The 57012-nt window shown below is 70.4% G+C and carries 54 protein-coding genes and 1 tRNA gene (1 of these 55 only partly in view); 47 read left to right on the top strand and 8 right to left on the bottom strand.

Features of this window, described 5'->3' with window-relative positions; all coding sequences use genetic code 11:
- From ACPYOG_RS02605 to ACPYOG_RS02430, 36 genes are all read left to right on the top strand, one after another.
- On the top strand, nt 1-368 hold the 3' portion of the coding sequence (locus ACPYOG_RS02605) for a type II 3-dehydroquinate dehydratase (RefSeq protein WP_481292696.1). 70 nt of this gene lie to the left of the window's left edge; the window shows 368 of its 438 coding nt (coding positions 71-438); its start codon lies off the left edge, out of view; its stop codon occupies nt 366-368.
- A gap of 117 nt (nt 369-485) precedes the next feature.
- A complete protein-coding gene (efp, locus tag ACPYOG_RS02600) occupies nt 486-1049 on the top strand; it encodes an elongation factor P (protein ID WP_090037949.1) in 564 nt (187 codons plus the stop codon).
- A complete protein-coding gene (gene nusB, locus ACPYOG_RS02595) occupies nt 1050-1466 on the top strand; it encodes a transcription antitermination factor NusB (RefSeq protein WP_090037952.1) in 417 nt (138 codons plus the stop codon). It begins immediately after the preceding gene.
- On the top strand, nt 1463-2194 hold the full coding sequence (locus tag ACPYOG_RS02590; protein ID WP_481292695.1) for a DsbA family protein: 732 nt from the start codon (nt 1463-1465) through the stop codon (nt 2192-2194). The genes nusB and ACPYOG_RS02590 overlap by 4 nt, the downstream gene beginning before the upstream one ends.
- Nucleotides 2195-2342: 148 nt before the next feature.
- A complete protein-coding gene (gene pyrR / locus ACPYOG_RS02585; protein WP_481292694.1) occupies nt 2343-2927 on the top strand; it encodes a bifunctional pyr operon transcriptional regulator/uracil phosphoribosyltransferase PyrR in 585 nt (194 codons plus the stop codon).
- On the top strand, nt 2924-3898 hold the full coding sequence (locus ACPYOG_RS02580) for an aspartate carbamoyltransferase catalytic subunit (RefSeq protein ID WP_481292693.1): 975 nt from the start codon (nt 2924-2926) through the stop codon (nt 3896-3898). Before pyrR ends, ACPYOG_RS02580 begins: the two co-directional genes overlap by 4 nt.
- 2 nt (nt 3899-3900) lie before the next feature.
- The gene (locus ACPYOG_RS02575; protein ID WP_481292692.1) at nt 3901-5214 is read left to right on the top strand and encodes a dihydroorotase; all 1314 of its coding nucleotides are present in this window, start codon (nt 3901-3903) and stop codon (nt 5212-5214) included.
- On the top strand, nt 5207-5779 hold the full coding sequence (locus tag ACPYOG_RS02570; protein WP_481292691.1) for a PH-like domain-containing protein: 573 nt from the start codon (nt 5207-5209) through the stop codon (nt 5777-5779). Before ACPYOG_RS02575 ends, ACPYOG_RS02570 begins: the two co-directional genes overlap by 8 nt.
- Nucleotides 5780-5801: 22 nt before the next feature.
- Entirely contained in the window at nt 5802-6938 is a 1137-nt protein-coding gene (gene carA, locus ACPYOG_RS02565; RefSeq protein ID WP_481292713.1) for a glutamine-hydrolyzing carbamoyl-phosphate synthase small subunit, read from the top strand.
- Nucleotides 6938-10225, top strand: coding sequence for a carbamoyl-phosphate synthase large subunit (carB, locus tag ACPYOG_RS02560; RefSeq protein WP_481292690.1), 3288 nt, complete (start codon nt 6938-6940; stop codon nt 10223-10225). The genes carA and carB overlap by 1 nt, the downstream gene beginning before the upstream one ends.
- Nucleotides 10222-11085 (top strand): orotidine-5'-phosphate decarboxylase, encoded by an 864-nt coding sequence (gene pyrF / locus ACPYOG_RS02555; RefSeq protein ID WP_481292689.1) that lies wholly within the window; start codon nt 10222-10224, stop codon nt 11083-11085. Before carB ends, pyrF begins: the two co-directional genes overlap by 4 nt.
- On the top strand, nt 11078-12040 hold the full coding sequence (gmk, locus tag ACPYOG_RS02550; RefSeq protein ID WP_481292688.1) for a guanylate kinase: 963 nt from the start codon (nt 11078-11080) through the stop codon (nt 12038-12040). The genes pyrF and gmk overlap by 8 nt, the downstream gene beginning before the upstream one ends.
- 106 nt (nt 12041-12146) lie before the next feature.
- Nucleotides 12147-12410 carry a DNA-directed RNA polymerase subunit omega gene (gene rpoZ, locus ACPYOG_RS02545; protein WP_481292687.1) on the top strand — a complete coding sequence of 88 codons (264 nt, stop codon included), beginning with the start codon at nt 12147-12149 and terminating at the stop codon, nt 12408-12410.
- Between the two features lie 88 nt (nt 12411-12498).
- On the top strand, nt 12499-13839 hold the full coding sequence (locus tag ACPYOG_RS02540) for a bifunctional phosphopantothenoylcysteine decarboxylase/phosphopantothenate synthase (protein WP_481292712.1): 1341 nt from the start codon (nt 12499-12501) through the stop codon (nt 13837-13839).
- 93 nt (nt 13840-13932) lie between these two features.
- A complete protein-coding gene (gene metK / locus ACPYOG_RS02535; protein WP_481292686.1) occupies nt 13933-15126 on the top strand; it encodes a methionine adenosyltransferase in 1194 nt (397 codons plus the stop codon).
- A 2-nt stretch (nt 15127-15128) separates the two neighbouring features.
- Nucleotides 15129-17168 (top strand): primosomal protein N' family DNA-binding protein, encoded by a 2040-nt coding sequence (locus tag ACPYOG_RS02530; protein ID WP_481292685.1) that lies wholly within the window; start codon nt 15129-15131, stop codon nt 17166-17168.
- Between the two features lie 62 nt (nt 17169-17230).
- Entirely contained in the window at nt 17231-18154 is a 924-nt protein-coding gene (gene fmt, locus ACPYOG_RS02525; protein ID WP_481292711.1) for a methionyl-tRNA formyltransferase, read from the top strand.
- Entirely contained in the window at nt 18151-19536 is a 1386-nt protein-coding gene (locus ACPYOG_RS02520) for an RsmB/NOP family class I SAM-dependent RNA methyltransferase (RefSeq protein WP_481292684.1), read from the top strand. The genes fmt and ACPYOG_RS02520 overlap by 4 nt, the downstream gene beginning before the upstream one ends.
- Before the next feature lie 9 nt (nt 19537-19545).
- Nucleotides 19546-20235, top strand: coding sequence for a ribulose-phosphate 3-epimerase (rpe, locus tag ACPYOG_RS02515; protein ID WP_481292683.1), 690 nt, complete (start codon nt 19546-19548; stop codon nt 20233-20235).
- A 42-nt stretch (nt 20236-20277) separates the two neighbouring features.
- Complete coding sequence (locus ACPYOG_RS02510; RefSeq protein WP_090038016.1) at nt 20278-20541, top strand: phosphoribosyl-ATP diphosphatase; 264 nt, start codon at nt 20278-20280, stop codon at nt 20539-20541.
- Nucleotides 20542-20621: 80 nt separating this feature from the next.
- Nucleotides 20622-21461: an ATP phosphoribosyltransferase gene (gene hisG, locus ACPYOG_RS02505; RefSeq protein ID WP_090038020.1), complete on the top strand. Its 840-nt coding sequence runs from the start codon at nt 20622-20624 to the stop codon at nt 21459-21461.
- The gene (hisF, locus tag ACPYOG_RS02500; RefSeq protein WP_090038024.1) at nt 21461-22225 is read left to right on the top strand and encodes an imidazole glycerol phosphate synthase subunit HisF; all 765 of its coding nucleotides are present in this window, start codon (nt 21461-21463) and stop codon (nt 22223-22225) included. The genes hisG and hisF overlap by 1 nt, the downstream gene beginning before the upstream one ends.
- Nucleotides 22222-22599 carry a phosphoribosyl-AMP cyclohydrolase gene (hisI, locus tag ACPYOG_RS02495; protein WP_481292682.1) on the top strand — a complete coding sequence of 126 codons (378 nt, stop codon included), beginning with the start codon at nt 22222-22224 and terminating at the stop codon, nt 22597-22599. The genes hisF and hisI overlap by 4 nt, the downstream gene beginning before the upstream one ends.
- A complete protein-coding gene (locus ACPYOG_RS02490) occupies nt 22596-24146 on the top strand; it encodes an anthranilate synthase component I (RefSeq protein ID WP_481292681.1) in 1551 nt (516 codons plus the stop codon). The genes hisI and ACPYOG_RS02490 overlap by 4 nt, the downstream gene beginning before the upstream one ends.
- Nucleotides 24143-24877: a Trp biosynthesis-associated membrane protein gene (locus tag ACPYOG_RS02485; protein WP_481292680.1), complete on the top strand. Its 735-nt coding sequence runs from the start codon at nt 24143-24145 to the stop codon at nt 24875-24877. Before ACPYOG_RS02490 ends, ACPYOG_RS02485 begins: the two co-directional genes overlap by 4 nt.
- A gap of 86 nt (nt 24878-24963) precedes the next feature.
- Complete coding sequence (locus tag ACPYOG_RS02480) at nt 24964-25194, top strand: DUF6704 family protein (protein ID WP_481292679.1); 231 nt, start codon at nt 24964-24966, stop codon at nt 25192-25194.
- Nucleotides 25195-25197: 3 nt separating this feature from the next.
- Nucleotides 25198-25968 (top strand): indole-3-glycerol phosphate synthase TrpC, encoded by a 771-nt coding sequence (trpC, locus tag ACPYOG_RS02475; RefSeq protein ID WP_481292678.1) that lies wholly within the window; start codon nt 25198-25200, stop codon nt 25966-25968.
- Entirely contained in the window at nt 25968-27179 is a 1212-nt protein-coding gene (gene trpB / locus ACPYOG_RS02470; RefSeq protein WP_481292677.1) for a tryptophan synthase subunit beta, read from the top strand. Before trpC ends, trpB begins: the two co-directional genes overlap by 1 nt.
- On the top strand, nt 27176-27976 hold the full coding sequence (gene trpA, locus ACPYOG_RS02465) for a tryptophan synthase subunit alpha (RefSeq protein WP_481292676.1): 801 nt from the start codon (nt 27176-27178) through the stop codon (nt 27974-27976). The genes trpB and trpA overlap by 4 nt, the downstream gene beginning before the upstream one ends.
- Nucleotides 27977-28070: 94 nt before the next feature.
- The gene (gene lgt / locus ACPYOG_RS02460) at nt 28071-29078 is read left to right on the top strand and encodes a prolipoprotein diacylglyceryl transferase (RefSeq protein ID WP_192629314.1); all 1008 of its coding nucleotides are present in this window, start codon (nt 28071-28073) and stop codon (nt 29076-29078) included.
- Between the two features lie 190 nt (nt 29079-29268).
- Nucleotides 29269-33876 (top strand): glutamate synthase large subunit, encoded by a 4608-nt coding sequence (gene gltB, locus ACPYOG_RS02455; protein ID WP_481292675.1) that lies wholly within the window; start codon nt 29269-29271, stop codon nt 33874-33876.
- 42 nt (nt 33877-33918) lie between these two features.
- On the top strand, nt 33919-35376 hold the full coding sequence (locus ACPYOG_RS02450) for a glutamate synthase subunit beta (RefSeq protein WP_481292674.1): 1458 nt from the start codon (nt 33919-33921) through the stop codon (nt 35374-35376).
- A 79-nt stretch (nt 35377-35455) separates the two neighbouring features.
- Nucleotides 35456-36871, top strand: coding sequence for a pyruvate kinase (gene pyk / locus ACPYOG_RS02445; protein WP_481292673.1), 1416 nt, complete (start codon nt 35456-35458; stop codon nt 36869-36871).
- Nucleotides 36872-37016: 145 nt separating this feature from the next.
- Entirely contained in the window at nt 37017-38075 is a 1059-nt protein-coding gene (locus tag ACPYOG_RS02440; protein WP_481292672.1) for a LolA family protein, read from the top strand.
- Nucleotides 38072-39007 (top strand): ABC transporter ATP-binding protein, encoded by a 936-nt coding sequence (locus ACPYOG_RS02435; protein ID WP_481292671.1) that lies wholly within the window; start codon nt 38072-38074, stop codon nt 39005-39007. Before ACPYOG_RS02440 ends, ACPYOG_RS02435 begins: the two co-directional genes overlap by 4 nt.
- A complete protein-coding gene (locus ACPYOG_RS02430) occupies nt 38994-39893 on the top strand; it encodes an ABC transporter permease (protein ID WP_481292670.1) in 900 nt (299 codons plus the stop codon). Before ACPYOG_RS02435 ends, ACPYOG_RS02430 begins: the two co-directional genes overlap by 14 nt.
- 30 nt (nt 39894-39923) lie before the next feature.
- Here ACPYOG_RS02430 and ACPYOG_RS02425 read toward each other — a convergent pair whose 3' ends face one another.
- The 3 genes from ACPYOG_RS02425 to ACPYOG_RS02415 are packed head-to-tail and all read right to left on the bottom strand — an operon-like array spanning nt 39924 to nt 42247.
- Nucleotides 39924-40811 carry an EamA family transporter gene (locus tag ACPYOG_RS02425; RefSeq protein WP_481292669.1) on the bottom strand — a complete coding sequence of 296 codons (888 nt, stop codon included), beginning with the start codon at nt 40809-40811 and terminating at the stop codon, nt 39924-39926.
- Nucleotides 40812-40833: 22 nt separating this feature from the next.
- Nucleotides 40834-41403, bottom strand: coding sequence for a GNAT family N-acetyltransferase (locus ACPYOG_RS02420; protein WP_481292668.1), 570 nt, complete (start codon nt 41401-41403; stop codon nt 40834-40836).
- A 55-nt stretch (nt 41404-41458) separates the two neighbouring features.
- Nucleotides 41459-42247 (bottom strand): SGNH/GDSL hydrolase family protein, encoded by a 789-nt coding sequence (locus ACPYOG_RS02415; protein ID WP_481292667.1) that lies wholly within the window; start codon nt 42245-42247, stop codon nt 41459-41461.
- A gap of 77 nt (nt 42248-42324) precedes the next feature.
- Between ACPYOG_RS02415 and ACPYOG_RS02410 the strand changes: the two genes are divergently transcribed.
- Nucleotides 42325-42792 (top strand): VOC family protein, encoded by a 468-nt coding sequence (locus ACPYOG_RS02410; protein ID WP_481292666.1) that lies wholly within the window; start codon nt 42325-42327, stop codon nt 42790-42792.
- A 111-nt stretch (nt 42793-42903) separates the two neighbouring features.
- Here ACPYOG_RS02410 and ACPYOG_RS02405 read toward each other — a convergent pair whose 3' ends face one another.
- Both ACPYOG_RS02405 and ACPYOG_RS02400 read right to left on the bottom strand, forming a co-directional pair.
- On the bottom strand, nt 42904-43857 hold the full coding sequence (locus ACPYOG_RS02405; protein WP_481292665.1) for a hypothetical protein: 954 nt from the start codon (nt 43855-43857) through the stop codon (nt 42904-42906).
- A gap of 120 nt (nt 43858-43977) precedes the next feature.
- Complete coding sequence (locus tag ACPYOG_RS02400) at nt 43978-45009, bottom strand: LLM class flavin-dependent oxidoreductase (protein ID WP_481292664.1); 1032 nt, start codon at nt 45007-45009, stop codon at nt 43978-43980.
- 49 nt (nt 45010-45058) lie between these two features.
- Here ACPYOG_RS02400 and ACPYOG_RS02395 point away from each other — a divergent pair, with 49 nt between their 5' ends.
- Nucleotides 45059-45883 (top strand): MBL fold metallo-hydrolase, encoded by an 825-nt coding sequence (locus tag ACPYOG_RS02395; protein WP_481292663.1) that lies wholly within the window; start codon nt 45059-45061, stop codon nt 45881-45883.
- Between the two features lie 38 nt (nt 45884-45921).
- Here ACPYOG_RS02395 and ACPYOG_RS02390 read toward each other — a convergent pair whose 3' ends face one another.
- Nucleotides 45922-46245, bottom strand: coding sequence for a thioredoxin family protein (locus tag ACPYOG_RS02390; RefSeq protein WP_481292662.1), 324 nt, complete (start codon nt 46243-46245; stop codon nt 45922-45924).
- Between the two features lie 83 nt (nt 46246-46328).
- Here ACPYOG_RS02390 and ACPYOG_RS02385 point away from each other — a divergent pair, with 83 nt between their 5' ends.
- Nucleotides 46329-46829 (top strand): FBP domain-containing protein, encoded by a 501-nt coding sequence (locus tag ACPYOG_RS02385; protein ID WP_481292661.1) that lies wholly within the window; start codon nt 46329-46331, stop codon nt 46827-46829.
- A gap of 5 nt (nt 46830-46834) precedes the next feature.
- Here the strand turns inward: ACPYOG_RS02385 and ACPYOG_RS02380 are convergent.
- Nucleotides 46835-46917: transfer RNA gene (locus ACPYOG_RS02380), tRNA-Leu, on the bottom strand.
- 38 nt (nt 46918-46955) lie between these two features.
- On the opposite strand from ACPYOG_RS02380, the gene ACPYOG_RS02375 reads away from it, so the two are divergent.
- On the top strand, nt 46956-47561 hold the full coding sequence (locus ACPYOG_RS02375; RefSeq protein WP_090038105.1) for an ANTAR domain-containing response regulator: 606 nt from the start codon (nt 46956-46958) through the stop codon (nt 47559-47561).
- A gap of 81 nt (nt 47562-47642) precedes the next feature.
- Here ACPYOG_RS02375 and ACPYOG_RS02370 read toward each other — a convergent pair whose 3' ends face one another.
- Nucleotides 47643-48047 (bottom strand): hotdog fold thioesterase, encoded by a 405-nt coding sequence (locus ACPYOG_RS02370; protein ID WP_481292660.1) that lies wholly within the window; start codon nt 48045-48047, stop codon nt 47643-47645.
- 56 nt (nt 48048-48103) lie between these two features.
- On the opposite strand from ACPYOG_RS02370, the gene polA reads away from it, so the two are divergent.
- The 7 genes from polA to ACPYOG_RS02335 all read left to right on the top strand — a co-directional run.
- Nucleotides 48104-50791 (top strand): DNA polymerase I, encoded by a 2688-nt coding sequence (gene polA / locus ACPYOG_RS02365; protein WP_481292659.1) that lies wholly within the window; start codon nt 48104-48106, stop codon nt 50789-50791.
- Nucleotides 50792-50874: 83 nt separating this feature from the next.
- Nucleotides 50875-52548, top strand: coding sequence for a DUF885 domain-containing protein (locus tag ACPYOG_RS02360; protein WP_481292658.1), 1674 nt, complete (start codon nt 50875-50877; stop codon nt 52546-52548).
- A gap of 17 nt (nt 52549-52565) precedes the next feature.
- A complete protein-coding gene (locus tag ACPYOG_RS02355; protein WP_481292657.1) occupies nt 52566-53210 on the top strand; it encodes a DUF4166 domain-containing protein in 645 nt (214 codons plus the stop codon).
- On the top strand, nt 53207-54190 hold the full coding sequence (locus tag ACPYOG_RS02350) for an epimerase (RefSeq protein ID WP_481292656.1): 984 nt from the start codon (nt 53207-53209) through the stop codon (nt 54188-54190). Before ACPYOG_RS02355 ends, ACPYOG_RS02350 begins: the two co-directional genes overlap by 4 nt.
- A gap of 107 nt (nt 54191-54297) precedes the next feature.
- The gene (gene rpsA, locus ACPYOG_RS02345; protein WP_481292655.1) at nt 54298-55740 is read left to right on the top strand and encodes a 30S ribosomal protein S1; all 1443 of its coding nucleotides are present in this window, start codon (nt 54298-54300) and stop codon (nt 55738-55740) included.
- Nucleotides 55741-55898: 158 nt separating this feature from the next.
- Complete coding sequence (gene coaE, locus ACPYOG_RS02340; protein ID WP_481292654.1) at nt 55899-56501, top strand: dephospho-CoA kinase; 603 nt, start codon at nt 55899-55901, stop codon at nt 56499-56501.
- A 92-nt stretch (nt 56502-56593) separates the two neighbouring features.
- Nucleotides 56594-57012: DEAD/DEAH box helicase family protein (locus ACPYOG_RS02335; RefSeq protein WP_481292653.1), on the top strand; the 419-nt coding region annotated here is incomplete at its 3' end.

Raw genomic sequence — 57012 nt, 5'->3', positions numbered from 1 at the left:
GCTCCGCGACCCTCGAGGACCTGCGCGCCTTGCTCGAGGAGGACGCAGCAGGCGACACCATCGACCTGCGCCAGACCGACGACGAGGGTCAGCTGCTGCGCTGGCTGCATGAGGCGGCGGACTCGGGGGATCCCGTCATCCTGAACGCGGGGGCCTGGACGCACTACTCCTACGCGCTGCGGGATGCGGTGTCCCTGGTGACCTCGGCGGGAGGCACGGTGATCGAGGTGCACCTGTCCAATCCGCACGCCCGGGAGGAGTTCCGGCACACGAGCGTGATCACGGCCGTCTCGTCCGGTGTGATCGCCGGGTTCGGGTTCGAGTCGTACCGGCTGGCGCTCGCGTTCATTCGCCGAAACCGGCCCTGACGTCTAGAATCTTGTGGGGCCGCCGTGCGCGGCCCGCTGTGGGCCGCCCCGAGCGAGCGCTGCATCGCGAGCGCGGCATCCACCCGAATCTTTTCCACGAACGAACGGAACATCCTCTTGGCCTCAACCGCTGACATCAAGAACGGCGTCGTCCTCAGCATCGACGGGCAGCTCTGGAGCGTGATCGAGTTCCAGCATGTCAAGCCGGGCAAGGGCGGCGCGTTCGTCCGCACGAAGCTGAAGAACGTGACCACCGGCAAGACGGTCGACCGCACGTACAACGCCGGCGCCAAGATCGACATCACCAACGTCGACCGCCGCGAGTACCAGTACCTGTACCAGGACGGCGCCGACTTCGTCTTCATGGACACGTCGGACTACGACCAGCTCACCATCCCGGGCCCCGTCGTCGCCGATGCCGCCAACTTCATGCTCGAGAACCAGAACGTGACAGTCGCGCTGCACGAGGGCCTGCCGCTCTACGTGGAGCTCCCGGCGTCCGTCGTGCTCGAGATCACCTACACCGAGCCCGGCCTGCAGGGCGACCGCTCCACCGGCGGCACGAAGCCCGCGACCGTGGAGACCGGGTACCAGATCCAGGTTCCCCTGTTCCTGGAGACCGGCACGAAGGTGAAGGTCGACACCCGCACGGGCGACTACCTCGGCCGCGTCAACGACTAGATGAGCGCTCGGACCAAGGCGCGCAAGCGCGCGCTCGACGTGCTGTACAGCGCGGATCTGCGCCAGACCCCCTTCCGTCAGGCTCTGGCGACGGAAGCCGAGCGCGCGGCGAACGAGCCCGCGCGTGAGGCCTCCTGGCTGTACGCCCGCGAGATCCTCGACGGCGTGATCGAGCACCAGGACGAGATCGACGAGCTGATCGAGACGTACGCCCAGGGGTGGACGCTCGCGCGCATGCCCGCTGTCGACCGCGCCATCCTGCGCATCGGCGTCTGGGAGGTGCTGTTCAACGACGAGATACCCGAGGGCGTGGCCATCTCGGAGGCCGTCGAGGCCGCGACCGTGCTGTCGACGGACGATTCGGCCGGGTTCGTGAACGGGCTCCTGGCGAAGATCGCGCAGAGCAGGACGGTATGAGCCTGCGGGACCGCGTCGACGGGCGCATGCGCCGGACGGCGGCGGCTCTGGTCCTCGCCCTCGGCGTCGTCTTCGCCGTCGCGGGCTGCTCGCTGCTGGGCGGCGCATCCAACGTGCCGGTCGCGACGGACAAGCCGCCGACGGGTACCGATGGTGCCGTCGACTTCGACGGCGGGTTCATCGCGGCCGGGAACGGCGCCAAGAAGGTCGATCTCTGGTTCGATGCGATGTGCCCGGTGTGCGGGGCGTTCGAGAAGGCGAACGGGGCGACGCTGGCGAACGCCGTGGACGACGGCTCGATCACGCTGCGCCTGCACCCCTTGACCTTCCTGGATGCCGCCTCGAACGGCACCGGGTACTCTACGCGCGCGGCCGCCGCATTGACGTGCGTCGCGGTGAGCGACCGGAACAGCGTCCTGCCCTTCTATCAGGCCCTTTTCGTCGACCAGCCCGAGGAGAACTCCAGCGGGCTCACCGACAAGCAACTCGTCGCGCGGGCCACCCAGGCGGGCGCCCCCGACATCGCGGGATGCCTCGGCGACAGCGGCCGTTACCAGGCATGGGCGCAGGGCAACACCGCGAATTCGCAGAAGGGCCCGATCGTGGTCGACGGCCGGAAGGCGCTCGACACGATCACCGGAACCCCGACCGTCCTCGTCGACGGCAAGCAGTATCCCGGAAGCGTGACCGACGCGAAGGCGTTCCGGTCGTTCCTCGCCGCCCACTGACCGCTGCTGGCACCAGGCGACATTCGTCACGAATGTGCACCTGGCGGCGGCGGGAGGCGACATTCGTGACGAAACTCGGCCGCCTGGTAGGGTGGGCGACGTAGACATCCTTTAAGAGCCGTCCTGTGAGGCGGGGAAGGAGGTCGGCATGACAGCACGTACCGTGCTGCAACAGGCTGACATCGCCCGGGCGCTGACTCGGATCTCCCACGAGATCCTGGAGTCCAACCGGGGAACGGATGGGCTGGTCATCCTCGGGATCCCGACGCGCGGCGTCGTGCTCGCGCGACGGATCGCCGAGAACATCCAGCGGATCGAGCCCGCGGCGATCGCCTCGCCGGCCGACATCGTCGGCGCGCTCGATGTGACCATGTACCGCGACGATCTCTCGCGGCATCCCACCCGCACACCGCAGCCGACCTCGGTTCCCGGTCCCATCGACGGGAAGACGGTGGTGCTGGTGGATGACGTGCTCTTCTCGGGCCGCACGATCCGCGCCGCTCTGGATGCGGTCGGCGACCTCGGGCGGCCCCGGGCGGTGCGCCTCGCGGTACTGGTCGACCGGGGCCACCGGGAGTTGCCGATCCGGGCGGACTTCGTGGGCAAGAACCTGCCGTCGGCGGCTTCGGAGCGCATCTTCGTCCGGCTGAGCGAGGTGGATGGCGAGGAGTCGGTGACCATCGAGGAGTCGCCTGAGGAGTCGCGCGCCGGGAGCCAGGGGACTGAAGCATGAGGCACCTGCTGTCGACCCGCGATCTGGCGCGCGACGACGCGATGCAGCTGCTCGATGTCGCCGAGGACATGGCGGACGTCCAGGAGCGCGAGGTCAAGAAGCTCCCCACCCTGCGCGGCAAGACGGTCGTGAACCTGTTCTTCGAGGATTCGACCCGCACTCGCATCTCGTTCGAGGCGGCCGCGAAGCGGCTCTCCGCGGATGTCATCAACTTCTCCGCGAAGGGCTCCAGCGTGTCCAAGGGCGAGAGCCTGAAGGACACGGCCCAGACACTGCAGGCGATGGGCGCGGACGCCGTGGTGATCCGGCACGGATCCTCCGGCGCACCCCAGACGCTGGCCGCGAGCGGCTGGATCGAGGCGGGCATCCTGAACGCCGGGGACGGCACGCACGAGCACCCGACGCAGGCGCTGCTCGACGCGTTCACGATGCGCCGGAGGCTGCACGGAACGGCATCGCGCGGGAGGGACCTCGACGGGGTGAGCGTCGCGATCGTCGGCGACATCCTCCATTCGCGGGTCGCCCGCTCCAACGTGTGGCTGCTGCGCACCCTCGGGGCTCACGTGACGCTCGTCGCGCCTCCCACACTGCTGCCCGTGGACCTCTCCGGCTGGCCGGCCGAGGTCGGCTACGACCTCGACGCCGCGATCGCCGACGGGCCGGATGTCGTGATGATGCTCCGCATCCAGGCCGAGCGGATGAACGCGGCGTTCTTCCCGAACACCCGCGAATACACGCGGCGGTGGGGGCTCGACGAGGAACGGCTCGGCCGGTTGAAGGCCGATAGCATTGTGATGCACCCGGGACCGATGAACCGCGGGCTGGAGATCTCGGCCGCGGCCGCGGATTCCCCGCGCTCGACGGTCCGGGAGCAGGTCGCGAACGGTGTCTCCGTCCGGATGGCAGCGCTGTACCTGCTGCTGTCGGGTGGCGGTCCGCAGCAGGTGGTTCAGTCAGCAGGTGTGAGGTGAGCATGGGACAGAGATTCCTGATCGGCGGCGCGACCCTGGCCGACGGCACGCGAGCCGATCTGCTGATCGACGGCGGCCGCATCGTCGAGACCGGGTCCGGGCTGAGCGCGGACGGTGCGACGAGGATCGACGCGGACGGGCTGCTCGCCCTTCCCGGTCTGGTCGACCTCCACACGCATCTGCGCGAGCCCGGCTACGAGCAGAGCGAGACGGTCCTGACCGGAACGCGCGCCGCGGCGGCCGGCGGCTTCACCGCCGTCTTCGCCATGGCGAACACCTCGCCGGTGGCGGACACGGCCGGCGTCGTCGAGCAGGTGCTGAGTCTGGGGGAGGCCGCCGGGTACGCGACCGTCCGCCCGATCGGCGCGGTGACCGTGGGGCTGGAGGGCGAGCGGCTCGCCGAGCTCGGCGCGATGGCCGAGTCGCGTGCGCGGGTCCGGGTCTTCTCGGACGACGGCAAGTGCGTCTCGGATCCTCTGCTGATGCGGCGGGCGCTGGAGTACGTCAAGGCGTTCGACGGCGTGATCGCGCAGCACGCGCAGGAGCCGCGGTTGACGCAGGGCGCGCAGATGAACGAAGGCGCGCTCTCCGGCGAACTCGGACTGGCCGGCTGGCCGGCCGTCGCCGAGGAGTCGATCATCGCCCGGGACGTCCTCCTGGCCGAGCACGTCGGCTCCCGCCTGCACGTGTGCCACGTCTCGACGGCCGGAAGCGTGGATGTGATCCGCTGGGCGAAGGCGCGCGGCATCGACGTGACCGCCGAGGTGACGCCGCACCACCTGGCGCTCACGGAGGAGCTGGCCTCGGGCTACGACGCCCGCTACAAGGTCAACCCGCCGCTGCGGCGCCGGGAGGACGTGGACGCGCTCCGTGCAGGACTCGCGGACGGCACCATCGACATCGTCGCGACCGACCACGCACCGCATCCGGTCGAGTCGAAGGACTGCGAATGGGATGCCGCCGCGTTCGGCATGGTCGGTCTCGAGACCGCGCTCTCCGTCGTGCAGGCGTCGGTGGTCGACAACGGGATGCTGGACTGGTCGGATATCGCCCGCGTCCTCTCCGCGACGCCCGCCCGGATCGGACGACTGGAGGGCCACGGCGGTCCGCTGACGGCGGGCGCTACCGCCAACCTCTTCCTCTACGACCCGACGATCTCCCGCTCGTTCGCGGCGTCCGAACTCGCCGGCAAGGGCGTCAACTCGCCCTACCTCGGGCTGACGCTGCCCGGACGCGTGACGGCCACCTTCCACCAGGGGCGGCCCACGGTTCTCGACGGCGCCGTGGTCGACGCGGAGGCGGTGGCACGTGGATAGGGTGCTCCCGACTCTGGCCATCGTCGCGGTGGTCGTCGTCGTCATCGCCCTCGCGGTCGTCGGCTGGCGCCGGCGGGTCCGGCGCGACAGCGCCGCGGGCGGCGGATACTCGACGCCCGGGACGCTGAGCGCACCGACAGCGGAGGCCGACGTCCTGTACGTGGCGACGACGAAGGCGGGCCAGCACCTGGAGCGCCTCGCGCTGCCCGGGCTCGCCTTCCGCGGCGCCGCGACCGTCACCGTGCGGCCCGAGGGCCTCGCGATCGCGGTCACGGGCGAGAGCCCGGTCTTCGTGCCGGCCGCGGTCATCTCTGGAACCGGCGCAGCGAGCGTCGCCATCGACCGTGCGGTCGAGCGCGACGGACTGCTCCGCGTCGGCTGGACCACCACCGGCGGCACGGCCGCCGACAGTTACTTCCGGGTCGTCGACCCGGCCGGCCGCGCGCAGCTCGCCGCGGCCATCCAGAACATCGTCCCCGGCGCGGATGCCGCTGATCCAGCGGAGCCCGAGCGCACGACGGACGCTGACACGAACGGGCATCGCCCGAACGACAAGGAGGTGTGACGTGCTCGCTGCAGAACCTGCGGTGCTCGTCCTCGAAGACGGAAAACGGTACGTCGGCCGGGCCTACGGAGCCCGCGGGCGCACGCTCGGCGAGGCGGTGTTCGCGACGGGGATGACCGGATACCAGGAGACCCTGACCGACCCGTCCTACGCCGGTCAGATCGTCCTCATGACCGCGCCGCACATCGGCAACACGGGCACGAACGACGAGGACATGGAGTCCCGGCAGATCTGGGTCGCCGGCTACGTCGTCCGGGAGCCCAGCCGCGTCGTGTCCAACTTCCGCGCCCAGCGGAGCCTCGACGACGACCTCGTCGCGCAGGGCGTCGTCGGGATCAGCGGCATCGACACGCGCGCTGTGACCCGTCACATCCGCTCGGCAGGCGCCATGCGCTCCGGGATCTTCTCGGGCGCCGACTTCGACCTCAGCGACAGCGAGCAGCTGGACCTGGTGCTCGCCGGCGCGCCCATGAAGGGACGCAACCTGTCGGCCGAGGTCTCGACCGTCGAGCCGTACACGGTGCCGGCCGTCGGCGAGAAGGTCGGCTCCGTCGCCGTTCTCGACCTCGGGGTGAAGAAGTCGACGCTGGACAATCTGGCGTCGCGCGGCCTCGACGTGCACGTGCTGCCGCAGCAGGTCACCGCTCAGGATGTGCTCGACCTGGGCGTCTCGGCGCTGTTCTTCTCGAACGGCCCCGGTGACCCGCAGGCCTCCGGCAAGCATGTCGCCCTGCTCCAGGAGACGCTGCGCGCCGGACTCCCGTACTTCGGCATCTGCTTCGGCAACCAGCTGCTCGGCCGCGCGCTGGGCCTCGACACCTACAAGCTGCCGTTCGGTCACCGCGGGATCAATCAGCCCGTGCTCGACAAGCGCACCGGCAAGGTCGAGATCACCGCGCAGAACCACGGCTTCGCCGTCCGCGCGCCGATCGACGCGACGTTCGACTCGCCCGCCGGCTTCGGTCGGGTCGAGGTGAGCCACTTCTCCCTCAACGACGACGTCGTGGAGGGGCTGAACTGCCTCGACCTCAACGCGTTCAGCGTCCAGTACCACCCGGAGGCGGCCGCCGGGCCGCACGACGCCAACTACCTCTTCGACCGGTTCCTGGACATGATCCACGCTGTTTCGACCACCCAGAACGACCAGGAGAACGACTGATGCCCAAACGCGACGACATCAACTCCGTCCTCGTCATCGGCTCCGGGCCGATCGTCATCGGCCAGGCGGTCGAGTTCGACTACTCGGGCACCCAGGCGTGCCGGGTGCTGAAGGCGGAGGGCGTCCGCGTCATCCTCGTCAACTCCAACCCGGCGACGATCATGACCGACCCCGACTTCGCCGACGCCACCTACGTCGAGCCGATCACCTGGCAGGTCATCGAGACGATCATCGCCAAGGAGCGGCCGGACGCCATCCTGCCGACCCTCGGCGGGCAGACCGCGCTCAACGCCGCCATGCAGCTGCACGAGCACGGCATCCTCGAGAAGTACGGCGTGGAGCTGATCGGCGCGAAGTTCGAGGCGATCCAGAAGGGCGAGGACCGCCAGATCTTCAAGGAGCTCGTCGTCGAGGCGGGCGCCGAGGTGGCGCGCTCCCACATCGCGCACACGGTGGAGGAGGCGCTCGAGTTCGCCGAAGACCTCGGCTATCCGCTCGTCGTCCGTCCGTCGTTCACGATGGGCGGCCTCGGTTCCGGTTTCGCGTACACGCCGGAGCAGCTGCGGCGGATCGCCGGGGACGGCATCCACCAGAGCCCGACCAGCGAGGTGCTCCTGGAGGAGTCCATCCTCGGCTGGAAGGAGTACGAGCTGGAGCTCATGCGCGACACGGCCGACAACACGGTCGTCGTCTGCTCCATCGAGAACGTCGACCCGGTCGGTGTGCACACCGGCGACTCGATCACGGTCGCGCCGGCACTGACCCTGACCGACCGCGAGTACCAGAAGCTGCGCGACATCGGCATCGACATCATCCGCGCCGTCGGCGTCGACACCGGCGGCTGCAACATCCAGTTCGCGGTGAACCCGGAGAACGGCCGGATCATCGTCATCGAGATGAACCCGCGCGTCTCCCGCTCGTCGGCGCTCGCGTCGAAGGCGACCGGCTTCCCGATCGCCAAGATCGCCGCGAAGCTGGCCATCGGCTACCGGCTGGACGAGATCCCGAACGACATCACCAAGGTGACGCCGGCGAGCTTCGAGCCCACGCTCGACTACATCGTCGTGAAGGTGCCGCGGTTCGCGTTCGAGAAGTTCCCGGCCGCCGACCCCACGCTGACGACCACCATGAAGTCGGTGGGCGAGGCGATGGCGATCGGCCGCTCGTTCGCCAGCGCGCTCCAGAAGGCCCTGCGGTCGCTCGAGAAGCGCGGCTCCTCGTTCCACTGGGGGCCGCAGTCGCGGACCGTGGAGGAGCTGCTCGCGTCGATCGCCACGCCGACCGATGGCCGCATCGTCGATGTTCAGCAGGCGCTGCGCCTCGGCGCGACGGCCGAGCAGGTGTTCGAGGCGACCAAGATCGACCCCTGGTTCATCGACCAGATCGTTCTGATCAACGAGGTCGCCGAGCAGATCCGTACCGCTCCGACGCTCGACACCGACACTGTACGGTTCGCCAAGGACAACGGCTTCTCCGACGCCCAGATCGGCGAGCTGCGCGGCTTCGGCGAGGCCGACGTGCGCGAGGTGCGTCACATCCTCGGGGTCCGGCCGGTGTTCAAGACGGTGGACACCTGCGCGGGCGAGTTCCCGGCGCTCACGCCGTACCACTACTCCAGCTACGACCTGGAGACCGAGGTGGAGCCGAGCGACAAGCGCAAGGTCGTCATCCTCGGCTCCGGCCCGAACCGCATCGGGCAGGGCGTCGAGTTCGACTACTCGTGCGTGCACGCGTCCTTCGCGCTGCACGACGCCGGCTACGAGACCATCATGATCAACTGCAACCCGGAGACGGTGTCGACCGACTACGACACCAGCGACCGGCTGTACTTCGAGCCGCTGACGCTGGAGGACGTGCTGGAGGTCATCCACGCGGAGTCGCAGTCCGGCGAGCTCGTCGGCGTGGTCGTGCAGCTCGGCGGGCAGACCGCCCTCGGGCTCGCGAAGGGCCTCGAAGCGGCGGGCGTGCCGATCCTCGGCACCACGCCTGAAGCGATCGACCTGGCGGAGGAACGCGGGCTGTTCTCCGGCATCCTCGACGCCGCCGGGCTCGTGGCGCCCCGCAACGGCATGGCGGTCGACTACCCGTCCGCCGCCCACGTCGCCGAGCAGATCGGCTACCCGGTGCTGGTGCGCCCGAGCTTCGTGCTCGGCGGCCGCGGGATGGAGATCGTCTACGACAACGCCTCGCTCGCGGACTACTTCGAGCGGGTCGCGGGCCAGGGGATCGTCGGGCCGTCGCATCCCCTCCTCGTCGACCGCTTCCTGGATGACGCGATCGAGATCGACGTCGACGCGCTGTTCGACGGCGAGCGGCTCTACATCGGCGGCGTGATGGAGCACATCGAGGAGGCCGGTGTCCACTCCGGCGACTCGTCGTGCACCCTCCCGCCGATCACCCTGGGCCGCCGCGAGATCGACCGGGTGCGCGACGCGACCCGGAAGATCGCCGAGGGGATCGGCGTGCGCGGCCTGCTGAACGTGCAGTTCGCGATCGGCGCCGGTGTGCTCTACGTCCTGGAGGCGAACCCGCGTGCGTCGCGGACGGTTCCGTTCGTCTCGAAGGCGCTGGGCATCCCGCTGGCGAAGGCGGCCTCGCGGATCATGGTCGGCGAGACGATCGCGGACCTGGTCGCCGAGGGCCTGCTGCCCGAGGACGACGGCTCGCTCATCCCGATGGACTCCCCGGTCGCCGTGAAGGAGGCCGTGCTGCCGTTCAAGCGCTTCCGCACCGCCGAGGGCACCGTGGTGGATTCGGTCCTCGGTCCCGAGATGCGCTCCACCGGCGAGGTGATGGGCATCGACAAGGACTTCCCGACCGCGTTCGCGAAGAGCCAGTCGGCCGCATACGGCGGGATGCCGCTGACCGGAACGGTCTTCGTCTCCGTCTCGGACCGCGACAAGCGCGCCATGGTGCTGCCGGTGCTGCGGCTGCACCAGCTGGGCTTCGAGATCGTGGCGACGGAGGGCACCGCCGAGGTGCTCAACCGCAACGGCATCGGAGCACGGGTGGTGCGCAAGCACAGCGAGGCGCAGGAGACCGGCGGCGACTCGATCGTCGACATCATCAACCGGTCCGAGGTGGATGTGGTGATCAACACTCCGAGCGGGCGCTCGGCGCGTGCCGACGGCTACGAGATCCGCGCCGCGGCCGTGGCGGCGGACAAGCCGCTGTTCACGACCATCGCCGAGCTGAGCGCCGCCGTCGCGTCGCTGGACGCCATCCGCGAAGGCTTCGATGTGAAGTCGCTGCAGGAGTACGCGCTGGACCGGGCCGCCCGCGCATGACGGCGTTCGGCGAGCGGCTCGCCCGGGTGTTCGACGAGCAGGGCCGGCTGTGTGTGGGCATCGACCCGCACGCGCACCTGCTCGAGGCCTGGGGCCTGCCCGCGACCGCCGACGGCGTCCGTTCGTTCGGCCTGACCGTGGTGGATGCCGTGGCCGGCCGCGCCGGGATCGTCAAGCCGCAGGTGGCCTTCTTCGAGCGCTTCGGCGCGGCCGGCTATGCGGCTCTGGAGGAGGTCCTGGCCGCCGCGCGCGCTGCGGGCCTGCTGGTGATCGCGGATGCGAAGCGCGGCGACATCGGCACGAGCGTGACGGCGTACGCCGAGGCGTGGCTGTCGCCGGGATCGCCGCTCGAGGCCGACGCGATGACCGTCTCGCCGTTCCTGGGCGTCGGATCATTGGCGGACGCGATGACGGTCGCACAGAGCGCGGGCAAGGGCCTGTTCGTGCTGGCCGCCACCTCCAACCCGGAGGCCGCGGCCGTGCAGCAGGCGGTCGTGCAGTCGGGTCCGCGGGCCGGACAGTCCGTGGCTCGTGCGATCATCGAAGACGTGGATGCGATCAATCAGCAGGAGGCAGGCGCGCCCTACGGTTCGGTCGGGCTGGTGCTCGGGGCGACGGTCCGGCTCGCCGACTACGGGATCGACGTCGCGACGGCGGGGGAGCGGACCCCGGCCCTTCCGGTGCTCGCGCCCGGCTTCGGCCACCAGGGCGCCCGCGTCGAGGACACGCGCCGCGTGTTCGGCACGCTTGCGACCGGAGTGATCGTCAGCGAGTCGCGCGGGCTGCTCGGCGCAGGGCCGAAGGCGCTCGCGGGAGCCGTGGAACGGCGCACCGAGGAGGTGCGGGCAGCGCATGGCTGAAGCTGTCGCGCCTCCCGAAGGACCGGGCTCGCAGACCCCGCGCGCCGAACGTCCGGCGCCGCCCGAGGTCGATCGCCGGGCCGCATCCGAGGCGGCTGTGGCCGCCCGGCGCGCGCGCGCAGCCGTGAAGGCGTCCATCGCCTCCCGGGAGGTGTCGCCCCTCACGGTGCTCGATCATGCGACCGCCGATGCGGACGGGGTCGAGGGCCGCCTGCGCGTGACCGAGTTCCTGCTCAGTGTCCCGGCGATCGGGCAGACCAAGATGCAGGAAGCGCTGGACCGTCTGGCCATCTCGCCGGCGAAACGCCTGGGCGGGCTCGGCCGGCACCAGCGGCTCCGCCTCCGCCAGTTCCTGATCGAGCGCGAGAACCGCACCGAGCGGGCCCGCAACCGCCTGATCGTGCTGGCCGGGCCCACCGCCGTCGGCAAGGGCACCGTGTCCTCGTACATCCGCGAGAACTACCCCGACGTGCTGCTCTCGGTGTCGGCGACCACGCGCGCGCCGCGGCCGGGCGAGGTCGACGGGGTCAACTACTACTTCGTCGATGACGCCGAGTTCGACCGGATGATCGCGGTCGGAGAGCTGCTGGAGCACGCGACGGTCCACAACGCGTACCGCTACGGCACTCCGCGTGCGCCGATCGAGAAGGCGCTGGCCGCCGGCCGCAGTGTCCTGCTGGAGATCGACCTGCAGGGGGCGCGCCAGGTGCGGGAGTCGATGCCGGAGGCGCGGCTGATCTTCCTCCTGCCGCCGACGTGGGAGGAGCTGGTCCGCCGCCTGATCGGACGGGGCACCGAGGAAGCGGCCGAGCAGCAGCGCCGCCTCGAGACGGCGAAGGTCGAACTGGCCGCCCAGCACGAGTTCGACTACCGGGTCGTGAACCACGACGTCGCCGAGGCGGCTCGCGAGGTCGTAGACTTGATGAAGGTCCGCCCGGCGCCAGAGCGTCGGTGACGGCCGTCTCCGCGCCGTCGTCGGCGCGCCCACCGTCCCCGGTCGCCTGACGCGGCCGCGCGATCGGCCTCCAGGTCCGAATCGCCCAGAGCAAGGAGCACCCCGCATGGCCACCAGCAACAACGGCATCATCGACCCGCCCATCGACGAGCTGCTGTCCCGTGTCGAGTCCAAGTACGCGCTCGTGATCTTCGCCTCCAAGCGGGCCCGTCAGATCAACGACTACTACGCCGACCTGCACGAGGGCAGCCTGTTCGACAACGTCGGACCGCTCGTCGACTCGTCCGTCGACGACAAGCCGCTCTCGGTGGCGCTGCACGAGATCAACGAGGACAAGCTCGTCGTGAAGCCGATCGCGGCCGCCGAGTAGGACCCTTAAGACCCAGCAGCTACCGCCGCAGGACGACCGCAGCCGGGAGGCCCCCGGCCGAGGAGAGGTGCCGCCGTTGAGCCCACGATTGACCATCGTCGTCGGAGTGACCGGCGGCATCGCCGCGTATAAGGCGGTCGGCGTCGTCCGGGCGCTGGTCCTCGAGGGGCACTCGGTGCACGTCGTGGCGACGGAGGCCGCCCTCCGTTTCGTCGGCCGGCCGACGCTCGAGGCGATCAGCCGCAATCCCGTCGCGACGGACCTGTACGAGGGCGTCGCCGAGGTGCGGCACGTGGCGATCGGGCAGTCCGCCGACCTGATCGTGATCGCGCCGGCGACGGCGAACACCATCGCGAAGCTCGCCGCGGGCCTGGCCGACGACCTGCTCGGCAACACGGTTCTCGCATCCACTGCTCCGCTCGTCATCGCGCCGGCGATGCACACCGAGATGTGGCGCAATCCCGCGACCGTCGCCAACATCGCGACGCTCCGCAGCCGCGGCGTGACGATCGTCGGACCGGCCAGCGGACAGCTGACCGGCGCCGACTCGGGGCCGGGGCGGATGGAGGAGCCGGCCGTCATCGTGCGCGCCGCACTGCGTGCAGCAGGCGCGACGCCGCACGCGGTCGAGCTGCCGGCCGCTTCACCGGCCGACCTCGCTGTCGAAGGCGCCGGCGCCGCGGATGCCGCCGTGTCGGCGTCGGGGGTCAACGACGTGGTCGTCCTCTCCGAGCGTCGCCGCGCGAACGAGGCGGCACGCCGGCCGCGCGGGGGCGTCGACCTCGCGGGCAAGCGTGTCGTGGTGACCGCGGGAGGGACGCGCGAGCCGCTCGATCCCGTCCGGTTCCTCGGCAACCGCTCCAGCGGCCGTCAGGGTGTCGCCATCGCGAGCGCCGCACAGGCCCGCGGCGCCGACGTCGTCCTGATCGCCGCGCACCTCGAGGTCGAGCCTCCGGAGGGAGTCGAGCTGATCGAGGTCCAGACGGCGCTCGAACTGCAGGAGGCGGTCGAGGAGGCCGCCCGCGCGGCCGACATCGTCGTCATGACGGCGGCCGTCGCCGACTACCGTCCCGCCGAGACGCGGGACGCCAAGATCAAGAAGGCCGACCACGGCGACACCCTGACCCTCGAGCTGGTCGCGAACCCGGACATCCTCGCAGGCCTCACATCGCACAAGCGCGACGGGCAGGTCGTCGTGGGCTTCGCGGCGGAGACCGAACCGGACCCGCAGGCCCTCATCGACCTGGGCCGCACCAAGCTCGCGGCCAAGGGGAGCGACTTCCTGGTGCTCAACCAGGTGGGATGGTCGCAGGGCTTCGCAACGGAGAGCAACGAGGTCGTGGTCCTGCGCAAGGGCGGCGATATAGTGATGGAGGCCTCGGGCAGCAAGCTGTCGGTGGCCGACCGTATCCTCGACGTCATCGCTTAGCGCGGTGGAGCTCGGGGAAGCGCGAAGCGGTTCTGCGACCCCAGCGCCGAGGGAGCCTGCGACCGAGGTCACATTCACCACACAGGGAGAACCATGGCAGATCTGCGTCTCTTCACGTCCGAGTCCGTCACCGAGGGACACCCGGACAAGATCTGCGACCAGATCTCCGACAGCATCCTGGATGCGCTGCTCGCGGTCGACCCGCACAGCCGCGCCGCGGTGGAGACGCTCGTCACCACCGGTCTCGTCCACGTCGCCGGTGAGGTGACCTCCAGCGGCTACGTGGAGATCCCCGCGCTCGTCCGCGACAAGATCGTCGAGATCGGCTACGACTCGTCGGACGTCAGCTTCGACGGCACCCAGTGCGGCGTCTCCGTCTCGATCGGGGCGCAGTCGCCCGACATCGCGCAGGGCGTCGACAACGCGCTCGAGACGCGTGCCGAGCAGAGCCACGATGACCTTGACCGCCAGGGAGCCGGCGACCAGGGCATCATGTTCGGCTACGCCACCACCGAGACGCCGCAGTACATGCCGCTGCCCATCTGGCTCGCGCACCGCCTCGCCGAGCGCCTCGCCGGTGTCCGCAAAGACGGCACGCTCGACTATCTGCGGCCGGACGGCAAGACGCAGGTCACCATCGGCTACGAGGGCGCGGTCCCGAAGTCGGTGCAGACGGTCGTGCTCTCGACGCAGCACGCGCCGCACGTCTCCAACGAGCGGCTGCAGGCCGAGATCATCGAGGAGGTCATCAATCCCGTGCTGCACGATGCCGGCCTCGAGACCTCGCACATCCGTACGCTCATCAACCCGACCGGACGCTTCGAGATCGGCGGTCCGAAGGGCGACGCGGGGCTGACCGGCCGAAAGATCATCGTCGACACGTACGGCGGCGCCTCCCGGCACGGCGGAGGCGCGTTCTCGGGCAAGGACCCGTCCAAGGTCGACCGCTCGGCCGCGTACGCGATGCGCTGGGTCGCGAAGAACGCCGTCGCGGCCGGCCTCGCTGATCGCCTCGAAGTCCAGATCGCCTACGCGATCGGCAAGGCGGCGCCGGTCGGCCTGTACGTCGAGACGTTCGGCACCGCACACGTTCCGGAGGAGCGCATCATCCACGCCATCCGCGAGGTCTTCGACCTGCGGCCGGCCGCGATCATCCGCGATCTCGACCTGCTGCGCCCGATCTACGCCACGACCGCGACCTACGGCCACTTCGGCCGCGAGCTCCCCGAGTTCACCTGGGAGCACCTCGACCGCGTCGACGACCTCCGCTCGGCCTCAGGGATCTGACGGTGGCGGCGACCGGACGGGTCGCCCGGGTGGTCCTCGATTCGCCGCTCCCGCAGCTCGACCATCTCTTCGACTACAGCGTCCCCGAGGAGCTCGCCGCCGAGGCGCTGCCCGGCGTCCGCGTGCGCGTTCCACTCCGGTCGGCCGGTCGCGTGGCCGACGGCTACCTCGTCGAGCTCGGCGATCCGGATGCGGGATACGACGGTTCGCTGAGCCCCCTGGAAGCGGTCGTCTCGCCCGCCCAGGTGCTCACTCCCGGCGTGTGGCGGATGGCGCGGCGTCTGGCGGACCGCAGCGCCGGCACCGCGAGCGACATCCTGCGTCTCGCCGTCCCCGGCCGCATGGTCCGCGTGGAGAAGGCCTGGCTGGCCTCTCGGGCAGAGGCTCCCGCCGCCGCAGTCCCAGCCGCGGGTACGCGTGTGCCGGTGCCCGTGCGGGGCTACGGGGAGCGCGTGCTCGAGGATGCGGTGGCGCGCAACGAGCGGATCGCGCTGCGCGCCATCCCGCAGCTGGTCCCGCTGCCCGACGGCACCTGGGTCGGGGAGTGGGCGGTCACCCTCGCGACGCTGGCGGCCGACTGTCGGCGCGGAGGCCGCACGGCCATCGTCGCGGTACCGGACCACCGCGACCTGGAGCAACTGGCCGCCGCTCTGGCGGCCGTGGCACCGGCCGAGGCCGTGGTCCGCGCGGATGCCGGCCAGACGAATCCCGACCGCTACCGCGGGTTCCTGGAGGCGCTGTCCGGTCCCCGGATCGTGATCGGCAACCGCTCGGTCGTCTACGCTCCCGCCGAACGTCTCGGCCTGCTGGCCGTCTGGGAGGACAGCGACCCGCTGCACGCCGAGCCGCTGAGCCCCTACGTCCACACCCGGGATGCGGCGCTCGTCCGGCAGGAGCTGGAAGGCTGCGCGCTCGTCCTCAGCGGCAACATCCGGAGCGTGGAGGCGCAGCGCCTGGTCGAGCTGGGCTGGCTGCGCGACGTCGGGCCGGAGCGTGCCGTCACCTCGAAGGTCGTGCTCACCGCCAACCCGCAGGCGCCCGAGCCGATGGCCCGTGCCGCGCGCATCCCCTCGACCGCCTGGCGGATCGCACGGGAGGCGCTCCACGGCGAGAGCGGGCGGGCACGCGGTCCCGTGCTCGTGCAGGTCGGCCGCCCGGGCTACGCGCCGGTCATCGCGTGCGCGAACTGCGGGCAGGCGGCGCGCTGCACCAACTGCAAGGGACCACTGCACCAGGCGCGTGCCGGGGCTCCGCCGTCGTGCCGGGTGTGCGGCCGGATCGCCACCGAGTGGCAGTGCGACCACTGCGAGCACCGGGCGTTCCGTCTCGTCACCGTCGGGTCCGGGCGGACGGCGGAGGAACTGGGACGCGCGTTCCCGGGCATCCGGGTCATCCTCGCCGACGGCGACCACCCGGTGCAGCGGGTCGGGGCGGCGCCTGCGCTCGTCGTCGCGACCCGTGGCGCGGAGCCCATCGCGGAGGGCGGCTACCAGGCCGTGCTCCTGCTCGACGGCGAACGGATGCTGGCGCGCGAGAGCCTGCACGTCGCCGAGGACTGCCTGCGCTGGTGGCAGAGCGCCGCGGGGCTTGCCGCGCCCGGTGCACCGACCGTGCTGGTCGGGGTGGGCGGACCGCTCGCTCGCGACTTCGCGACGGGACGCCTCGTGGAGTTCGCGCAGGCCGAGCTCGCCGACCGTCGCGAGCTGCGCTTTCCGCCCGCTGTGCGCCTTGCGTCCGTGACCGGCACCGACGCGACCGTGACCGAAGTGCTGGACGCGGTGGACCGGTCCCTCCTCATCGACGTTCTGGGGCCCGCGCCTGTGGATGCGGACGCGGGACCAGGCCGCGCCTCCCGAGCCGGGGCGGACCTGGTGCGTGCAGTGCTGCGCTTCGAGTACGCGCACGGCGCCGACGTCGCGGCGGCCGTCCGCGCCGCGGTGGTCAAGAACGCCACCCGGCGCAGACGAGCCCCGGCGGGCAAGGCGGGCTACCGTCCGGCGCCGACGCTGCGCGTCCGCTTCGACGACCCCGAGATCCTCTGACCTCGAGGCTGCGGCGTCCAAGGGTAGGCTGGGTGGCCGTCCCCACCGAAAGAACCTTCTCCATGCGCATCGTCTTCGCCGGCACTCCCGCGGTGGCCGTCCCATCGCTCGAAGCCGTCGCCGCGCGGCACCAGGTGGTGGCCGTCGTCACCCGGGAGGATGCGCCGCTCGGCCGCAAACGCATCCTCACCCCGTCGCCGGTCGCCGAAGCCGCTCGACGGCTCGGGCTGCCCGTCCTGACGGCGAATCGGCTCGGAGAGGACATCACCGCGCGAATCGCCGCGCTGGAGCCCGAGCTCGGAGTGGTGGTCGCCTACGGCGGTCTGGTGCGCGACCCGCTGCTGTCCCTTCCCCGGCTGGGCTGGGTGAACCTCCACTTCTCGCTCCTGCCGCGCTGGCGCGGGGCAGCACCGGTGCAGCACGCGCTCATCGCGGGGGATGCGGAGACCGGGGCCGCCGTCTTCCGGCTCGTGCCGGAGCTCGACGCCGGCGACGTGTATGCCGAGCTGCGGCATCCCATCGCCCCCGACGACACGGCGGGAGAGCTGCTCGCCGCCCTCGCGTTCGAGGGAGCAGAGCTGCTCGCGGACACGGTGGATGCGCTGGCCGACGGGAGCGCGGTCGCGCAGGCGCAGGAGGGGGAGGTCACCCTCGCCCCGAAGCTGTCGATCGAGGACGCCCGCCTGGACTTCGGGGAGCCGGCCGATCGTGTGTACGCGCGCCTGCGCGGCGTCACGCCGGAGCCGGGCGCGTTCGCGCTCCTCGGCGGGGAACGGTTCAAGGTCTTCGCGGCGCTGCGTACGTCGGGCGAAGCACCGCTGCATCCCGGGGCGGTGGAGGCGCGCGATGGACGCGTCCTCGTCGGAACCGGGACAGAACCCCTGGAGCTGGTGACCGTTCAGCCGGCCGGCAAGCGGGCGATGCCCGCGGCGGACTGGCTCCGCGGGACGGCCTCTCGTGCGAGCGACGGGCTGGTGCTCGCGTGAACGGCCGCCCCTCCCAGACGCGCGTCCAGCCCGCACGTCAGGTCGCGCTCGACGTCCTCCAGGCGGTGCGCGAGTCCGACGCCTACGCCAACCTGCTGCTCCCGACCCGGATCGCCCGCGCGGACCTGTCGCCGGCGGATGCGGGCCTCGCGACCGAGCTCACGTACGGCACCCTCCGCATGCAGGGCTTCTACGACCGGGTGATCGAGATCGCCGCCGGCCGCGGGGCCGACCGGATCGACCCTCCGCTGCTCGATGTCCTGCGCCTCGGCGCCCACCAGCTGCTCTCGATGCGCGTGCCCGCTCACGCGGCCGTGAACGAGTCCGTCGCCCTCGCCCGCATGGTGGGCAGCCGGTCGGGCACCGGCTTCGTGAACGGCGTGCTGCGCGAGATCGGCCGTCACACGACCGACGAGTGGCGGGATGAGGTGGCCGGGCGCGCCGGGAACGACGACGACCGTCTGTCCGCGCTGTCCTCGCATCCCGTCTGGGTGCTGCACGCCTTCCGCAGGGCGCTGGAGGCGGAGGGTCGCCGGGACGAGCTCGAAGACCTGCTGCAGGCCGACAACGCCGCACCCCGTGTCAACCTGATCGCGCTGCCCGGGCTGGCCGACCTGCCGCCGGACGCCCGCGCCGACCGCTACTCGCCTCCCGGCTTCACGGTCGGCCGGGGCGACCCGCTGGGCCTGATGGACGAGTCCGGCGGCCGCATCCGCGTTCAGGATGAGGGCTCGCAGCTGGCCGCACTGGCGCTGAGCCGCGCGCAGCCCATCCTGCCGGGGGAGCGCTGGCTCGACCTCTGCGCCGGCCCCGGAGGCAAGGCGGCCCTGCTCGCCGCCGAGGCGCTCGCGGGCGGTGCGTCGCTCGTCGCGAACGAGCTGATCCCGGTGCGCGCCGACCTGGTCCGCCGAGCACTCGCACCGGTGCCGCTCGAGGTCTCCGTCTGGGAGCTCGACGGCACGACGATCGGCGAGGCGCATCCCGAGGCGTTCGACCGCATCCTGCTCGACGCTCCGTGCACCGGATTGGGCGCGCTGCGCCGCCGGCCCGAGGCCCGCTGGCGCAAGACGCCGCGGGACGTCGCCGACCTGACCGGCCTGCAGGGCGCGCTCCTCGACTCCGCGATCGCGGCCCTGAAGCCGGGCGGACTGCTGGCCTATGTCACGTGCTCGCCGCACCTGGCGGAGACACGCGGCATCGTCGCGGACGCACGGGAGCGCCACGCGGACCTCATCGAGCCGGAGCAGACCGCGACGGTCGTGCAGGGACTGGCGTCCGAGCGGCTCGACCTCGCCGGCGATCCGGAGACCGTGCAGCTGTGGCCGCACCGGCACCTCACCGACGCCATGTTCATCGCGCTGCTGCGCAAGCGCTCCGCTTAGGCTGGGAGCATGGCGAGAATCCCCGACGACCGGATCGACCCGCGCATCCGGATCAATCCGAGCATCCTGGCAGCCGACTTCGTCAACCTGCAGAGCGAACTGGAGCGCATCGCGACGGCGGACCTCGTCCACGTGGATGTGATGGACAACCACTTCGTGCCCAACCTGACCTTCGGGCCGCAGATGGTGGGCCGCATCCAGGACGTCAGCCCGGTTCCGCTGGATGTGCACCTCATGATCGACGATCCCGACCGCTGGGCGCTCGGGTACGCCGAACTGGGCGCGTACTCGGTCACCTTCCACGCCGAGGCCGCACACGACCCGGTGTCGCTCGCCCGTCGGCTGCGGGCGATCGGTTCCCGGGCGGGGATCGCCGTGAAGCCCGGCACCGGGATCGAGCCGTATCTCGACCTCCTGGAGGAGTTCGACCAGGTGCTGGTGATGACGGTGGAGCCCGGATTCGGCGGCCAGTCGTTCATGCCGGAGACCATGCCCAAGCTGCGCGCGCTGCGCGAGGCGGTGGAGGCGCGGGGACTCGACGTCTGGCTGCAGGTGGACGGGGGCGTCACCGAGGAGACCATCGTCACCGCGGCCACCGCCGGCGCCGACACCTTCGTCGCCGGCTCCAGCGTCTTCCGGGGCGAGCCCGCCGAGCGCATCGCCTCCCTCCGCGAGTCCGCTGCGGCGCACGTGCACTGACCCCGTCGGACGGGGGCGGAGCGGACCGCTACGCTAGAACGCGTGAAAACCTTCGACGACCTCTTCGCCGAGCTGGAGCAGAAGGCCGCGGCCCGACCGGAGGGTTCCGGCACGGTGCGCGAGCTCGACGCCGGCGTGCACGCGATCGGCAAGAAGATCGTGGAGGAGGCCGCCGAGGTCTGGATGGCCGCGGAGTACGAGTCCGACGAGGCCCTGGCCGAGGAGGCCTCCCAGCTCCTCTACCACCTCCAGGTGCTGCTGCTCGCGAAGGGCCTGACCCCGGCCGACGTGTACCGACATCTGTGATGGCCCAGCCCTGTCACCATGGCTAGCTCCATCCACTCGTCCGCTCACGTCAGACCAGCGCCCGCCACGAAAGGCACACCATGCTGAAGATCGCCGTCCCCAATAAGGGCTCCCTTTCCGAGACCGCGGCGCAGATGCTCCACGAGGCCGGCTACGTCGGCCGTCGCGACCCCAAGGAGCTCATCGTCACCGACCCGCGCAACGGCGTGGAGTTCTTCTACCTGCGTCCGCGCGACATCGCCACCTACGTCGGCTCCGGAGCGCTCGATGTGGGCATCACCGGACGCGACCTGCTCCTCGACTCCGCCTCGCCGGCCGCCGAGATCTCGGCGCTCGACTTCGCCGCATCCACATTCCGCTTCGCGGGGCCCGCCGGGGTGTTCACCGAGCTCGCCGACCTGGAGGGCAAGCGCGTCGCCACGAGCTACCCGGGGCTGGTCGGCGCGTTCCTGGGCGAGAACGGCGTCACCACGTCGCTCATCAAGCTCGATGGAGCGGTGGAGTCGGCCGTACGGCTGGGCGTCGCCGACGCCGTCGCCGACGTGGTCGAGACCGGCTCCACGCTGCGCAAGCAGGGCCTGGAGATCTTCGGCCCGGTCATCCTCGAGTCGGAGGCGGTGCTGATCGCGTCGCCGTCGCCGGCCGCCGGAGTGGACACGCTGGTGCGCCGCCTGCAGGGCGTCATGGTCGCGCGGCAGTACGTGCTGATCGACTACAACCTTCCGGTCGCCCTGCTCGAGAAGGCCGTCGCACTGACCCCGGGCGTCGAGTCGCCCACCGTGTCGCCGCTGGGCGAGCCCGACTGGGTCGCCGTGCGGGTCATGATCAAGCGCGAGCAGACCAACCACATCATGGACGACCTCTACGAGCTGGGCGCCCGCGCCATCCTGGTCACCTCCATCCACGCTGCGCGGATCTGATGAGCGTCGCCATCCGTGTGATCCCCTGCCTCGACGTGGCCGCGGGCCGCGTGGTGAAGGGCGTCAACTTCCAGAACCTGCGCGATCAGGGTGACCCGGTGGAGCTGGCGCGCCAGTACTTCGAGCAGGGCGCCGACGAGCTGACCTTCTTGGATGTGACCGCCACGGTCGATGACCGGGCCACCACCTACGATGTGGTCCGCGCCACGGCGGAGCAGGTGTTCATCCCGCTCACGGTCGGCGGCGGTGTTCGCAGCCCGGAGGATGTGGCGAAGCTGCTCGGCCACGGCGCCGACAAGGTCGGGGTCAACTCGGCCGCCATCGCCCGGCCCGAGCTTCTCGCCGAGATCGCCGAGCGGTTCGGCGCGCAGGTCCTCGTGCTCTCGCTGGATGTGAAGCGCTCGGCGGCCACCCCGTCCGGCTTCGTCGTGACAACGCACGGAGGCCGGACCGAGACCGACCTGGACGCGCTCGAGTGGGCGGCCCGCGCGATCGAGCTGGGCGCCGGCGAGCTGCTGGTCAACTCCATCGATGCCGACGGCACGAAGGAGGGCTTCGACCTGGAGCTCATCCGCGCGATGCGCGCCCTCAGCACGGTCCCCGTCATCGCCTCCGGCGGCGCCGGACGGCTCGAGCACTTCGTGCCCGCGGTCGAGGCGGGAGCCGACGCCGTGCTCGCCGCGAGCGTCTTCCACCAGGGCGAGCTGACGATCGAACAGGTCAAGGACGAACTGGCCGCGGCCGGGAGGGAGGTCCGCAGATGAGCGAGACGACCGAGGCGGTGCTCGAGCGCATCCGCTTCACCGACACCGGCCTGGTTCCGGCGATCATCCAGCAGTGGGACAGCCGCGAGGTGCTGATGATGGGGTGGATGGACGCCGAGGCGTTCCGGCGCACGATGAGCGAGGGCCGCGTCACGTTCTGGTCGCGCTCCCGCCAGGAGTACTGGCGCAAGGGCGACACCTCCGGTCACGTCCAGTACGTGAAGGGTGCGGCGCTCGACTGCGACGGCGACACCCTGCTCATCACGGTGGAGCAGATCGGAGCGGCCTGCCACACCGGCACCCACACGTGCTTCGACGGGGATGTGCTGGAGGCGGCCGTGGGATTCAGCTCGATCGGGACGGAGGACCGGTGATCGGCACCGCCGCGGCCACCACGAGCCGGGCCGAGTTCGACGCCCTGGCCGCCGACCACCGCGTGGTCCCGGTGATCCGGGAGCTCTTCGCCGACGGCGAGACGCCGGTCGGCATCTACCGCAAGCTCGCGGCCGGGCGACCGGGAACGTTCCTGCTGGAGTCCGCCGAGCAGGGCGGCATCTGGTCGCGCTTCTCGTTCGTCGGCGCGTCCTCGTTCGGCGTCCTCACCCAGCAGGGCGACGACGTGGTGTGGCTCGACTACGGCCTCGGAGCCGAGCGCGCGCTCGGCACGGGAGCCCCGCTGAAGCCGCTGGAGGCCCTCGCGGCCCTGCATGCGCGGTGGCAGACGGCCCGCATCCCGGGACTCCCGCCGTTGACCGGCGGACTCGTCGGCTTCATCGGGTGGGAGGCGATCCGTCAGATCGAGCGCTTGCCGGACGCCCCGCCGGCGGACGTGGAGGTGCCCGGCCAGGCGCTCGCGTTCGTCGCCGACCTCGTCGTGGTCGACCATCGCTCGAGCACGGTGAAGCTCGTGGCGAACGCGCTGGCCGACGGCACGGACGATGTGGATGCGCTCTGGGCCGACGCGCAGCAGCGGCTCGACCGCCTGCAGCGCGAGCTGGCCCGGCCGTCGGAGGCCTGGCTGGCCGAGATCGACCTCGGCACGCCTGCCGAGCCCGTCTCGCGGACCACGCGGGAGGACTTCCTCGCGTCGGTCGTGACCGCCAAGGAGCGGATCGTCGCCGGCGACATCTTCCAGGTCGTCATCTCGCAGCGCTTCGAACTGGAGTGCACCGCGCCGGCCCTCGACGTCTACCGGGTGCTCCGCGCGCTGAACCCCAGCCCCTACATGTACCTGCTGTCGCTGGAGCGGCCGGACGGCGAGCCCTACCAGATCGTCGGCTCCTCGCCGGAGGCACTCGTGAAGGTGCAGGAGCGTCGTGCGTTCACGCATCCCATCGCCGGATCGCGACCCCGCGGCGCGACGCCGGAGCAGGACCTCGACCTCGAGACGTCGCTGCTGGCCGACGACAAAGAGCGCGCGGAGCACCTCATGCTCGTCGACCTCGCCCGCAACGACCTGCTCAAGGTCTGCGAGGCCGGAACGGTCGAGGTGACGGAGTTCATGCGCGTGGAGCGGTTCAGCCACATCATGCACATCGTGTCCTCGGTGGAGGGCGACCTGAGGCCGGACGCGACAGCGATCGACGTGTTCCGGGCCACCTTCCCCGCCGGGACCCTGTCGGGTGCGCCGAAGCCGATGGCGCTGCGGATCATCGACGAGCTGGAGCCGGCCCAGCGCGGCGTCTACGGCGGCGTGATCGGGTATTTCGACTTCGCCGGGGATGCGGACATCGCCATCGCGATCCGCACCGCCACGATCATGGGCGGCATCGCCCGCGTGCAGGCCGGCGGGGGGCTCGTCGCCGACTCCGTGCCCGAGAGCGAGTTCCAGGAGTCGCAGAACAAGGCGGCCGCGCCGCTTCGGGCGGTGGCGGTCGCCAACGCCCTGCGACCGGTCGGTTCGGGAGAGCGGACGCCGTGAACGGACGGCGCGTCAAGTACTCCACCATGCTGCTCCTGCTCGTGGGGAGCGGACTCGCCCTGCTCTCGGCCACCCAGGCGTGGTTCGTCGTGGGGCTGACCGACACCGCTGACCACTCGACGACGATCAGCGTCGCCGGCTCGGTCGCGGCGCCGGCACTCACGGCGCTCGCGCTGGCCGGTGTGGCGCTGACGGCCGCGCTCGCGATCGCGGGTCCGGTGTTCCGCATCGTGCTCGCGCTGCTCGGCGTTCTGCTCGGCGTCTCCGTGCTGATCTCGGCCATCACCGCGCTCTCGGATGCGGTGCGCGCCTCGTCGTCGGCGATCACGACGGCGACCGGAGTGGCCGGCGACGCGTCCATCCACCGGCTGGTGCATGCGGTGGGGGTGCAGTTCTGGCCCTGGCTGGCGGTGGTCGCCGGGGTTCTAATCATCCTCGCGAGCGCGGCCGTCGTCGTGTTCTCGCGGGTGTGGCCCGGCCCCTCGCGGAAGTACCAGACGCGGTTCGCGGGGGAGGACGGCCGCTCGGCCGAGGACGTCTTCGCCGATGCGACGGCGCCCGGCGCCGCCGAGGAGCCGCACGACAACGACGCGCTCGCTGACGCCGACACTGCCGCAGCCGACGACGCCGGCCGTGTTTCGCCGGACGAGCCCGGGCCCGCCACCCTCGACCGCGACACAGCGATCGACAGCTGGGACGAACTGACCCGCGGCGACGACCCCACGCGCTGAGGCATCCCGGGAACCGAACCACTAGACTGGTCGCGTTCCATTTCCCGTGCGCGTCGACAGTCGCGCACCCGACGTGCAGGAGTTTCATGAGCACCGATTCAGTCGAGCCAGGCCACGGTCACTCGCCGGCGGCGTGGACGGCCGTGATCATCATGCTGATCGCGTTCACGATCGGCGCCGTGGCGTTCTACTTCTCCGCGGCGGTCATCGTCTGGGCGTCTGCGGCACTCGCCGTGATCGGGCTCATCGTCGGCTGGGTCATGAAGCGCGCCGGTTACGGCGTGGGCGGCGACAAGTACACCCCGAAGGGTCACTGATCCGTGCTCGCCGACCTCGTCGCCGGCGCGCTCGAGGACGCTGAGCGGCGACGCTCGGAGCGTCCGCTCGCCCAGGTCGAGGCCGAGGCGCTGGCCCGTCCGGCCGCCCTCGATGCCCTCGCCGCCCTCGCCCCGGCCGAACGCGTCAAGATCATCGCCGAGGTGAAGCGAGCGAGCCCGTCCCGCGGCTCGCTCGCCGCCATCCCGGATCCCGCTGGACTCGCGGTCTCGTATGAGACCGGCGGCGCGAGCGCGATCAGCGTGCTGACCGAGGAGCGCAAGTTCCGCGGTTCGCTCGCCGACCTCGAGGACGTCCGTGCGGCCGTGTCGATCCCGGTGCTGCGCAAGGAGTTCATCGCCGAGCCGTACCAGGTCTTCGAGGCGCGCGCCGCCGGCGCCGACCTCGTGCTCCTGATCGTCGCGGCGCTCGACCAGCAGCGGCTGGTGGAGTTGCACGAGCTCATCACTCAGCTCGGCATGACGGCCCTCGTCGAGGCCCACTCGGCCGACGAGCTCAGCCGCGCGCTCGACACGGGCGCCGGTCTCGTGGGCGTGAACGCCCGCGACCTCACCACGTTCGAGCTGGACCGGGACCTGTTCGGCCGCCTGGCCGACCGCATCCCGTCCGGCGTCATCCGCGTCGCGGAGTCCGCCGTGAAGTCGGCCGACGATGTGGCGCATTACCGGGCGGCGGGCGCCGATGCGGTGCTCGTCGGCGAGGCGCTCGTCACGAGCGACCCCGTCGCCACGCTCGAGAAGTTCCTGGGAGTCTGATGTCCCTCCGCACTGAGCAGGGTCCGTATTTCGGCGACTTCGGCGGGCGTTTCGTCCCCGAGTCGCTGGTCGCAGCGCTCGACGAGCTGACCACGGCTTGGGAGGAGGCGAAGGCCGATCCGGCGTTCCACGCCGAGCTGGACGAGCTGCACCGCAGCTACACCGGCCGCCCGTCGATCGTGACGGAAGTGCCCCGCTTCGCCGAGCACGCGGGAGGCGCGCGCATCATCCTGAAGCGCGAGGACCTCAACCACACCGGCTCGCACAAGATCAACAACGTGCTCGGCCAGGCCATCCTCACCAAGCGCATCGGCAAGACCCGGGTCATCGCAGAGACGGGCGCCGGGCAGCACGGCGTCGCCACCGCGACGGCCGCCGCCCTCTTCGGGCTCGAGTGCACCATCTACATGGGCGAGGTCGACACCGAACGCCAGGCGCTGAACGTCGCCCGGATGCGCCTGCTCGGGGCCGAGGTCGTCGCCGTCAAGACGGGCTCCCGCACCCTGAAGGACGCCATCAACGACGCGATGCGCGACTGGGTCACCAACGTCGAGCACACCAACTACATCTTCGGCACGGTCGCCGGCCCGCATCCCTTCCCGGCGATGGTCCGCGACCTGCAGAAGATCATCGGCGAGGAGGCGCGCGAACAGGTGCTCGCTCTGACCGGCCGCCTGCCCGACGCGGTCGTCGCCTGCGTCGGCGGCGGCTCGAACGCGATGGGCATCTTCCACGCGTTCCTCGACGACGAAGACGTCCGCCTGATCGGCTTCGAGGCCGGCGGCGAGGGCGCCGACACCCCGCGTCACGCGGCGACGATCACGAAGGGCCGCCCCGGCGTGCTGCACGGCGCCCGCTCCCTGCTGCTGCAGGACGAGGACGGCCAGACGATCGAGTCGCACTCGATCTCCGCGGGCCTCGACTACCCGGGCGTCGGTCCGGAGCACGCCTGGCTCGCGAAGATCGGCCGCGCCCAGTACCTCCCGATCTCCGACGCCGAGGCGATGGAGGCGCTGCGCCTCCTCAGCCGCACCGAGGGCATCATCCCCGCCATCGAGTCGTCCCACGCGCTCGCGGGCGCCCTGGTGCTCGGGCGGGAGCTCGGGCCTGAGGCCATCATCCTGGTGAACCTCAGCGGCCGCGGCGACAAGGACATGGAGACCGCAGGTCGCTACTTCGACCTCATCGACCAGAGCGCGGTGCAATCATGAGCCAGGCCGTCGTCAGCCGGGTCGCCGACACCATCGCCCGGCGCAACCAGGAAGCCGCGGGCGCGCTCGTCGGCTACCTGCCCGCAGGCTTCCCCGATCTGCGCACCAGCGTGGATGCGGCGGTCGCCCTCGCCCGGAACGGCGTGGACATCCTCGAGCTCGGCCTGCCGTACTCCGATCCCGTGATGGACGGCACCGTCATCCAGGCGGCGACGCAGCAGGCGCTGAGCGCCGGCTTCCGCCTGCGCGACGGCTTCACGGCCGTCCGCGAGATCACCGCGCAGGTCGACATCCCGGTCCTCGTGATGACGTACTGGAACCCGGTGCTGCAGTACGGCGTCGACCGCTTCGCGGACGACCTGGCCGAGGCCGGGGGAGCGGGGCTCATCACGCCCGACCTCATCCCGGACGAGGGCGCCGACTGGCTGGCGGCATCCGACCGGGTCGGACTCGACCGGGTCTTCCTGGCCGCGCCGAGCTCGTCCGACGCGCGCCTCCGGCAGGCCGTCGACGCGAGCCGCGGTTTCGTCTACGCGGTGTCGACCATGGGCATCACCGGCGCACGCACCGATGTGGATGCGGCAGCGCGCACGCTGGTCGGCCGCCTCCGCGAGGCGGGCGCCACGAGCACGTGCGTCGGCCTCGGCATCTCCTCGGCCGCCCAGGTGGCGGAGGTTCTGGAGTACGCGGATGGCGCGATCGTCGGTTCGGCGCTCGTCAAGGCGCTGGGCGACGGCGGTGTCGCGGAGGCCGGACGGGTGGCCGCGGAGCTCGCGGCCGGCACGAAGCGCTCCTGACCGCGCCCTAAACTAGTCAGACAGTGATGTGGCGCCACCGCATGTGCGCGCCCTCTCAACGTGATCGAAAGGTAGTCGACGGGTGGCCCTCACCATGAGCAGCTGGTTCGCCAGCATCCCCAGCCCCGGGCCGGAGTGGCAGCAGATCCCGATCGATCTCTTCGGGCTGCACTGGCGCATCCAGACCTACGCGATCATGATCCTGATCGGCATCGTCGTCGCCGCCATGTGGACCTCGCGCCGCCTGACCAAGCGCGGCGCCGAGCCGGGTGTCCTGCTCGACATCCTCATCCCGGTCGTCGTCCTCGGCATCATCGGAGCCCGCGCGTACCACGTGGTCACGCACCCGGGCGACTACTTCGCTGCCGGCCACAACACCTGGAACCCGTTCCAGCCCGGAAGCGTGTGGGCCATCTGGGAGGGCGGGAACGCCATCTTCGGCTCGCTGCTCGGCGGCGCCGTCGGCGCCTGGCTCGGCTGCCGCTGGACGGGCATCCGGTTCTGGACCTTCGCCGACGCTCTCGCGCCGGCTTTGCTGATGGCCCAGGCGGTCGGCCGTCTCGGCAACTGGTTCAACCAGGAGCTCTTCGGGCTGCCCACGAACCTCCCGTGGGGCCTGCAGATCGACTCCGGCAACAAGGCGATCCCGGTCGGCCTGCCCGACGGCACGCTGTTCCAGCCGCTGTTTCTCTACGAGATCATCTGGAACGTCATCGGCGTGGTCCTGCTGGTCTGGATCGGGCGCCGCTTCCACCTCCAGTGGGGCAGGCTGTTCGCGCTGTACCTCGTCTGGTACGGCCTCGGCCGCTCCTACCTGGAGTCCATCCGGATCGACCCGAGCGAGCTCTCGTTCCTCGGCATCCCGAGCAATGTGTGGGCCGCGTTCGCCGCCGTCGCTCTCGGTGTGATCATCTTCATCGTGCAGTCCCGCCGGCACCCCGGAATGGAGCCGAGCCCCTACCAGCCGGGTCGTGAATGGGTTCGCCCGGATGCTGAGGTAGACTCGGACGACACGGACCTGGAGGACGAGGACACCACCGATGACGACGGTGTGCCTGCCGGGTCCGCTTCGGCCAAGGCCACAAGCCCCACGAACGGATGACAACCGACGGCCCGAAGCCGGCAAGCGACGGTCACCCCACCGTCGAGGCGATCCCACGAACCTGACCGCACACGACACCTGACCGCACCCGGTCGAGTGGATGCGGCGGAACCCCCTCCCTAGCATCGGGCCGAAGGCGTCCCCGCACCCAACATCCCCACATCCACGACACTGTGAGGACGGTCGACAGATGGCGCTCACGCCTCCCCATTCCCGCTTCGGGACCGTGCCAGGCCCCCAGGGCCTGTACGACCCTGCCCACGAGAAGGACGCCTGTGGCCTCGCCATGGTCGCCACGCTCCGCGGCACGGCCGGGCACGACATCATCGATGCCGCCCTCGAGGCGCTGCGTCACCTGGAGCACCGCGGCGCGATCGGCTCGGACGCCGGCACCGGCGACGGCGCCGGCATCATCACGCAGATTCCGGACGCCTTCCTCCGTGCCGTCGCCGGCTTCGACCTGCCCGCCGCCGGCCGCTACGCCGTCGGTAACGCCTTCCTGCCGACCTCCGACGCCGAGCGCGCCGAGGTCAAGGCGGCGGTCGAGTCCATCGCGGCCGAGCTCGGCCTGACGATCCTGGGGTGGCGTTCCGTCCCCGTGCGCCCCGACGAACTGGGATCCCTGGCGCGTCAGGCGATGCCCGTCATCGAGCAGCTGTACGTCGCCGCCGGGCATTCCGACGCTTCGGACCCGGACGCAGACGGCGAGCCGCTCTCCGGCATCGCCCTCGACCGCCGGACCTTCTTCCTGCGCAAGCGGGCCGAGCGCGAGCTCGACCTGTACTTCTCGTCGCTCTCGAGCCGCACGCTGGTCTACAAGGGCATGGTGACGACGCTCCAGCTGGAGCCGTTCTATCCGGACCTCTCGGACGAGCGGTTCGCCTCCAAGCTGGCGCTGGTCCACTCGCGCTACTCCACGAACACCTTCCCGTCCTGGCCTCTCGCGCAGCCGTTCCGCATGATCGCGCACAACGGCGAGATCAACACGGTCCAGGGCAACCGCAACTGGATGCGCGCCCGCCAGTCGCAGCTCGAGAACGAGCTGCTGGGCGACCTGAAGCCCGTGCTGCCCATCGTCACGCCCGGCGCCTCCGACTCCGCCTCGTTCGACGAGGTCGTGGAGCTGCTCTCGCTGAGCGGGCGCTCGCTCCCGCACGCCGTCATGATGATGGTCCCGGAGGCGTGGGAGAACCAGACGGAGATCGACCCGGTCCGCCGCGCCTTCTACGAGTACCACTCGATGCTCATGGAGCCGTGGGACGGCCCTGCCGCCATCGTCTTCACCGACGGATCCGTGGTCGGCGCGACGCTCGACCGGAACGGGCTGCGTCCGGGCCGGTACGTCGTCACGAACGACGGACTCGTCGTGCTCGCGTCCGAGATCGGCGTCCTCGACATCGACCCGAGCCGCGTCGTGCGCAAGGGCCGGCTGCGTCCCGGCCGGATGTTCCTGGTGGACACTGTCGCCGGCCGCCTCATCGAGGACGAGGAGATCAAGTCCGAGCTCGCCGCCGGCGCCCCCTACGGCGAGTGGCTGGACGAGGGCCGGATCAACCTGAAGGACCTCCCGGAGCGCGAGCACATCGTCCACACGCCGGCGTCGATCACCCGTCGCCAGCGGACGTTCGGCTACACCGAGGAGGAGGTCCGCATCCTCCTCAAGCCGATGGCGACCACCGGTGCGGAGCCGCTCGGCGCCATGGGTTCGGACACGCCGGTCGCGGTGCTCTCGGAGCGTCCGCGCCTGCTCTTCGACTACTTCACGCAGCAGTTCGCGCAGGTCACCAACCCGCCGCTGGACTCCATCCGCGAGGAGGTCGTCACGTCCCTGAAGCTGGGCCTCGGACCGGAGCGCAACCTCCTCGACGCCGGCCCAGAGCACGCCAAGCAGGTCGTGCTCGACTTCCCGGTGATCGACAACGACGAGCTGGCGAAGATCCAGCACATCGACCCGCGGCCGGGCAGCACGCTGACCACGACCGTCCGCGGTCTCTACCGCTCCGACGCCGGCCCTGACGCGCTCGAGCGCCGCCTGGCCGAGATGTGCGACGAGGTGGATGAGGCGATCACCGCGGGCGCGCAGTTCATCGTGCTGAGCGACCGCGACTCCACCAAGGACCTGGCGCCCATCCCGTCGCTGCTCATGCTGGCCGCGGTGCACCACCACCTCATCCGCTCCGAGACCCGCATGAAGGTCGGTCTCATCGTGGAGGCGGGCGATGTCCGCGAGGTGCACCACGTGGCCCTGCTCATCGGGTACGGCGCCTCCGCGATCAACCCGTACCTGGCGATGGAGACCTGCGAGGAGCTCGTCCGCAGCGGGATGATCACCGGCGTCAGCCCCGAGAAGGCCGTCAAGAACGTCATCAAGGCGCTCGGCAAGGGCGTGCTGAAGATCATGTCCAAGATGGGCATCTCGACGGTTTCGTCATACGCCGGCGCCCAGGCGTTCGAAGCGGTGGGCCTCGCCCAGGAGCTCGTCGACCAGTACTTCACCGGCACCACGAGCAAGCTCGGCGGCGTCGGCATCGAGGTCATCGCGGCCGAGAACCTGGCGCGCCACGAGAGCGCCTACCCGGCGGAGGGGGCGGCACTCGCGCACGAGCGCCTGGCCACCGGCGGCGAGTACCAGTGGCGTCGCGACGGCTCGCCGCACCTCTTCAACCCGGAGACGGTGTTCCGCCTCCAGCACTCCACGCGCACGCGCCGCTTCGACGTCTTCCGCGAGTACACGCGGCTGGTCGACGACCAGGCCGAGTCGCTGATGACCCTGCGCGGCATGTTCTCCCTCAAGACGGGGGAGCGGCCGCCGGTGCCGCTGGAGGAGGTCGAGTCGGTCTCGTCCATCGTGAAGCGGTTCTCCACCGGTGCGATGAGCTACGGCTCCATCTCCCGCGAGGCTCACGAGACGCTGGCGATCGCCATGAACCGGCTCGGCGCCAAGTCGAACACCGGCGAGGGCGGCGAAGACCTTGACCGGCTGCTCGACCCCGAGCGCCGCAGCGCGATCAAGCAGGTCGCCTCGGGCCGCTTCGGTGTGACGTCGATGTACCTGACGCACGCCGACGACATCCAGATCAAGCTCGCCCAGGGCGCGAAGCCCGGCGAGGGCGGCCAGCTGCCGCCGACGAAGGTGTACCCGTGGGTCGCGCGCACCCGGCACGCGACGGCAGGAGTCGGACTCATCTCGCCGCCTCCGCACCACGACATCTACTCGATCGAAGACCTCAAGCAGCTGATCTTCGACCTGAAGCGCGCGAACCCGGGCGCCCGCATCCACGTGAAGCTGGTCTCGGAGTCGGGGATCGGCGCGGTCGCGGCGGGCACCGCCAAGGCGCTGGCCGACGTCATCCTGGTGTCCGGCCACGACGGCGGCACGGGCGCATCGCCGGTCAACTCGCTCAAGCACGCGGGGACGCCGTGGGAGCTGGGCCTCGCCGAGACGCAGCAGACCCTGATGCTGAACGGGATGCGCGAGCGCGTCGTCGTCCAGGTCGACGGGCAGCTGAAGACCGGTCGTGACGTCATCGTCGGCGCGCTGCTCGGAGCCGAGGAGTTCGGCTTCGCCACGGCGCCGCTGGTGGTCTCGGGCTGCGTCATGATGCGCGTCTGCCACCTCGACACGTGCCCCGTCGGCGTCGCGACGCAGAACCCGGAGCTCCGCGCACGGTTCTCGGGCAAGCCGGAGTTCGTGGTCAACTTCTTCGAGTTCATCGCGGAGGAGGTGCGCGAGTACCTCGCAGCGCTGGGCTTCCGGAGCATCGAAGAGGCGATCGGGCACACCGAACTGCTGGATGTGGACCGCGCCGTCGACCACTGGAAGGCGTCGGGCCTCGACCTGTCGCCCATCCTGCACGGTCCGGTGTTCGGCCCGGAGGCGCCGCGGCGCAACGGCCGTGCGCAGGACCACGAGCTCGAGAAGCACTTCGACGTGCAGCTGATCGACGCCGCACGGGCCGTTCTGGATCAGGACGGTCTCGAGCGCGGACGCCGCATCGAGCTGAGCCTGCCGATCCGCAACACCGAGCGGGCCGTCGGCACCATGCTCGGCCACGAGGTGACCGTCCGGCACGGCGAGAACGGCCTTCCGGCCGGATCCATCGACATCACCCTGACCGGCTCGGCCGGCCAGTCCCTCGGTGCGTTCCTCCCGGCCGGCATCACGCTGCGGCTGGAGGGCGACTCCAACGACTACGTCGGCAAGGGACTCTCCGGAGGCCAGATCGTCGTCCGTCCGCCGCGCGGGAGCGTCTTCCCAGCCGAGCGCAACGTGATCGCGGGCAACGTGATCGGCTACGGCGCCACGCAGGGCAGCATGTTCATCCGCGGCATCGTGGGCGAGCGGTTCCTGGTGCGCAACTCGGGCGCGACCGCGGTCGTCGAAGGCGTGGGCGACCACGCTCTGGAGTACATGACGGGTGGGCTCGCTGTGATCCTCGGCGGGACCGGCCGCAACCTCGGCGCCGGCATGTCGGGCGGCACGGCCTACGTCTACGGACTGAAGCGCGAGCGGGTTAACCGGGATGCGCTGGCCAGCGGCGAGCTGGAGCTGCTCCCGCTCGGGAGCGCCGACGTCGAGATCGTGCGCGACCTGCTCGAGCAGCACGTCGCCGAGACGGATTCGGCCCTGGCGACGCGCATGCTGGAGGACTTCGAGGCGACCGTCGCGAAGTTCGTGAAGGTGTTGCCCCGCGACTACGCGGCTGTGCTGCAGATGCGCCAGGAGGCTGTCGACGAGGGTCTCGACCCCGACGGCGACATCGTGTGGAACCGGATTCTGGAGGTGACCGGCGGATGACGCTGTCAGATCCCCAGGGATTCGAAGATGTGGAGGTGAACGGTGGCTGATCCCAAAGGCTTTCTGAAGGTGACCGAGCGGGAGCTGCCCAAGCGCCGCCCCGTCTCGGTCCGGTTGATGGACTGGAAAGAGGTCTACGAAGGCCAGGACCCGGCGCAGCTGCGCCGGCAGGCGGGCCGCTGCATGGACTGCGGCGTCCCGTTCTGCCACTCGGGCTGCCCGCTCGGCAACCTCATCCCGGAGTGGAACGACCTGATGTGGCGCGGGGAGGGCCGTCAGGCCATCGACCGCCTGCACGCGACGAACAACTTCCCGGAGTTCACCGGCCGCCTGTGCCCGGCTCCGTGCGAGTCGTCGTGCGTGCTCGGCATCAACCAGCCGGCCGTCACGATCAAGCAGGTCGAGGTGTCGATCATCGACCAGGCCTGGCAGAACGGCTGGGTGCAGCCGCATCCGCCGGAGCGCCTCACCGGTAAGACCGTCGCCGTCGTCGGCTCGGGCCCGGCGGGTCTCGCCGCCGCGCAGCAGCTGACCCGCGCCGGCCACACCGTCGCCGTGTACGAGCGGGACGACCGGATCGGCGGCCTGCTGCGCTACGGCATCCCGGACTTCAAGATGGAGAAGAAGCACCTCGAGGCGCGTCTCAACCAGATGATGGCCGAGGGCACCCGCTTCCGCGCGGGCGTCGACATCGGCGTGGACATCACGTGGGACGACCTGCGCGCCCGGTACGACGCGGTCGTCGTCGCGACCGGTGCGATGGTGCCGCGCGACCTGCCCATCCCGGGCCGGGAGCTCTCCGGTGTGCACTTCGCCATGGAGTACCTGGTCCAGCAGAACAAGGCGGGCGCGGGCGACCAGGTCGCCGACCAGATCACGGCGGACGGCAAGCACGTCATCGTGCTCGGCGGCGGCGACACCGGCGCGGACTGCATCGGGACGGCGCACCGCCAGGGCGCCGCGAGCGTCACGAACCTCGCCATCGGCACGCAGCCGCCGGCCGAGCGCCCCGAGCACCAGCCGTGGCCGACGACTCCGACGCTGTTCGAGGTCCAGTCGGCCCACGAGGAGGGCGGCAAGCGGGAGTACCTCGCCTCGACCGTCGAGTTCCTCGCCAACGAGTTCGGCGAGGTCCGCGCCCTGCGCGTTGCCGAGACCGAGTACCTCGACGGACGCCGCGTGCCGAAGGCCGGGACCGAGCGCGAGATCCCCGCGGATCTGGTGCTCCTGGCCCTCGGATTCACCGGTCCCGAGCAGCAGGACCTGTCCGCGCAGCTCGCGCTCCCGTTCGACCAGCGCGGCAACGTCGCGCGGGACGGCGAGTACCAGACCTCGCAGGAGGGCGTCTTCGTCGCCGGCGACGCGGGCCGCGGCCAGTCCCTCATCGTGTGGGCCATCGCAGAGGGCCGGGCGGCGGCTGCCGCCGTCGACCGGTATCTTGAGGGGGAGACGCAGTTGCCGTCTCCGATCCGTCCCACCGATCGCGGCATCCTTGTCTGAACTCATGGCTCCCGCACGACCGGGCGCCACAATCGAACCACGCGCCATCGGCGCAGAAACAACGGAGCGAACAAAAAGCATGAGAAGGGCCAAAATCGTCGCGACCCTCGGGCCGGCGACCTCCAGCTATGAGAACATCCGCGCGATCATCGACGCGGGTGTGGACGTGGCGCGCATGAACCTGAGCCACGGCAGCTACGAGGTGCACGAGGGGGTCTACGCGAACATTCGCAAGGCAGCCGACGACGCCGGCAAGCCGGTCGCCATCCTGGTCGACCTGCAGGGTCCGAAGATCCGTCTCGGCAAGTTCGAGGCCGGCCCCTACGAGCTCGCCGAGGGCGACGTCTTCAAGATCACCACCGAGGACATCATCGGCACCAAGGAGATCTCCTCCACGACGTTCAAGGGCCTCCCGAACGACGTCCACGTCGGCGACTTCCTCCTGATCGACGACGGCAAGGTCCGTGTCCGCGTGACCGACGTGGAAGGCCCGGTCGTCACGACCGAGGTCATCGTCGCGGGTCCCGTCTCCAACAACAAGGGCATCAACCTTCCCGGCGTCGCCGTGAACGTCCCCGCCCTGTCGGACAAGGACGAGGCCGACCTCCGCTGGGGCCTCAGGCTCGGCGCCGACATCATCGCTCTTTCGTTCGTGCGCAACGCCCAGGACATCGAGCGCGTGCACGAGATCATGGCTGAGGAGGGTCGCAAGATCCCGGTCGTCGCCAAGATCGAGAAGCCGCAGGCCGTGGATGCCCTCGAGGAGATCATCGAGGCGTTCGACGCCATCATGGTCGCCCGTGGCGACCTCGGTGTGGAGCTGCCGCTGGAGGCGGTCCCGATCGTGCAGAAGCGCGCCGTCGAGCTCGCCCGCCGCGCCGCGAAGCCCGTCATCGTGGCGACGCAGATGCTCGAGTCGATGATCTCCAGCCCCGTCCCCACGCGCGCAGAGACCTCCGACGTCGCCAACGCCGTCCTCGACGGCGCGGACGCGGTCATGCTCTCGGGCGAGACCAGCGTCGGCGAGTACCCGACGGTCACCGTCCAGACCATGGCGCGGATCGTCACCTCGACCGAGGAGCACGGCCTGGAGCGCATCCTTCCGCTCGGCACGCGGCCGCGCACCCAGTCGGGTGCGATCACGCTGGCCGCCGCCGAGGTCGCCGAGTTCGTCGAGGCGAAGTTCCTCTGCGTCTTCACCGAGTCGGGCGAGTCGGCCCGCCGCGTCGCGCGGCTGCGCAACAAGATCCCGATCCTGGCCTTCACGCCCGAGGAGTCGGTCCGTCGCCGGATGGCCCTGTTCTGGGGCGTCGAGTCCTTCCTCGTCGGTCGCGTCACCCACACCGACCAGATGGTCGAGCAGGTGGACGATGCCCTCAAGACGACGGGCCGCGCGGTGGACGGGGACAAGGTCATCATCATCTCCGGGTCCCCTCCCGGAATCCCCGGAACCACCAACGACATCCGTGTGCACCGGGTCGGCGACGTCCTCTAGCACCGGTCACGAAGGGCCCCGCGTCGAGCGGGGCCCTTCGTGCGTCCCCCTCCGGTATGACGCCGCGTCAGACCGGGGGATGAACTAGCGTTTTCCCATGCAATCCGGAGGGTCGGCCGGGGTGCGTCGCGCGTATCCTCGGGCTATGGAACACCGTTGGATGCGCTGGGCGCCCGCTGTCGTCGTCCCCCTCGTGATCGCCACGGGCGCGATCATCGCACCGCTCGCCGCGGGCGCGGCCGACCTGCCTGTGAAGTCCCCGGCGGATGTGCTCCGGCTGGTCGCATCGAGCCACACCCGTTCGTTCTCCGGCACCGTCGAGCAGACCTCCGATCTGGGGCTGCCGAGCCTGCCGTCCGTCTCGCCGAGGTCCCAGGACTCGAGCGCGGTCGACGCCCTCGAGCTGGCGCTGGCCGACCACACCGCGAACGTGTGGGTGGACGGTCCGACGCACGTCCGCGTCCAGGTGCTCGACCAGCTGGCCGAGCGGGACGCGATCCGCAACGGCTCCGATCTGTGGTTGTACCAGTCGACGGGCGAGAAGGTGACGCACGCGACACTTCCCGCGCACGCGAAGAAGACGGCGGCCCCCGACGAGACGTCCCTCACGCCGTCGAAGCTGGCGCAGCGCTTCCTGGATGCGGTGGACCCGTCGACGAGGGTCTCCCTCGGCGCGGACACCACCGTCGCGGGTCGTGACTCCTACGACCTGATCCTGACCCCGAAGGCCGACGGCACGCTGGTCGGCTCGGTCTCCATCGCGGTCGACGGCACGACGGGCATCCCGTTGCAGGTCGCCGTCACGGCACGCGGAGCGAGCTCGCCGTCGTTCCAGGCGGGGTTCACCGCCTTCAGCGATCAGAAGCCGGACGCCTCCCGCTTCGCGTTCACGCCGCCGAAGGGCGCCACGGTGACGGAGCAGAAGCTCCCCACAGGAGTTCACTCCGGGAAGGCGTCGGGCCCGCACGTGAAGCCGACCGTCACCGGCACGGGATGGGCGACCATCGTCTCCCTGCCGGCCGGCTCCGCTCCGGTGGCCCTCACCGGCGACCCGCTCTTCGAGCAGCTGACCCAGCCGGTCGACGGCGGTCGCGCCCTGAGCTCCTCGCTCGTGTCGGTGCTGATCACGTCGGATGGCCGCGTCCTCGCCGGCGCCGTCCCGGTCTCGGCCTTGCAGGCGGCGTCGCAGGCGACCGGCCGGTGAGCGACGCGGCGATCGCGACCAGCGGCCTCACGAAGCGCTTCCGGTCGCGGGCGGTGGTCGACGCCCTCGACCTGCACGTGCCGCGCGGGTCCGTGTTCGGCTTCCTCGGGCCCAACGGCTCGGGCAAGACGACGACGATCCGGATGCTGCTCGGCCTCATCTCCCCGTCGGCCGGCTCCATCCAGGTGCTGGGGGAGGCGATGCCCGACCGCGGCGCGCGCGTCCTTCCGCGGGTCGGCGCGCTCGTCGAGGGCCCAGCTTTCGCCCCGTATCTGTCCGGGACCGCCAACCTCGTCCGGCGGGACACCGCAGACCGCTACGCGCCCGGAACGACCCGGCGGGCCCGGGTCGAGGCGGCACTGGAACGCGTCGGCCTGTCGCACGCCGCCGGCAAGCACGTGCGCGCCTACTCGCTCGGGATGAAGCAGCGGCTCGGCATCGCCGGCGCGCTCCTCACGGACCGCGACCTGCTCGTGCTGGACGAGCCGACCAACGGCCTCGATCCGCAGGGGACGCGCGAGGTGCGCACCCTCGTCCGCTCCCTGGCGGACGAGGGCCGGACCGTGTTCGTGTCGAGCCACCTGCTGGCCGAGATCGAACAAGTCTGCACGCACGCCGCGATCATGCGGACGGGACGGCTCGTGGCCCAAGGATCGCTGGACGAGCTGCGACGGGGCTCCGGCCCCCGTGTGGCCGTCGAGACGCCGGATGCGCACCTTGCCCTCACAGTCCTCGGCCGGTTCGGCCTCGACGCGGTCCCGACCGGGCCCGGGGTGGAGGCGGCTCTCGGCGAAGCCGCTCCGCCCGCGGAGGAGCTGTCCGCCGCCCTCGTTCGCGAGGGGGTGCGCCTGCGCGGTTTCGCCGTGCGAGCCTCCAGCCTCGAAGAGCGTTTCGTGGAGCTCACCGGGGAGGGATTCGATGTCGAGCAGTGAACTCACCGTCGCCTCCGAGACCGCAGCGCCCGGCGCTGAGGCGTCGCCGTCTCCCCGCGCCCGGCGCGAACGGCCCTCGGCCGGCTGGGCGCTCCTCGGGTCGGAGATCTCGGTCATGTTCCGTCGCTGGCGCACCTGGGCGATGCTCGCAGCACTGGCCGCCGTCCCCATCCTGATCGCCGTCGCCGTGCGGATCACCGGCGGGAGCTCGCGCGGGCCCGCCTTCTTGAGCGACATCACCTCCAACGGCCTGTTCGTGGCGTTCACCGCGCTCGTCGTGTGCGTCCCGCTCTTCCTGCCCTTGACCATCGGGGTGGTGGCGGGCGACACGATCGCGGGCGAAGCGAGCCACGGCACGCTGCGGTACCTCGTGATCGCTCCCGCCGGCCGGCTGCGGCTGCTCGCGGTGAAGTACGCGGGGTGCGCGGTGTTCTGCGTGGCGGCGGCGCTGGTCGTCGCCATCGCGGGCGCTCTGATCGGGATGCTGCTCTTCCCGATCGGACCGGTGACGCTGCTCTCCGGCGTCCAGGTCGAGCTGGGGGAGGCGTACCTGCGCCTCGCGCTCATCGCGCTCTACATCGTCGTGTCGCTGGTCGGGCTGTGCGCGATCGGGATGTTCCTCTCGACCCTCACCGACGTCCCGGTCGGCGCCATGGCCGCGACCGCCGTGCTCGCCGTGTTCGCGCAGGTCCTCGACCAGCTCCCGCAGCTGAAGGCGCTGCATCCCTGGCTGTTCAGTCACTACTGGCTCGGGTTCGGCGACTTCCTGCGCGACCCGATCTCGTGGGATTCGTTCGGCCAGAACGCCCTGCTGCAGCTCGGTTACGTGGCGGTCTTCGGCGCGCTGGCGATCGGGCGGTTCACGACGAAGGACATCCTGTCCTGACCTGCAGGGCCGCGCTTCCCGGTGCGGGGTTCACGCCACGCCTTCGGCGGTCTGCTCCAGGTCCGAGCGCGGATGGTCGCGCTGGGTCGCGATGGTGATCCCGGCGGCCAGGCACACCACGACGATGCCGGCGAGCTGCAGCAGCGAGAACCGCTCGCCCAGCACAAGCACGCCGAAGACGGTGGCGACGACCGGTCCGAAGCTCGTGATGACGGCGTACAGTCGCGGGGTGATCCGGCGCAGGATGAACGTGTCCAGGCTGTAGGGCACCGCCGACGACAGCACGCCGAGAGCCAGCAGCAGGAGCAGCACCCGCGCATCCACCCGGCTGTAGTCGACCACCACCAGAGCGAGGGGAACGGTCAGCACCGTGGACACGATGCTCGCGACGCTGAGGCCCTCGAGCCCCGGCAACCGGGTCGCGACCTGACGCGTGAGCAGGATGTACGCGGCCCAGGCCGCCGCAGCGGTCAGGGCGAGCAGCACGCCGAGCGGATCGATCGACCCTTCGGTCGCGGTGAGGAGCAGCACGCCGCCGGCGGCGGCCACCGCGCATGCCGCGTCCACGAGGCGCCGGGAGCCGGCGAGGGCCAGAGCGAACGGCCCGAGGAACTCGATCGTGGCGGCGATGCCCAGGCCGAGGAGGCCGACCGCTTCGTAGAAGCTGAGGTTCATCACCGTGAGGACCACGCCGAGCGCCAGCGCCGGCCAGAGCCGCCGCCAGGTCAGCTCGGAGCGGCGTGGCCGGTAGAACGGCAGCACGGCAGCAGCGGTCACGAGCTGCCGCGCGGCCACGACGACGATGGAGCCGACGACCGGGATGAGCAGGCCGGCGAGCGACGACCCGTAGTTGATGCTGATCTCCGTCGCCACCTGGGTGCCGGCGCCGACGAGGCGGTCGCGACGGGTGGAGCTCATCCATCGAGCCTACTGGGCGGACTCACACCGTCCGGCGCATGATGGCCCGGGTCTCGCTGGGCCTCCGGACCACCTCGAAGCCGCCCTCCCGGAACAGGGAGACCGTGCCGTGATAGCGGACAGCGGTCGACAGCGACGGCCGCACCTGCGTGTCCACGGGATACCCTTCGAGCACCTGCGCGCCCTGTGCCCGCGCGTGCTCCACCGCTCCCGCCAAGAGCGCACGGGCCAGGCCCTGCTGGCGGAACTCCACCCGCACGACGAAGCAGGTGACCGCCCACGGGTCCTCCGGATCGCCGGGGAGCCGCTTGGTGATGGGCGAGCGGGCGAGGTTCGGGTAGGCCGAGTACGGCTCGACCGCCGCCCATCCGGCCGGCTCGCCGTCGAGCCAGGCGAGGACACCCGGCGTGCCCGAGCGCACCTGCTCGTGGAGGGCGTCGCGCGTTCCCTGGCGACCCAGCCGGTCGAACTGCGATCGCGGCGCCTTGAACCACTGGCACCAGCATCCCGAAGGGTCGCCCGGGGTGCTGAACACCGCCTCCATGTCGCTCCACACGGCGTCGTCGACGGGGCGGACCACTGTTTCGCTCATGCCTCGACGGTAGCTGCGACGGGATGCCGGGCCAAGGGGTAGAGCTGGCCGGGCCTCACAGCGGGTGCGCCGTCTCCGGGTCGACCACGGTGAGCTCGGCGATCTTGGCGGCGCGGCCGTCGCCGGATGAGCGGCCCGTGAGCCGCCGTCCGATCCACGGCAGCACGTAGCGGCGGTAGTACTCCGCGGTCCGCCGGGTCTTCTCGCCGGGAGGCGCCGCGGCGACCTCCTCCACGCCCCACTCGGCCGGCACCGGGATGCCGAAGGCGTTCAGCACGTTGCTCGCGACCCGCGCGTGCCCGAGCGGACCGAGGTGGAGGCGGTCCTCCGACCAGTAGCGGATGTCCTGGAGTCGCTCGTCCGCCCAGTTGTCGACGAACGTGATCCCCTCCCGCGGCAGCATGCCGCGCACGGCGACCGCGAGTTCTTCGCCGCGGCGCCGGATGAGCCCGCCGAGCGGGAGGTGCGCGCTGGGGTTCGCGCCGCTGAGGAGGAGCATGTGGCTGCCGGACGCGACGACGCGATCCGCCGCATCCATGAGGGTCCTCGCCACGCTCTCGATGGAGACGCGGGGCCGCATGATGTCGTTGCCGCCGCCGTTCAGACTGACCAGGTCGGGACGCTGCGCGATCGCGGGCTCCAGCTGCTCCGCGACGATCGGATCGAGCTTGCGCCCCCGCACGGCCAGGTTCGCGTACCGGAACGGCGACTCCGAGGCTGCGGCCATCCCCAGGGCGACGAAGTCGGCCCAGCCGCGCACGCGCCCATCCGGGAGGTCGTCGCCGACGCCCTCGGTGAAGCTGTCCCCGATGGCGATGTAGCTCGTGAATGCGGTACCCGGCACGGGTGCAACGCTACCGCTCCCGGCTACCATAGGCGGCATCGACCGCGCCCGACGGCGGGCGCGGGGAGGGGGATCCCATGCAGAAGGTCAGCACGTTCCTGTGGTTCGACGACGGAGCGGAGGATGCGGCGACGCTGTACACCTCGCTCATCCCGGATTCGCGGATCCTCGACGTGAAGCGGTTCGGGGACGCGATGCCGGGCGGGCTCATCGTGGTCACGTTCACGCTCGGCGGCGTCGAGTACCAGGCCATGAACGGTGGGCCGGGCTTCCCCTTCACGGAGGCGATCTCGCTCTCGGTGATCTGCGACGACCAGGCGGAGGTGGACCGGCTCTGGGAGGCACTCACGGCCGACGGCGGGGAAGAGAGCATGTGCGGCTGGCTGAAGGACCGCTGGGGCGTCAGCTGGCAGATCGTGCCCCGGAGGATGCTCGAACTGCAGTCGGATCCCGACCCGGAGCGGGCCAGCCGTGCCAACCAGGCGATGCTGACGATGCGCAAGCTCGACATCGCCGCGCTGGAGGCAGCCGCAGACGGCCGCTGACGCGCCGGACTGCGCCCGGCCGCTTTCGCCGAGCCCGCTTTCCCCGAAGTGCTCGTTGTTGCACCCGCCCACGGCGTGTCGCGTGCAACAACGAGCACCTCGCGGGATGCGTCAGCGCGCGAGGAGGTCCTGCCAGGCCAGCAGGTGCTCGACGGTGACGCCGCCGTAGCCGCGCAGGCCCGAAAGCTGCGTGCGAACCTTTGCCGTCTCCGACTCGAGCAGCGCTGCGCTGTCGTCGCCGAACGTCGCGGCCGCGCCGCCCGCGACCTCCGGCGTGTCCGTCTCCACCCCGATCGTGAACGGGATGCGCTTCCCGGCGGCCGCCGCCGCGGCGGGCTGAGCGAGAGCCACGATGCCGTCCGTTCCGTCCGCGTGGTCACTGAAGGCGACGATGGCGACCGACTTCAGGTGGGGGAGCAGCGCGTCGAAGGCCGTGCCGCCGTCCGGCTGCGGCTTCGCCGCGAGCCACCACGGCAGGTCGGCGCCCACCGGAGTGGAGCCGGCGGCGACGCGCGCCTGGTCGTAGAGGTTCTGGAGCTTGGTGACGACGGCGGGCAGCTCCGAGTCCGAGGACACGACCCACGGCTCCACATCGAACTGGATGGCGTCGAAGGGCGCCGCGCGCAGCGCTGCTGCCGTCCAGTCCGCCGCGAGCGACGGGTCGTCGGCCCAGGACGGATCGCCGCCCAGTGCGGCGACCTTGGTCACTCCCACGGCGTGCAGCGCATGGATGGCATCCGTCAGCCAGGCGCCGAACGGTCCCTCGTCGGCCGCCCAGGGCACCGAGAGGAAGACGGTCCGCAGGTGGTGCGCCGCGGCGAAGTCGGCCAGAGCCTGCGGCTCGAACTGGGCGAGGCCCTCGCCCCGCGCATCCACGGCCGGATCGATCGGGTTGCCCCACGCCCACATCCCCGTGATCGCCGACGGGGAGGAGCCGCCGTCGATCCGCTCGGTCACGGCCGCCGCCGGTGCAGCCGAGAGCGCCGGAGCAGCGAGAGCGGAGCCGCCGATCGCGACGGCGACGGCCGTGGCGGTGATGACGACCCGGAGACGCGGAGCTCGCATGGCACACCCTTAGAACGCGGAACGGAACGGTTACCGACATTTCGGGTGTGCGGTCTCTCCATCATGTCAGCATCCCTGTTTCCGTCTATGCCGCATTCGGGGTACACGCAGGCCCAGGATTCAGTCGCGCCAGCCCAGCGCCGGCGCGATCTGGGTGACGATCGTCTCCAGGAGGTGCGCGTTGTAGTCCACGCCCAGCTGGTTGGGGACGGTCACCAGCACGGTGTCGGCGTCGGCGACGGCCGCATCCTCCCGCAGTTCCTCCACGATCCGCTCCGGATCGCCGACGTAGCTCTTCCCGAAGCGAGCGATCCCGCCGTCCAGGTGCCCCACCTGATCGTGCCGGTCGGCGAGCGCGGACGCGCCGAAGTAGCGGCGGTCGAGGTCCGTGGTGATGGGCAGGATGCTGCGGCTGACCGAGACGCGCGGCTCGCGCGCCCATCCGGCTGCCGCCCACGCCTCGCGGTACTGCTGCAGCTGCTCGGCCTGCAGGTCGGAGAACGGGACGCCGGTGTCCTCCGTCAGCAGCGTCGAGCTCATGAGGTTCATGCCCTGCTCCGCCGCCCAGACCGCTGTCGCGCGCGAGCCGGCGCCCCACCAGATGCGGTCGGCCAGACCGGGCGACTGCGGCTCGATCGCGAGGGCACCGCGCTGACCGCCGGTCATGGCCGGATCGGCTTCCGCCACTCCCGCACCGGCGATCGCCGCGCGGAACAGTTCGATGTGCCGGCGCGCCATATCGGCGTCCGACTCGCCCTCGGCGGGAACGTACCCGAACGACTCGGAGCCGCGCAGTGCCGTCTCGGGTGAGCCGCGGCTCACGCCGAGCTGCAGCCTCCCTCCGCTGATCAGGTCGGCGGCCGCCGCATCCTCGGCCATGTATAGCGGATTCTCGTACCGGGCGTCGATGACCGCTGTGCCGATCTCGATGCGGGAGGTGCGCGCGCCGATAGCGGCCAGCAGCGGAAACGGCGATGCCAGCTGCGGCGCGAAGTGGTGGACGCGGACGAACGCGCCGTCCGCTCCCAGCTCCTCCGCCGCGACGGCGAGCTCGATGGTCTGCCGGAGCGCGTCCCCTGCGGTGCGCGAGACGGAGCCGGGGATGGGCTGGTAGTGCCCGAAGCTGAGGAACCCGATGCGTTTCACATCCACTCCAATCGGTCCTCGTCGCAGACTATTCCGTCGCGATAGAGTCCGGAGGGTGGCGGAGTGGCTGTGCGCGGCATGCGCGGTGGAGACTGTTCCGGTCGTCGACGGCTCGGGGGAGCATCCCCCGGCGTCGTGCCCGATCTGCGAGGACGAGCGGCAGTACGTCCCGCCGACAGGGCAGGAGTGGACGACGCTGCAGCGCCTGCAGCGCGAGGGCGAGCACGTCGTGGTGACCGAGCTGGAGCCCGACCTGTTCGGGCTGCGGAGCGAGCCACGGGTCGGCATCGGCCAGCAGAGCCTGCTGCTGCGTACGCCCGAGGGCAATCTGCTGTGGGACCCGACGGGATACGTGGATGAGGCGGCCGCGGCCGCCGTCCAGGACCTCGGCGGCGTCGCCGTCATCGCGACGAGCCACCCGCACATGTTCGGCGCGCAGGTGAGCTGGTCGCGGATGCTGGGCGACCCTCCCGTGCTCGTCAACGCCGCCGACCGCCACTGGGTGCAGCGCGAGGACCCGGCGATCCAGTCGTGGATGGGCGAGGTCGAGATCCTGCCGGGTGTGACGCTGCGGACCATCGGCGGCCACTTCCCGGGCAGCGCGATCGTCCACTGGGATCGCGGGGTCGTGCTGAGCGGCGATACCGTGTTCCCGGGTCCGTCGCAGCGGTGGGTGACCTTCCAGCGGAGCTTCCCGAACGACATCCCCCTGTCGGCCGCCGTGGTGCGCCGCATCGCCGACCTGGTCTGCGACCGGCCCTTCGACCGGCTGTACGGAAACCTCGCCAACGTCATCCCGAGGGATGCACGGGATGCGGTGCTGCGCTCGGCCGACCGGTACATCGGCTGGGTGAGCGGCGCGTTCGATCACCTCACCTGAGGCGGTGACCGGTTTCACCCCGCCCGAAGGAGGGGGACTCAGAGGAACGGCGCGAGCTCCATCTCCAGCGCGGGCTTGGGCTTGGCGCCGATGATCGTCTTCACGACCTCGCCGTCGCGGAACACTTTCATCACCGGCAGTGCGAGCGCCTTGTAGGCGATGGCGCTCTGCATGTTCTCGTCGGCGTTGATCTTGACGATCCGGATGCGGTCGGCGTGCTCCTCCTGCAGCCGCTGCAAGATGGGGGAGAGCGCCCGGCAGGGACCGCACCACTCCGCCCAGAACTCGACGACGGTGATGCCCGGGGCGGCGAGCACATCCTCCTGGAAGCTGGCGTCCGTGACGCTCTCGATCGTGGTCATGCGTGAACGTTAATCCCTGACCCGTGGGGCAGGGTCAAGCGGTGACACGCCCATCCTGTGCGAGCATGGAGGAGGAGGTGCGCATGGAGGTCCTGAGCCCGCAGCAGATCCGCGAGTCGTTCGTCAACTGTTCCCGCAGCGAAGCAGAAGAGCTCCCCTTGCCGCCGGGCCTCCATGAGGTGGACTGGGCGCGTCGCGAATACCTCGGCTGGCGCGACCCGCGGCTGCCGCAGCGCGGCTACGTGGTCGTCCCGACGCGGGAGGGCCCGGTCGGCATCGCGCTGCGCGCCTCGGAGGCCTCCATGCGGTCGCACACCCCCACGATCTGCGGGTGGTGCCAGGATGTGCACCTCACCAACGACGTCTGGTTCTGGTCCGCGCGACGTGCGGGGCAGGCCGGCCGCAACGGCGACACCGTCGGCACGCTGGTCTGCGGCGCGTTCGAGTGCAGCGCCAATGTGCGGAGGACCCCTCCGCCGTCGTACGTCGGCTTCGACGCCGACCTGGTGGTCGAGGACCGCATCGCGGGTCTCGCCGAGCGGGCCAGGCGCTTCGCCGCGACCGTCGTCGGCGCCAGGATCTGAAGTCGTGCCGCTGGTGGGACTCGAACCCACACGCCCTTCCGGACAAAGCATTTTGAGTGCTCCGCGTCTGCCATTCCGCCACAGCGGCGCACAACAACACCTGAAGAATACCGTAGGCTTTCACGCGTGACTGACCAGGAGACCACCCCCACCGCACCCCGCCGCGTCGTCGTGGCGGAGGACGAATCGCTCATCCGCCTCGACATCGTCGAGATCCTGCGCGACAACGGTTTCGAGGTCGTCGGCGAGGCCGGAGACGGCGAGACGGCGGTCGCGCTCGCGACCGAGCTGCGCCCGGACCTGGTCATCATGGATGTGAAGATGCCGCAGCTCGACGGCATCTCGGCGGCGGAGCGCCTCTCGAAGGATCACATCGCGCCGGTCGTGCTGCTGACCGCCTTCAGCCAGAAGGAGCTCGTCGAGCGCGCGACCGAGGCGGGCGCCCTCGCCTACGTGGTCAAGCCGTTCACGCCCAACGACCTCCTCCCGGCGATCGAGATCGCCCTCGCCCGCTACCAGCAGATCATCGCCCTCGAGGCCGAGGTCGGCGACATGGTCCAGCGCTTCGAGACCCGCAAGCTGGTCGACCGCGCCAAGGGCCTCCTCAACGAGAAGATGGGCCTGTCGGAGCCGGAGGCGTTCCGCTGGATCCAGAAGGCCTCCATGGACCGCCGCCTCACCATGCACGACGTCGCCCAGGCGATCATCGACCAGCTGGCGCCCAAGAAGTAGCGCAGCCGCTGGCCGCACATTCGTCACGAATGTCGCGGTATCGCGCCGCCAGCGGCACATTCGTGACGAATGCGCGGCGGGCTACAGCTCCTTGATGAGGTTCGTGATGCGGATCGTGGAGCAGCGGCGCCCCTGGTCGTCTGTCACTGCGATCTCATGCGTGGTCAGCGTCCGGCCGAGATGGATGGGCGTGCACACGCCCGTGACGTAGCCGCTCGTCGCGGAGCGGGTGTGCGACGCGTTGATCTCGATGCCGACTGCGAGCCGTCCCTCGCCCGCATAGAGGTTGGCGGACATGGAGCCGAGCGACTCCCCGAGGACCACGTAGGCGCCTCCGTGGAGGAGGTCGGCGGGCTGGGTGTTCCCCTCGACGGGCATGCGTGCCACGGCCCGCTCCACACTGAACTCGAGCATCTCGATGCCCATCTTCTCGGCGAGCCTGCCGAGCCCTCTCTGCTGCACGTACGAGAGCGCATCCTCGGTCATCCTCGGCCTTTCCACGGGTCGTCTGGACTGTCACCGGCCGCTTGTAGGCTGTCCTGGTGTCAGACTCCGAAAAGCCTACCCTTCTCGTCATCGACGGCCATTCGCTCGCTTTCCGGGCCTTCTACGCCCTCCCGGTCGACAGCTTCGTGAACCGCGAGGGTCAGCACACGAACGCCATCCACGGCTTCATCGCGATGTTCATCAACCTGCTCCAGCAGCAGAAGCCGACGCACCTGGCGGTGGCCTTCGACATTTCGCGTTACTCCTTCCGGACGCGCGAGTATCCCGAGTACAAGGGCACCCGGAATGAGACCCCGTCCGAGTTCGCCGGGCAGGTCCCGCTGCTCGAAGAGGCGCTCCATGCGATGAACGTGACGACGATCGCCAAGGAGGACTACGAGGCCGACGACATCCTCGCCACCCTCGCCCGGCGCGGCGTCGAAGAGGGGTACCGGGTCCTGCTCGTCTCGGGCGACCGCGACACCATCCAGCTCGTGAACGAGGATGTCACGCTGCTCTATCCGAACGTCCGCGGAGTCTCCGAGCTCAAGGTCTACGACCGGGCGGCGGTGATCGAGCGCTACGGCATCGAACCGCACCAGTATCCCGAGATCGCGGCCCTCGTCGGCGAGACGAGCGACAACCTGATCGGGATCGACAAGGTCGGCGAGAAGACGGCCGTGAAGTGGGTGCAGCAGTACGGCACGGTCGACAACATCGTCGCCCACGCTGACGAGATCACGGGCGTCGTGGGTCAGAAGCTGCGCGAGCAGAAGGAGAACGCCCTCCGCAATCGCCGGCTCAACAAGCTCCTCGACGACGTGGAGCTGCCGATCAGCCTCACGGATCTTCAGCGCAAGCCGCTCAACGAGAACGCGTTGCGCGACATCTTCGCGCGGCTCCAGTTCAAGACCCTGCTCGAGCGTCTCATGAAGACGGCGGCCGAGGAGGGGATGCTCGACGGCGCTCTGTCCATCGCCGAGGTGGGCGACGCGGGAGCGGTCAGCGCTCCGGCCGTCCGGTCGATGGCCGAGGAGGAGCTCGCGAGCTGGCTGTCCACAGCCTCGGCCGAGGGTACGGCCATCGCGGTCCAGCTCGAACTCGGGCCCGCGGGGATCAGCGGTTTCGGCCTCGCCGCAGCGGATGAGACGGTGTACGTGCCGTGGGCGCCCCCGCGCAAGGATGCCGCGTCCTCGGCGCAGGGGGCACTGGAGCGTTGGCTCGCGAGCAGCGCACCGAAGTACTTCTTCCACGCGAAGCCGCAGTTCAAAGCCCTGAGCCGCGCCGGCTTCATCGTGGACGGACTGGCGTTCGACACCCGGATCGCGTCCTGGCTGGTGAAGCCGGGAGCCGCGCCGCAGTCGCTCGCGGAGCAGGTCTACGAAGTGCTCGGCGAGACCCTTCCGGTCTCCGATCCCAACCAGCTCGTGCCGATCAACGACGCCGTCAGCCCGGCGACCGAGGCCTGGTACATCCGTCGCGTCGCCGAGGGCCAGATGATCGCGCTCGACGAGGGCACGCGCGCCGTGCTCGACGACATCGAGCTGCCGCTCGTCGCGGTCCTGGCCGAGATGGAGCTGAACGGCGTCACGCTCGACACCGAGGTTCTCGCCCGGTTGCGTGGCGAGCTCACGGACAAGGCCAACGACTTCGCCGCGCAGGCGTACGCGCAGATCGGCCACGAGATCAACCTCGGCTCGCCGAAGCAGCTCCAGCAGGTGCTCTTCGAGGAGCTCGGGATGCCGAAGACCCGCGCAACGAAGACCGGCTATTCGACCGACGCCGGCTCGCTCGCCGACCTGCAGGAGAAGAACCCGCATCCATTCCTCGGACTGCTGCTGCAGCACCGCGACGCGACGAAGCTGAAGCAGATCGTCGAGACGCTGGAACGCTCCGTGGAGTCGGATGGGCGCATCCACACCACGTACGACCAGACGGGCACGAGCACCGGCCGTATCTCGTCCAACGACCCCAACCTTCAGAACATCCCGATCCGCACCGAGGAGGGGCGCGAGATCCGTTCCGCGTTCCGCCACGGCGAGGGCTTCGAGACGCTGCTCACGGCGGACTACTCGCAGATCGAGATGCGGATCATGGCGCACCTCTCCGGGGACCCCGGCCTGATCGAGGCGTTCAACGCGGGCGAAGACCTGCACCGGTTCGTCGGCTCTCGCGTCTTCGGAGTGGACCCGGCCCAGGTGACCCCGGCGATGCGTACGAAGGTCAAGGCGATGTCCTACGGCCTGGCCTACGGCCTCAGCGCGTTCGGCCTGTCCAAGCAGCTGCGCATCGAGACCTCCGAGGCGCGACAGCTCATGTCCGACTACTTCGAGCGCTTCGGCGCGGTTCGCGACTACCTGCGCAATGTCGTCGAGCAGGCGCGGGTCGACGGCTTCACCGAGACGATCTTCGGTCGCCGCCGCCCGTTCGCCGACCTGACATCGACCAACCGGGTCCTCCGGGAGAACGCCGAGCGCCAGGCGCTCAACGCGCCGATCCAGGGTTCGGCGGCCGACATCATGAAGGTCGCCATGCTGGGGATCGCCGGCGACATGATCGATCAGAAGCTCGAGTCCCGGATGCTGCTGCAGGTTCATGACGAGCTCATCTTCGAGGTCGCCTCCGGCGAGTGGGACGCGCTTGAGGCGATCGTCCGCGCGCGGATGGCCGGCGCGGTCGATCTCCGGGTCCCCCTGGACGTTCAGGTCGGTCGAGGCTCCAACTGGGACGCCGCCGCACACTGAGGCGAAATGTCCCACAGCGGGACGTTGTCCACAGATCCCCATTCCTCGTGTTGCCGCTGGGCCGTGCTCGATAGGGTCGGATCATGACCAACGATCAGAAGCGCGAACCCACCCCGGTCGACACGATCGCCGAGCAGTGGGTGGACACCCAACTCGAGCTGTACCCCGAATTCCATGTGTGGCTGGGGCGACCGGGCCGCGAAGGCGAGTATGCCGATTACTCGCCGGCCGGGGCCGAGCACGCCATCGCGAAGGTGAAGGAGGCGCTCTCCCGCATCCAGGCGGCCGAACCGGTCGACGAGATCGACCGCATCACCCGGATGGACCTGTCTCGCGAGCTGCAGCTCACCATCGAGAAGCACGAAGCCGGGTTCGCTCAGCGCGACCTCAACGTGATCGCCTCTCCGGCGCAGGAGCTGCGCGACATCTTCGACATCGTGCCGACGGACACCGAAGACGACTGGGCCAACGTCGCGAAGCGGCTCCACAACCTCCCGGCCGCGATGGACGGCTACATCGAGACCCTGCGTAGCGGCATCGCAGCCGGGAACGCCCCGGCGATCCGGCAGGTCCGTGAGGTGCTCACGCAGGCCCGCAAGCAGGTGGCCGACACCGGATTCTTCTTCGAGTTCACCGGTGACGCCAAGCCGCTGGAGGGCGAGCTGCCCGAAGCGCTGAACCGTGATCTTGCCGCCGGCGCGCGGGAGTCGGCAGAGGCGTACGCCCGCCTCGCCCTGTTCCTCGAGAACGAGCTCGCACCCCACGCGCCCGAGAAGGATGCCGTCGGCCGCGAGCTGTACGCGCTCGCTTCGCGCGGCTTCCTCGGCGCCACGGTCGACCTGGACGAGACCTACGAGTGGGGGATCGAGGAGCTCGCCCGGATGCGGGCCGAGCAGGAGTCGATCGCGCGGGAGATCAAGCCGGGCGCTACGGTGCTCGAGGCCATCGAGTTCCTCGACGGCGACGCCTCCCGCAAGCTGCACGGCACCGACGCCCTTCAGCGCTGGATGCAGGAGACCAGCGACCGGGCGATCGAGGAACTCGGGAAGTCGCACTTCGACATCCCGGCCGAGATCCGCCGCCTCGAGTGCATGATCGCGCCGACGCAGGAGGGCGGCATCTACTACACCGGTCCCAGCGACGACTTCGCACGCGCGGGACGGATGTGGTGGAGCGTCCCGGAAGGGGTCACCGAGTTCGACACCTGGCGCGAGCTGACGACCGTCTACCACGAGGGCGTCCCCGGTCACCACCTGCAGATCGCGCAGGCGACCTACAACAAGGCGCAGCTCAACTCCTGGCGCCGGATCGCGGGCACCTCTGGCCACGCCGAGGGATGGGCCTTGTACGCCGAGCGCCTCATGGAGCAGCTCGGCTACCTGGACGACCCGGCCGACCGGCTGGGGATGCTCGACGGCCAGCGGATGCGCGCCGCGCGCGTGGTGCTCGACATCGGCGTGCACCTCGAGAAGCCGCTGCCCGACGGCTCACGGCCGTGGACCGGCGAGGACGCCTACCCCTTCCTCCGCGAGAACGTCAACATGAACGACAGCTTCGTGCGCTTCGAGGTGAACCGCTATCTCGGGTGGCCGGGTCAGGCTCCGTCGTACAAGATCGGTCAGCGCATCTGGGAGCAGCTGCGGGACGAGTACGCGCGACGAGCGGGTGCGTCCTTCGACATCAAGGCGTTCCACAAGCAGGCTCTCGACATCGGCGGCGTCGGCCTCGACACGCTGAAGGCTGCGCTGCTCGACTGAGCGCCCGCATCCCCTCCGTGACGATCTCCCCGTACCGCGCCGCCCTGGGTGCGGCGTTCGATGACCTGCACCCGCGATTGCAGGCGTACTTCGACGCCATCCCGGTCGGCGCGGTCGGGCGGGGGAGCGGCGTCTTCGACCGTGTCGGAACGCCGCGGCGCTGGCTGTGGCCGGCGCTCGCAGTCCTCGCCAAGGCCCACGTGATGTTCGCGGTGTGGGAGCGGTCGGTGCCGTTCACGGTGGAGAACCGGCCGGTCGTGGCAGGTGGGGCACCGGCCGTCGCTGCGGTTCGCACCTTCCATCTTCGCGGGCGCCCGGCTGCGATGATCGACGAGATCCGGGTGGAGGACGGCGCGCTCGTCGACAGGCTCGGGGTCCCGTTCCGCGTCGAGGCGCGGTTCTCTGCGAGGGTGCGTGGCGGCAAGCTGCGATTGCGGTCGAACGCGGTGTGGCTGCTCGTCGGCGGCGCGCGGCTGCGCATCCCGCGATTCATTGCGCCGGTGGTGGTGCTGACCGAGCGATGGGACGAGCAGACCGAACGGCAACTGGTGTCGATCGCAGTGACCGCGCCCGGGATCGGCCGCATCTACCAGTACAGCGGCCGGTTCCGTTACGACATCACAGAACAGCACGACGCAGAACAGGGGGAGCGGTCGGAATGAGCGAGCGAATCGTCATCACCGGGGCATCCGGTTTCGTCGCGAGATACCTGGAGCAGCACTATCGCGCTGCGGGCGCCGAGGTGCTGCTGGTGGGCAGAAGCGGCCCGGACGTGCGCTGGGGCGATGCGGCCGCGCTGCGAGCGGCCGTCACCGGGGCGGCGGCGGTGATCAATCTCGCCGGGAAGAGCGTCAACTGCCGCTACGGCGATGCGAACCGCGCCGAGATCTTCCGCTCTCGACGGGAGACCACCCGGGCGGTCCGGGAGGCGATCGCCGACAGCGATGCCCCACCTCCCGTCTGGTTCAACGCCTCCACCGCGACCATCTACCGCCATGCCGAGGACCGGCCGATGACGGAGTCGACGGGAAAGCTCGGCACAGGCTTCTCGGTGGAGGTCGCGAAGGCCTGGGAGCACGAGCTGTTCGACGGCGACCTCCCGGCCACCCGCCGGGTGGCCCTCCGCATGGCCATCGTCCTGGGCGACGGGAGTGCTTTGACGCCGTTGGTCAACCTCGTGCGGTTCGGCCTCGGCGGTCCGCAGGTCGACGGCCCGTGGTTCGCGACGAGCGCCCGGCGCAACTCCGGCACCTTTCACGAGTACCGGGCGCACGGCGGCCGGCAGCGCTTCAGCTGGGTGCACATCGCCGACGTCCTCGGCGCGATCGAGTTCCTGCGCGGCCGGCCCAATCTCGACGGAGCCGTGAACGTCGCCGCGCCGCATCCCACCGACAACCGCACGCTGATGGCGACGCTGCGACGACTGCTGGGCCGCCGCGTCGGGCTCCCGGCCCACCGGTGGATGCTCGAACTCGGCTCCGCGGCGATCCGGACCGAGACGGAACTCGTGCTGAAGAGCCGCTGGGTCGTCCCGGAGCGGCTGGTCGATGCCGGGTACGAGTTCGCGTACCCCGAGCTCGAACCGGCGCTGCGGGACATCCTCGCCGCGCGCGGGTTGCTGCACGCATCCGCCGCCGGGTAGACTAGAACGTCACTTGTCTGACATCCCTATCCGCCTGCCGTTCGCGGAACAACCAGAACACTCGTCGCGACCGGCCTGATTCCTGTCCATTACGGAGCACCCACTACATGACAACCGCAACGACCGACAAGGCACCCAAGCAGGTCGCCGTCAACGACATCGGATCTGCTGAGGACTTTCTTGCCGCGGTCGAAAAGACGCTGAAGTTCTTCAACGACGGAGACCTCATCGAAGGCACCGTCGTCAAGATCGACCGCGACGAGGTCCTCCTCGACGTCGGTTACAAGACGGAGGGCGTCATCCCCTCCCGTGAGCTTTCCATCAAGCACGACGTCGACCCCAGCGAGGTCGTCGAGGTCGGCGACACCGTCGAGGCCCTCGTTCTCCAGAAGGAGGACAAAGAGGGTCGTCTCATCCTGTCCAAGAAGCGTGCGCAGTACGAGCGCGCGTGGGGTGACGTGGAGAAGATCAAGGAAGCGGACGGCGTCGTCACCGGCACGGTGATCGAGGTCGTCAAGGGCGGCCTGATCGTCGACATCGGCCTCCGCGGCTTCCTGCCCGCGTCGCTGATCGAGCTGCGCCGCGTCCGCGACCTCACCCCGTACCTGGGTCAGGAGATCGAGGCCAAGATCCTCGAGCTCGACAAGAACCGCAACAACGTGGTGCTCTCGCGCCGCGCGCTGCTGGAGCAGACCCAGTCGGAGTCCCGCACCACGTTCCTCAACAACCTGCACAAGGGCCAGGTCCGCAAGGGCGTCGTCTCGTCGATCGTCAACTTCGGTGCGTTCGTCGACCTCGGCGGCGTCGACGGTCTCGTCCACGTGTCGGAGCTCTCCTGGAAGCACATCGAGCACGCCTCCGAGGTCGTCGAGGTTGGCCAGGAGGTCACCGTCGAGATCCTCGAGGTCGACCTCGACCGCGAGCGCGTCTCCCTGTCGCTGAAGGCGACGCAGGAGGACCCGTGGCAGGTCTTCGCCCGCACCCACGCGATCGGTCAGGTCGCACCGGGCAAGGTCACCAAGCTCGTTCCGTTCGGTGCGTTCGTGCGCGTCGCGGACGGCATCGAGGGCCTCGTGCACATCTCGGAGCTGTCCGGCAAGCACGTCGAGCTGGCCGAGCAGGTCGTCTCGGTGGGCGACGAGGTGTTCGTCAAGGTCATCGACATCGACCTGGAGCGCCGCCGGATCTCGCTCTCGCTGAAGCAGGCGAACGACGGCGTCGACCCGGAGGGCACCGAGTTCGACCCGGCGCTCTACGGCATGGTCACCGAGTACGACGACCAGGGCAACTACAAGTACCCGGAGGGCTTCGACCCGGAGACCAACGAGTGGAAGGAAGGCTTCGAGTCGCAGCGCGACGAGTGGGAGCAGCAGTACGCTGCCGCCCAGGCTCGTTGGGAGGCGCACAAGCGCCAGGTTGCGAAGGGTCTCGAGGAGGCTGCCACCGACAGCGGCACGTCCTCGTACACCTCCGAGCCCGGCTCGGGCGGAACGCTCGCCGACGACGAGTCGCTCGCGGCTCTGCGCGAGAAGCTCAGCTCCAACTCCTGAGCATCCTCTTCAGAAGCGGCCGGTCCTTCGGGACCGGCCGTTTCGTCGTTCCCGGGCCTCCCGGGCATCCATGGGTCGCAACACGCCGTCCGGCTGCTCGCGAGACGGCGTGTTGCGTCCCACGGATCGGCCTCGTGCGGCCCGGCTAGGCTGGGCGGGTGCAGCTGATCGGACTCACCGGCGGGATCGCCTCCGGCAAATCGACCATCGCCTCCCGTCTCGCCTCCCACGGCGCCGTCGTCGTCGACGCGGACCGGATCGCTCGCGAGGTCGTCGAGCCCGGAACCCCGGCCCTCGCCGAGATCGCCCGCCGCTTCGGCGACGACGTGATCGCAGCGGACGGGAGCCTCGACCGTCCCGCACTCGGCGCCATCGTCTTCGCGGATGCCGAGGCGCTGGCCGACCTCAATGGGATCACACACCCGGCCGTCCTCCGGGAGTCGACCGCACGCTTCGAGGCGGCGGCCGACGCCGACCCAGACGCGATCGTCGTGTACGACGTCCCCCTGCTGGTGGAGTCATCCAACCAGTACCCGTTCGACCACGTCGTGGTCGCGCACGCCGACGCGCAGACCCGCATCCGCCGGCTGGTGCAACTGCGGGGCATGGATCCGGCCGAGGCCGAGCGTCGCATCCGCTCCCAAGCCTCCGACGAGCAGCGGTTGGCCGTCGCGGACGTCGTGATCGACACCGGCGGCACCCTGCGCCACACCCTCGACCAGGTGGACGCCCTCTGGGAGGGCCTGCGCTCACGTCCGTGACCGGCCGCGCCCGGGATCTGTCGCGCCGGGATCGCGTTCCGCTCTGAGCGAGAGGCGGACGCAGTGTCAGTGGTCCTTCCTACACTGGAAACATGCTCACCACGCGTGCCGTCCGACCGTTCGAGGTCGTCAGCCAGTACAGCCCGAGCGGTGATCAGCCGCAGGCGATCGCCGAGCTGACCGCGCGCATCAATGCGGGCGAGACCGACGTCGTGCTGCTGGGTGCGACCGGTACGGGAAAGTCGGCGACCACCGCGTGGCTCATCGAGCAGGTTCAGCGGCCCACGCTCGTCCTCGCACACAACAAGACCCTGGCGGCGCAGCTGGCGAACGAGTTCCGCGAGTTGTTGCCGAACAACGCCGTCGAGTACTTCGTGTCGTACTACGACTACTACCAGCCCGAGGCCTACGTTCCGCAGACCGACACCTTCATCGAGAAGGACTCCTCGGTCAACGCCGAGGTGGAGCGGCTGCGGCACTCGACCACGAACTCCCTGCTGAGCCGGCGGGA

Source organism: Leifsonia sp. HAY1-4F (assembly GCF_056755275.1).
Note: the sequence above shows the minus strand (reverse complement) of the source record. Positions and strands in the feature narration are given on the sequence as shown.

Excerpts from the sequence above, each read along its gene's own strand:
- nusB (WP_090037952.1), top strand. The coding sequence starts at position 1,050 with ATGAGCGCTCGGACCAAGGCGCGCAAGCGCGCGCTCGACGTGCTGTAC.
- ACPYOG_RS02590 (WP_481292695.1), top strand. The coding sequence starts at position 1,463 with ATGAGCCTGCGGGACCGCGTCGACGGGCGCATGCGCCGGACGGCGGCG.
- pyrR (WP_481292694.1), top strand. The coding sequence starts at position 2,343 with ATGACAGCACGTACCGTGCTGCAACAGGCTGACATCGCCCGGGCGCTG.
- ACPYOG_RS02580 (WP_481292693.1), top strand. The coding sequence starts at position 2,924 with ATGAGGCACCTGCTGTCGACCCGCGATCTGGCGCGCGACGACGCGATG.
- ACPYOG_RS02575 (WP_481292692.1), top strand. The coding sequence starts at position 3,901 with ATGGGACAGAGATTCCTGATCGGCGGCGCGACCCTGGCCGACGGCACG.
- carB (WP_481292690.1), top strand. The coding sequence starts at position 6,938 with ATGCCCAAACGCGACGACATCAACTCCGTCCTCGTCATCGGCTCCGGG.
- pyrF (WP_481292689.1), top strand. The coding sequence starts at position 10,222 with ATGACGGCGTTCGGCGAGCGGCTCGCCCGGGTGTTCGACGAGCAGGGC.
- gmk (WP_481292688.1), top strand. The coding sequence starts at position 11,078 with ATGGCTGAAGCTGTCGCGCCTCCCGAAGGACCGGGCTCGCAGACCCCG.
- rpoZ (WP_481292687.1), top strand. The coding sequence starts at position 12,147 with ATGGCCACCAGCAACAACGGCATCATCGACCCGCCCATCGACGAGCTG.
- metK (WP_481292686.1), top strand. The coding sequence starts at position 13,933 with ATGGCAGATCTGCGTCTCTTCACGTCCGAGTCCGTCACCGAGGGACAC.
- fmt (WP_481292711.1), top strand. The coding sequence starts at position 17,231 with ATGCGCATCGTCTTCGCCGGCACTCCCGCGGTGGCCGTCCCATCGCTC.
- rpe (WP_481292683.1), top strand. The coding sequence starts at position 19,546 with ATGGCGAGAATCCCCGACGACCGGATCGACCCGCGCATCCGGATCAAT.
- hisG (WP_090038020.1), top strand. The coding sequence starts at position 20,622 with ATGCTGAAGATCGCCGTCCCCAATAAGGGCTCCCTTTCCGAGACCGCG.
- hisF (WP_090038024.1), top strand. The coding sequence starts at position 21,461 with ATGAGCGTCGCCATCCGTGTGATCCCCTGCCTCGACGTGGCCGCGGGC.
- hisI (WP_481292682.1), top strand. The coding sequence starts at position 22,222 with ATGAGCGAGACGACCGAGGCGGTGCTCGAGCGCATCCGCTTCACCGAC.
- ACPYOG_RS02480 (WP_481292679.1), top strand. The coding sequence starts at position 24,964 with ATGAGCACCGATTCAGTCGAGCCAGGCCACGGTCACTCGCCGGCGGCG.
- trpB (WP_481292677.1), top strand. The coding sequence starts at position 25,968 with ATGTCCCTCCGCACTGAGCAGGGTCCGTATTTCGGCGACTTCGGCGGG.
- trpA (WP_481292676.1), top strand. The coding sequence starts at position 27,176 with ATGAGCCAGGCCGTCGTCAGCCGGGTCGCCGACACCATCGCCCGGCGC.
- lgt (WP_192629314.1), top strand. The coding sequence starts at position 28,071 with ATGAGCAGCTGGTTCGCCAGCATCCCCAGCCCCGGGCCGGAGTGGCAG.
- gltB (WP_481292675.1), top strand. The coding sequence starts at position 29,269 with ATGGCGCTCACGCCTCCCCATTCCCGCTTCGGGACCGTGCCAGGCCCC.
- pyk (WP_481292673.1), top strand. The coding sequence starts at position 35,456 with ATGAGAAGGGCCAAAATCGTCGCGACCCTCGGGCCGGCGACCTCCAGC.
- ACPYOG_RS02440 (WP_481292672.1), top strand. The coding sequence starts at position 37,017 with ATGGAACACCGTTGGATGCGCTGGGCGCCCGCTGTCGTCGTCCCCCTC.
- ACPYOG_RS02430 (WP_481292670.1), top strand. The coding sequence starts at position 38,994 with ATGTCGAGCAGTGAACTCACCGTCGCCTCCGAGACCGCAGCGCCCGGC.
- ACPYOG_RS02425 (WP_481292669.1), bottom strand. The coding sequence starts at position 40,811 with ATGAGCTCCACCCGTCGCGACCGCCTCGTCGGCGCCGGCACCCAGGTG.
- ACPYOG_RS02420 (WP_481292668.1), bottom strand. The coding sequence starts at position 41,403 with ATGAGCGAAACAGTGGTCCGCCCCGTCGACGACGCCGTGTGGAGCGAC.
- ACPYOG_RS02410 (WP_481292666.1), top strand. The coding sequence starts at position 42,325 with ATGCAGAAGGTCAGCACGTTCCTGTGGTTCGACGACGGAGCGGAGGAT.
- ACPYOG_RS02405 (WP_481292665.1), bottom strand. The coding sequence starts at position 43,857 with ATGCGAGCTCCGCGTCTCCGGGTCGTCATCACCGCCACGGCCGTCGCC.
- ACPYOG_RS02390 (WP_481292662.1), bottom strand. The coding sequence starts at position 46,245 with ATGACCACGATCGAGAGCGTCACGGACGCCAGCTTCCAGGAGGATGTG.
- ACPYOG_RS02385 (WP_481292661.1), top strand. The coding sequence starts at position 46,329 with ATGGAGGTCCTGAGCCCGCAGCAGATCCGCGAGTCGTTCGTCAACTGT.
- ACPYOG_RS02370 (WP_481292660.1), bottom strand. The coding sequence starts at position 48,047 with ATGACCGAGGATGCGCTCTCGTACGTGCAGCAGAGAGGGCTCGGCAGG.
- ACPYOG_RS02360 (WP_481292658.1), top strand. The coding sequence starts at position 50,875 with ATGACCAACGATCAGAAGCGCGAACCCACCCCGGTCGACACGATCGCC.
- ACPYOG_RS02350 (WP_481292656.1), top strand. The coding sequence starts at position 53,207 with ATGAGCGAGCGAATCGTCATCACCGGGGCATCCGGTTTCGTCGCGAGA.
- rpsA (WP_481292655.1), top strand. The coding sequence starts at position 54,298 with ATGACAACCGCAACGACCGACAAGGCACCCAAGCAGGTCGCCGTCAAC.